General features: G+C 72.1%; 52 protein-coding genes (1 of these 52 cut by a window edge). 32 read left to right on the forward strand and 20 right to left on the reverse strand.

Annotated elements, in window-relative coordinates:
- Nucleotides 1–287 precede the first annotated feature (287 nt).
- The 6 genes from ABD191_RS18560 to ABD191_RS18585 all read left to right on the forward strand — a co-directional run bounded on the left by ABD191_RS18560 (nt 288) and on the right by ABD191_RS18585 (nt 9062).
- Entirely contained in the window at nt 288–2039 is a 1752-nt protein-coding gene (locus ABD191_RS18560) for a cellulose binding domain-containing protein (RefSeq protein ID WP_344083312.1), read from the forward strand.
- A gap of 327 nt (nt 2040–2366) precedes the next feature.
- On the forward strand, nt 2367–4010 hold the full coding sequence (locus ABD191_RS18565; protein ID WP_344083314.1) for a glycoside hydrolase family 27 protein: 1644 nt from the start codon (nt 2367–2369) through the stop codon (nt 4008–4010).
- 14 nt (nt 4011–4024) lie between these two features.
- On the forward strand, nt 4025–5830 hold the full coding sequence (locus tag ABD191_RS18570; protein ID WP_344083316.1) for a family 43 glycosylhydrolase: 1806 nt from the start codon (nt 4025–4027) through the stop codon (nt 5828–5830).
- A gap of 199 nt (nt 5831–6029) precedes the next feature.
- A complete protein-coding gene (locus ABD191_RS18575; RefSeq protein WP_344083318.1) occupies nt 6030–7574 on the forward strand; it encodes an endo-1,4-beta-xylanase in 1545 nt (514 codons plus the stop codon).
- Between the two features lie 81 nt (nt 7575–7655).
- Nucleotides 7656–8057: a VOC family protein gene (locus tag ABD191_RS18580; RefSeq protein ID WP_344083320.1), complete on the forward strand. Its 402-nt coding sequence runs from the start codon at nt 7656–7658 to the stop codon at nt 8055–8057.
- A 180-nt stretch (nt 8058–8237) separates the two neighbouring features.
- Nucleotides 8238–9062, forward strand: coding sequence for a VanZ family protein (locus ABD191_RS18585; RefSeq protein ID WP_344083322.1), 825 nt, complete (start codon nt 8238–8240; stop codon nt 9060–9062).
- On the opposite strand, the gene ABD191_RS18590 is transcribed toward ABD191_RS18585, so the two are convergent.
- The gene (locus ABD191_RS18590) at nt 9023–9358 is read right to left on the reverse strand and encodes an antibiotic biosynthesis monooxygenase family protein (protein WP_344083324.1); all 336 of its coding nucleotides are present in this window, start codon (nt 9356–9358) and stop codon (nt 9023–9025) included. The two genes, ABD191_RS18585 and ABD191_RS18590, sit on opposite strands and share 40 nt — an antisense overlap.
- Before the next feature lie 184 nt (nt 9359–9542).
- Between ABD191_RS18590 and rph the strand changes: the two genes are divergently transcribed.
- From rph to ABD191_RS18625, 7 genes are all read left to right on the forward strand, one after another.
- Nucleotides 9543–12074 carry a rifamycin-inactivating phosphotransferase gene (rph, locus tag ABD191_RS18595; RefSeq protein WP_344083326.1) on the forward strand — a complete coding sequence of 844 codons (2532 nt, stop codon included), beginning with the start codon at nt 9543–9545 and terminating at the stop codon, nt 12072–12074.
- Nucleotides 12075–12176: 102 nt separating this feature from the next.
- A complete protein-coding gene (locus tag ABD191_RS18600) occupies nt 12177–13154 on the forward strand; it encodes a hypothetical protein (protein WP_344083328.1) in 978 nt (325 codons plus the stop codon).
- A 92-nt stretch (nt 13155–13246) separates the two neighbouring features.
- Nucleotides 13247–15466 carry a TOMM precursor leader peptide-binding protein gene (locus ABD191_RS18605; protein ID WP_344083330.1) on the forward strand — a complete coding sequence of 740 codons (2220 nt, stop codon included), beginning with the start codon at nt 13247–13249 and terminating at the stop codon, nt 15464–15466.
- Nucleotides 15467–15478: 12 nt separating this feature from the next.
- The gene (locus ABD191_RS18610; RefSeq protein WP_344083332.1) at nt 15479–16927 is read left to right on the forward strand and encodes a SagB family peptide dehydrogenase; all 1449 of its coding nucleotides are present in this window, start codon (nt 15479–15481) and stop codon (nt 16925–16927) included.
- Complete coding sequence (locus ABD191_RS18615; RefSeq protein WP_344083334.1) at nt 16924–17730, forward strand: HlyD family efflux transporter periplasmic adaptor subunit; 807 nt, start codon at nt 16924–16926, stop codon at nt 17728–17730. Before ABD191_RS18610 ends, ABD191_RS18615 begins: the two co-directional genes overlap by 4 nt.
- A 22-nt stretch (nt 17731–17752) precedes the next feature.
- Nucleotides 17753–19903, forward strand: coding sequence for an NHLP family bacteriocin export ABC transporter peptidase/permease/ATPase subunit (locus ABD191_RS18620; protein ID WP_344083336.1), 2151 nt, complete (start codon nt 17753–17755; stop codon nt 19901–19903).
- 11 nt (nt 19904–19914) lie between these two features.
- Nucleotides 19915–22905 (forward strand): ATP-binding cassette domain-containing protein, encoded by a 2991-nt coding sequence (locus ABD191_RS18625; RefSeq protein ID WP_344083338.1) that lies wholly within the window; start codon nt 19915–19917, stop codon nt 22903–22905.
- Here ABD191_RS18625 and ABD191_RS18630 read toward each other — a convergent pair.
- A complete protein-coding gene (locus ABD191_RS18630; RefSeq protein ID WP_344083340.1) occupies nt 22867–23589 on the reverse strand; it encodes a MerR family transcriptional regulator in 723 nt (240 codons plus the stop codon). The genes ABD191_RS18625 and ABD191_RS18630 overlap by 39 nt on opposite strands.
- 266 nt (nt 23590–23855) lie before the next feature.
- Here ABD191_RS18630 and ABD191_RS18635 point away from each other — a divergent pair, with 266 nt between their 5' ends.
- The 10 genes from ABD191_RS18635 (at nt 23856) to ABD191_RS18680 (ending at nt 32976) form a co-directional block, all read left to right on the forward strand.
- Entirely contained in the window at nt 23856–24218 is a 363-nt protein-coding gene (locus ABD191_RS18635) for a hypothetical protein (protein ID WP_344083342.1), read from the forward strand.
- A gap of 125 nt (nt 24219–24343) precedes the next feature.
- The gene (locus ABD191_RS18640; protein WP_344083344.1) at nt 24344–24715 is read left to right on the forward strand and encodes a hypothetical protein; all 372 of its coding nucleotides are present in this window, start codon (nt 24344–24346) and stop codon (nt 24713–24715) included.
- Nucleotides 24716–24776: 61 nt separating this feature from the next.
- Nucleotides 24777–25916, forward strand: coding sequence for a YcaO-like family protein (locus tag ABD191_RS18645; protein WP_344083346.1), 1140 nt, complete (start codon nt 24777–24779; stop codon nt 25914–25916).
- Nucleotides 25913–27208, forward strand: a complete 1296-nt coding sequence (locus ABD191_RS18650; RefSeq protein WP_344083348.1) for a TfuA-like protein — start codon at nt 25913–25915, stop codon at nt 27206–27208. The genes ABD191_RS18645 and ABD191_RS18650 overlap by 4 nt, the downstream gene beginning before the upstream one ends.
- Nucleotides 27205–29334: a B12-binding domain-containing radical SAM protein gene (locus tag ABD191_RS18655; protein ID WP_344083350.1), complete on the forward strand. Its 2130-nt coding sequence runs from the start codon at nt 27205–27207 to the stop codon at nt 29332–29334. The genes ABD191_RS18650 and ABD191_RS18655 overlap by 4 nt, the downstream gene beginning before the upstream one ends.
- Nucleotides 29335–29571: 237 nt before the next feature.
- A complete protein-coding gene (locus ABD191_RS18660; RefSeq protein ID WP_344083352.1) occupies nt 29572–30564 on the forward strand; it encodes an ABC transporter ATP-binding protein in 993 nt (330 codons plus the stop codon).
- Nucleotides 30561–31331, forward strand: a complete 771-nt coding sequence (locus ABD191_RS18665) for an ABC transporter permease (protein WP_344083354.1) — start codon at nt 30561–30563, stop codon at nt 31329–31331. The genes ABD191_RS18660 and ABD191_RS18665 overlap by 4 nt, the downstream gene beginning before the upstream one ends.
- A gap of 10 nt (nt 31332–31341) precedes the next feature.
- Entirely contained in the window at nt 31342–32118 is a 777-nt protein-coding gene (locus ABD191_RS18670; RefSeq protein ID WP_344083356.1) for an ABC transporter permease, read from the forward strand.
- Nucleotides 32119–32237: 119 nt separating this feature from the next.
- Complete coding sequence (locus ABD191_RS18675; protein ID WP_344083358.1) at nt 32238–32657, forward strand: OsmC family protein; 420 nt, start codon at nt 32238–32240, stop codon at nt 32655–32657.
- A complete protein-coding gene (locus ABD191_RS18680; RefSeq protein ID WP_344083360.1) occupies nt 32650–32976 on the forward strand; it encodes a WD40 repeat domain-containing protein in 327 nt (108 codons plus the stop codon). The genes ABD191_RS18675 and ABD191_RS18680 overlap by 8 nt, the downstream gene beginning before the upstream one ends.
- A gap of 100 nt (nt 32977–33076) precedes the next feature.
- Here the strand turns inward: ABD191_RS18680 and ABD191_RS18685 are convergent, their stop codons facing one another.
- Nucleotides 33077–33349 carry a hypothetical protein gene (locus tag ABD191_RS18685; RefSeq protein WP_344083362.1) on the reverse strand — a complete coding sequence of 91 codons (273 nt, stop codon included), beginning with the start codon at nt 33347–33349 and terminating at the stop codon, nt 33077–33079.
- A gap of 164 nt (nt 33350–33513) precedes the next feature.
- Here ABD191_RS18685 and ABD191_RS18690 point away from each other — a divergent pair, with 164 nt between their 5' ends.
- Nucleotides 33514–34725, forward strand: coding sequence for a PP2C family protein-serine/threonine phosphatase (locus tag ABD191_RS18690; RefSeq protein WP_344083365.1), 1212 nt, complete (start codon nt 33514–33516; stop codon nt 34723–34725).
- The gene (locus tag ABD191_RS18695; protein WP_344083368.1) at nt 34722–35096 is read left to right on the forward strand and encodes an STAS domain-containing protein; all 375 of its coding nucleotides are present in this window, start codon (nt 34722–34724) and stop codon (nt 35094–35096) included. The genes ABD191_RS18690 and ABD191_RS18695 overlap by 4 nt, the downstream gene beginning before the upstream one ends.
- 10 nt (nt 35097–35106) lie before the next feature.
- Here the strand turns inward: ABD191_RS18695 and ABD191_RS18700 are convergent, their stop codons facing one another.
- Genes ABD191_RS18700 through ABD191_RS18720 form a run of 5 tightly spaced genes read right to left on the reverse strand, consistent with a single transcriptional unit; the run spans nt 35107 to nt 38173 of the window.
- On the reverse strand, nt 35107–35718 hold the full coding sequence (locus tag ABD191_RS18700) for a class I SAM-dependent methyltransferase (protein ID WP_344083371.1): 612 nt from the start codon (nt 35716–35718) through the stop codon (nt 35107–35109).
- 33 nt (nt 35719–35751) lie between these two features.
- Nucleotides 35752–36999, reverse strand: coding sequence for a cation:proton antiporter (locus ABD191_RS18705; RefSeq protein WP_344083374.1), 1248 nt, complete (start codon nt 36997–36999; stop codon nt 35752–35754).
- A 6-nt stretch (nt 37000–37005) separates the two neighbouring features.
- Entirely contained in the window at nt 37006–37488 is a 483-nt protein-coding gene (locus ABD191_RS18710) for a cation:proton antiporter regulatory subunit (RefSeq protein ID WP_344083377.1), read from the reverse strand.
- A gap of 23 nt (nt 37489–37511) precedes the next feature.
- Nucleotides 37512–37934: a hypothetical protein gene (locus tag ABD191_RS18715; RefSeq protein ID WP_344083380.1), complete on the reverse strand. Its 423-nt coding sequence runs from the start codon at nt 37932–37934 to the stop codon at nt 37512–37514.
- On the reverse strand, nt 37931–38173 hold the full coding sequence (locus tag ABD191_RS18720) for a hypothetical protein (protein ID WP_344083383.1): 243 nt from the start codon (nt 38171–38173) through the stop codon (nt 37931–37933). The genes ABD191_RS18715 and ABD191_RS18720 overlap by 4 nt, the downstream gene beginning before the upstream one ends.
- A 140-nt stretch (nt 38174–38313) precedes the next feature.
- Here ABD191_RS18720 and ABD191_RS18725 point away from each other — a divergent pair, with 140 nt between their 5' ends.
- The 3 genes from ABD191_RS18725 (at nt 38314) to ABD191_RS18735 (ending at nt 43453) form a co-directional block, all read left to right on the forward strand.
- Nucleotides 38314–38985, forward strand: coding sequence for a response regulator transcription factor (locus ABD191_RS18725; RefSeq protein ID WP_344083385.1), 672 nt, complete (start codon nt 38314–38316; stop codon nt 38983–38985).
- Between the two features lie 36 nt (nt 38986–39021).
- A complete protein-coding gene (gene ligA, locus ABD191_RS18730; RefSeq protein ID WP_344083388.1) occupies nt 39022–41046 on the forward strand; it encodes an NAD-dependent DNA ligase LigA in 2025 nt (674 codons plus the stop codon).
- Between the two features lie 82 nt (nt 41047–41128).
- Nucleotides 41129–43453 (forward strand): ATP-binding protein, encoded by a 2325-nt coding sequence (locus ABD191_RS18735; protein ID WP_344083391.1) that lies wholly within the window; start codon nt 41129–41131, stop codon nt 43451–43453.
- Nucleotides 43454–43501: 48 nt separating this feature from the next.
- Here ABD191_RS18735 and ABD191_RS18740 read toward each other — a convergent pair whose 3' ends face one another.
- The 7 genes from ABD191_RS18740 to ABD191_RS18770 form a co-directional block, all read right to left on the reverse strand.
- A complete protein-coding gene (locus ABD191_RS18740) occupies nt 43502–44956 on the reverse strand; it encodes a cellulose binding domain-containing protein (protein WP_344083394.1) in 1455 nt (484 codons plus the stop codon).
- A 407-nt stretch (nt 44957–45363) separates the two neighbouring features.
- Nucleotides 45364–45987, reverse strand: a complete 624-nt coding sequence (locus tag ABD191_RS18745) for a DivIVA domain-containing protein (protein ID WP_344083396.1) — start codon at nt 45985–45987, stop codon at nt 45364–45366.
- Nucleotides 45988–46023: 36 nt separating this feature from the next.
- Nucleotides 46024–47187 carry a globin domain-containing protein gene (locus tag ABD191_RS18750; RefSeq protein ID WP_344083398.1) on the reverse strand — a complete coding sequence of 388 codons (1164 nt, stop codon included), beginning with the start codon at nt 47185–47187 and terminating at the stop codon, nt 46024–46026.
- Nucleotides 47187–47573, reverse strand: a complete 387-nt coding sequence (locus ABD191_RS18755) for a group I truncated hemoglobin (protein ID WP_344083400.1) — start codon at nt 47571–47573, stop codon at nt 47187–47189. Before ABD191_RS18755 ends, ABD191_RS18750 begins: the two co-directional genes overlap by 1 nt.
- Nucleotides 47574–47676: 103 nt before the next feature.
- Nucleotides 47677–48399: a cellulose binding domain-containing protein gene (locus ABD191_RS18760; RefSeq protein ID WP_344083402.1), complete on the reverse strand. Its 723-nt coding sequence runs from the start codon at nt 48397–48399 to the stop codon at nt 47677–47679.
- Between the two features lie 51 nt (nt 48400–48450).
- Nucleotides 48451–49065, reverse strand: a complete 615-nt coding sequence (locus ABD191_RS18765; RefSeq protein WP_344083404.1) for a TenA family protein — start codon at nt 49063–49065, stop codon at nt 48451–48453.
- 105 nt (nt 49066–49170) lie between these two features.
- Nucleotides 49171–49998: an NAD(P)H-binding protein gene (locus tag ABD191_RS18770; RefSeq protein WP_344083407.1), complete on the reverse strand. Its 828-nt coding sequence runs from the start codon at nt 49996–49998 to the stop codon at nt 49171–49173.
- A 127-nt stretch (nt 49999–50125) separates the two neighbouring features.
- Here ABD191_RS18770 and ABD191_RS18775 point away from each other — a divergent pair, with 127 nt between their 5' ends.
- Nucleotides 50126–51049, forward strand: a complete 924-nt coding sequence (locus ABD191_RS18775) for an AraC family transcriptional regulator (protein WP_344083409.1) — start codon at nt 50126–50128, stop codon at nt 51047–51049.
- Here ABD191_RS18775 and ABD191_RS18780 read toward each other — a convergent pair.
- Nucleotides 51028–51432, reverse strand: a complete 405-nt coding sequence (locus ABD191_RS18780; protein ID WP_344083411.1) for a DUF5997 family protein — start codon at nt 51430–51432, stop codon at nt 51028–51030. The two genes, ABD191_RS18775 and ABD191_RS18780, sit on opposite strands and share 22 nt — an antisense overlap.
- Before the next feature lie 41 nt (nt 51433–51473).
- Between ABD191_RS18780 and ABD191_RS18785 the strand changes: the two genes are divergently transcribed.
- Nucleotides 51474–52130 (forward strand): LysR substrate-binding domain-containing protein, encoded by a 657-nt coding sequence (locus ABD191_RS18785; RefSeq protein WP_344083413.1) that lies wholly within the window; start codon nt 51474–51476, stop codon nt 52128–52130.
- A 21-nt stretch (nt 52131–52151) separates the two neighbouring features.
- Here ABD191_RS18785 and ABD191_RS18790 read toward each other — a convergent pair whose 3' ends face one another.
- Complete coding sequence (locus tag ABD191_RS18790; RefSeq protein ID WP_344083416.1) at nt 52152–53072, reverse strand: AEC family transporter; 921 nt, start codon at nt 53070–53072, stop codon at nt 52152–52154.
- Nucleotides 53073–53109: 37 nt separating this feature from the next.
- On the opposite strand from ABD191_RS18790, the gene ABD191_RS18795 reads away from it, so the two are divergent.
- A complete protein-coding gene (locus tag ABD191_RS18795) occupies nt 53110–54096 on the forward strand; it encodes a sigma-70 family RNA polymerase sigma factor (protein WP_425560763.1) in 987 nt (328 codons plus the stop codon).
- Between the two features lie 59 nt (nt 54097–54155).
- The gene (locus ABD191_RS18800) at nt 54156–54899 is read left to right on the forward strand and encodes a DUF899 domain-containing protein (protein WP_344083423.1); all 744 of its coding nucleotides are present in this window, start codon (nt 54156–54158) and stop codon (nt 54897–54899) included.
- Between the two features lie 78 nt (nt 54900–54977).
- Here ABD191_RS18800 and ABD191_RS18805 read toward each other — a convergent pair whose 3' ends face one another.
- The 3 genes in view from ABD191_RS18805 to ABD191_RS18815 are tightly spaced (at most 18 nt apart) and all read right to left on the reverse strand, a layout consistent with a single transcriptional unit that may run on beyond the window.
- Complete coding sequence (locus ABD191_RS18805) at nt 54978–56513, reverse strand: long-chain-fatty-acid--CoA ligase (RefSeq protein WP_344083426.1); 1536 nt, start codon at nt 56511–56513, stop codon at nt 54978–54980.
- An 18-nt stretch (nt 56514–56531) separates the two neighbouring features.
- Nucleotides 56532–56984, reverse strand: coding sequence for a MaoC family dehydratase (locus tag ABD191_RS18810; protein WP_344083429.1), 453 nt, complete (start codon nt 56982–56984; stop codon nt 56532–56534).
- Nucleotides 56981–57228, reverse strand: partial view of an acyl-CoA dehydrogenase family protein gene (locus ABD191_RS18815; RefSeq protein WP_344083432.1) — the end only. Its footprint extends 925 nt past the window's final position; only the last 248 of its 1173 coding nucleotides appear in the window; its start codon lies beyond the right edge, outside the window — the gene reads right to left on this strand; its stop codon occupies nt 56981–56983. The genes ABD191_RS18810 and ABD191_RS18815 overlap by 4 nt, the downstream gene beginning before the upstream one ends.

Below are 57228 nucleotides of genomic sequence, written 5' to 3' on the forward strand. Positions count from 1 at the left end.
TGTCCGTCGCCCCGGCGACTAGGTGACGGTCCGCGAAACAACGCAAATCCGTACGGCTTGTCCCGGAGCCCAGCCCATCGAGGGGGCGACAGTGGCCCAGGGACGAAAGCTCCAATGATGACGCCGGCACGTCAGGCACGGGCTTTCCCGACCCGTCGCGACCCGGCGGCACCGGTGCCCGGCGCGTTGACATGGGTTCGCGGCCCGACGAACGATCGGGTCTCTGGACCGCCGCGCACACCGCGGTGTCGTCGCAGCGATGGCGGCCGAGCATTCGAGGAGACGCTATGAGAAGACGCAGAGTGGCCGGTGTCGCGGCAGCGGCGGCCGGCGCGGTTCTGGTGGCTTCGGCCGCGGCCGTGGTGGCCCTGCCGGCCGGGGCGGCGGGCGCGGGGTGCTCGGTGAACTACGCGGTGTCGTCGGCGTGGCCGGGTGGCTTCGGCGCCAACGTCACCATCACCAACCTCGGCGACCCGCTCACCAGCTGGACCCTGACCTGGTCCTTCGGTGGCGGCGAGACGGTGACGCAGTACTGGAACACCACGCTGACGCAGAGCGGGTCCGCGGTCACGGCGAAGAACGTCAGCTACAACGGGGCCATCCCGACCAACGGCACGACCTCGTTCGGCTTCAACGGCTCCTCGACCGGCAGCAACCCCGTTCCGACAGCTTTCGCGCTGAACGGGGTGGCCTGCACCGGCAGTACGGTGCCCACGAGCGGCGCGCCGACCACCGCTGCCCTCACCACCGCCGCGCCCCTCACCACCGCCGCGCCCACCTCGGCGCCGCGGACAACCTCCGGTCCAACCGCCACGCCGGACATCACCGTGAACCCCGCCAGCAGGTATCAGGTGGTTGACGGGTTCGGGGCCGCGGTGGCGATCTGGGGTGGTGCGTGGTCGACGGCGGAGACGCAGACCCTGGTCGGGATGGGGCCCAATCAGCTGGGCCTGTCGATCGTGCGGACGGGTATCTCGCCCGTGTCCAGCGAGTGGGGCACCCAGGTGAGCGCGTTGAAGACCGCGAAGTCGTACGGGTCGAACGTGAAGATCCTGGCCTCGCCGTGGACGGCGCCGGCCGCGTGGAAGACGAACAACAGCCGGATCAACGGAGGCAAACTCAAGACCGACTACTACGACGACTACGCCAACCACCTCAACAGCTACGTGCAGTACATGCGCAACCAGGGCGTGACGATTGATGTGACGTCGGTGCAGAACGAGCCGGACTGGCACCCGGACTACGACTCGATGGACTGGTCGGGCACGGAGTTGCAGAACTTCGTCTGTTCGCAGGGCGCGAAGGTACTCAACACGAAGCTGATGGTCGCCGAGGCGGTGAACCTGAACTACAACTTCACCGATCCGACGTTGAACAACTCGTGTGCCCGCAACAACATCGGCTACATCGGTGGTCACCTGTACGGGACGGAGTCGGCGGGTCGGTTGAAGCCGTACACGTTGGCGGACCAGTACAACAAGCCGGTGTGGATGACCGAGTGGAACCTGCACGCGGCTGACGGCAACGGTTCCAACATCTGGGGCAACCCGGGCAACCAGACGGTGTGGAACGAGACGCTCGACGACATCATGCGCACGGTGCACAAGTCGATGGAGTCGAACTGGACCGCCTACGTCTGGTGGTACGGCAAGCGTTACTACTCGTTCATCGGTGACGGCGAGGCCGCCTACGGCACGACCGCGGGGGCACCGCTCAAGCGTGGATACGCGTTCTCGCAGTACGCGAAGTACGTGCGCCCGGGTGACCAGCGCGTCGCGCTGTCGAAGAGCTCGAAGGCCTCCCCGTTGGAGATCACCGCGTACCAGGGCAACGGGAAGATCACTCTGGTCGTCCTCAACCGGTCGACCAGCGCGGTCAACAACGCGGTGGTCCAGGTGCCGCAGAACGTGACCAGGGCCGAGCACTACCTCACGTCGATCAGCGCCAACGCGGCCAGCCAACCCGTCACCGTCAACGGGGGGCAGGCCACCATCAGTGTCGCCGCCCGCAGCATCTCCACCATCGTCCTGACCCTCTGACCCTGACCGGACGGCGGGATGCCGGCGCGCGTCGTCGGCGTCCCGCCCGCCACGCCCGATGGGGTGCGCCCTCATCGCGGTCGCGGCTCGACAAGCAGACTGCCGTCCACAACAGAATCCGGTATAGCCGAACGCATTCGCCAAAAATCGTTATTTCCATGAAGTGTTGCGGCGGGTCCGGCGCTTCTGGCACCCTCTGGAAACCGCGATTGTTAGCGCCATATTTCGGCTGAGTTAAGCCCGCGGTGTCCTGTCCCACTCCCCGCGCGACGAACCCGGGGCCGAATGTTAACGCTCACACGAGGCGTATCCGAAAGGACTGAGGTTATGAAACGCTTGACTCGGCTCGGCCTGTGGGCCGCCGTGCTCGCGCTCGCCGCCGGCGGCGCCGTCGCGCTGCGCCTGCCCGCGGCGGTCGCGCTCGACAACGGCGCGGGCCGGACCCCGCCGATGGGCTGGAACAGCTGGAACACCTTCGGCTGCAACATCAACGAGACGCTGATCCGGCAGATGGCGGACGCGATGGTCAGCAGCGGCATGCGCGACGCGGGCTACGAGTACGTCGTCGTGGACGACTGCTGGATGAACCCGAACCGCGACTCGTCCGGCAACCTGCAGGGCGACCCCAGCCGGTTCCCGAGCGGCATGAAGGCCCTCGGCGACTACATCCACAGCCGGGGCCTGAAGTTCGGCCTCTACCAGGCGCCGCTGGACAAGACCTGCGCGCAGTACTTCGGCAGCTACCCCGGGGCCACCGGCAGCCTCAACCGTGAGGCGCAGGACGCCCGGCAGTTCGCCGCGTGGGGCGTGGACTACCTCAAGCACGACTGGTGCTCGCCCACCGGCTCGATCGACTACCAGGTGCAGATCTTCTCCCGGATGCGCGACGCGCTCGCGACGACCGGCCGGCCGATCCTGTACAGCATCAACCCCAACAGCATCCATGAGAAGACCGGCCCGATGCGCAACTGGGGCGATGTCGCCAACATCTGGCGCACCACCGAGGACATCACGCTGAACTGGGTGACCAACCAGACCAACGGGTACCCGATGGGCATCCAGAACATCGTCAACGTCAACGTGCCGTTGGCCCACTACGCCCGCCCCGGCGCGTTCAACGACCCGGACATGATGGAGGTCGGTCGCGGCACCCTGACCGACACCGAGCAGCGCAGCCACTTCGCGTTGTGGGCGATCATGGCCGCGCCGCTGATCGCCGGCAACGACCTGCGCAACATGTCGTCCGCCACGCAGACCATCCTGAAGAACCAGAATCTGATCGCCATCAACCAGGACACCCTCGGACTGCAGGCCACCCAGGTGTCGTTCGACGGTACCCGTCGGGTGCTCGCCAAGCGGCTGGCCAACGGCGACGTCGCGGTCGCGCTGTTCAACCAGGGCAGCTCGACGACGACGATCTCGACCACGGCGGCGGCCATCGGCAAGACCGGTAGCTCGTTCACGCTGCGCGACGCGTGGACCAACGCCACGTCGAGCACGAGCGGCTCGATCAGCGCCAGCGTGCCGGCCCACGGCACGGCCGTCTTCCGCGTCAGCGGCGGCGGCACGGCCTCGGCGCCCCCGCCGCCGACCACCTTCCGGCTGCGCGGCGAGGCGTCCGGCCGCTGCCTGGACGTCAACAACTCCGGGACGGCCAACGGCACGCAGACGCTCATCTGGGACTGCCACACCAATGCCAACCAGCAGTTCAGCCAGAACGGCGCCGAGCTGCGGGTCCTCGGCAAGTGCCTCGACATCCCGACCTCGGCCGCGGCGGGCACCCGGGTGCAGATCTGGGACTGCAACGGCGGCACGAACCAGCAGTGGACCTTTAACGGCAACGGGACCATCAGCAGCGTCCGGTTCCCCACGCTGTGCCTCGACGTCAACCAGGCCGCGACCGCCAACGGCACCCCCGTCATCGTCTGGACCTGCCACGGCAGCGCCAACCAGCGCTGGTCGCGCATCTGAGCCCAGGAGTACGCATGCGAAGAAAGATCGCTTTCATCGTCAGCGTCCTGTGCCTGGTCACGTTGGTCCAGGGCGTGGCGCGGGCGGACAACCCGATCGTGCAGACCATCTACACGGCCGACCCGGCACCGCTGGTGCACAACGGCCGCGTCTACCTCTACACCGGACACGATGAGGACGGGTCGACCTACTTCACCATGCGCGACTGGCGGGTGTACTCGTCGGCGGACATGGTGAACTGGACCGATCACGGCTCCCCGATGAGCCTGGCGACGTTCAGTTGGGCGAGCAGCGACGCGTGGGCCGGCCATGTCGCCTACCGCAACGGCAAGTTCTACTGGTACGTGCCCGTGAACAACAGGGCAACCGGTCGCAAGGCCATCGGCGTCGCCGTCTCGAACAGCCCGACCGGGCCGTTCACCGACGCCCTCGGCCGCCCGCTGCTGGAGAATGGCGAGATCGACCCGAACGTCCTCATTGACGACGACGGCCAGGCGTACCTGTACTGGGGCAACCCGAACCTCTGGTACGTGCGCCTCAACGCGGACATGATCTCGTACTCGGGTGGCCTGACCCAGATCCCGCTCACCACGGCGGGCTTCGGTACCCGGTCCGGCAGCACGAGCCGGCCCACCCTCTACGAGGAGGGGCCGTGGGTCTTCAAGCGCAACGGGCTGTACTACAACGTGTTCGCGGCCGAATGCTGCTCGGAGTTCATCGGCTACTCGACCGCGCCCGGCCCGACCGGGCCGTGGACCTACCGGGGGACGATCATGCCGCGGCAGGGGAGCAGCTTCACCAACCACGCCGGAGTGATCGACTTCAACGGCGGGTCGTACTTCTTCTACCACAACGGAGCGCTGCCGGGCGGCGGCGGCTTCACCCGCTCGGTGGCCGTGGAGAAGTTCACCTACAACTCCAACGGCACCATCCCGACGATCAACATGACCACGACCGGGGCGCCGCAGATCGGCACCCTCAACCCGTACGTCCGGCAGGAGGCCGAGACGATCGCCTGGACGGGCGGCGTCGAGACCGAGCCCGCCAGCGAGGGCGGGATGAACATCGGGTTCATCGAGAACGGCGACTACGTCAAGGTCAAGGGCGTCAACTTCGGTGGTATGAGCCCCACCTCGTTCAGCGCCCGGGTGGCCTCGGCGACGAGCGGCGGGCGCATCGAGGTTCGCCTCGACAGCACCAGCGGTCCGGTCGTGGGCACCTGCATCGTGCCCGCCACGGGCGGGTGGCAGACCTGGACCACGGTCAGCTGCCCGGTGAGCGGTGCGACCGGCACCCGTGACCTCTACCTGCGGTTCACGGGGGGCAGCGGCTACCTGTTCAACATGAACTACTGGCAGTTCGTGCCGCTGGCCAGCGCGAGCATCCTCACGAACGGCGACATGGAGGCCGACACCACCACGGGCTGGGGCGTGTTCGGCGCCGGCACGCTGGCGTTGACCACGAGCGTCGTGCGTACCGGCTCGCGGGCCCTGGCCGTCACGGGCCGCACCAGCTCGTGGAACGGCCCCAGCCAGAATGTGACGTCGAAGCTCATCAACGGCAGGACGTACACGACCGGCCTGTGGGTGCGCTCGCAGTCCGGCACGCCCAGCGCGAAGGCGACCCTCGCGCTGACGGCCAACGGCACCACCAGCTACGTGTCCCTGACGCCGGCCACGGCGGTGAACTCATCAGGTTGGACGCTGTTGTCCGGCACGGCCGCGGTGTCGTGGACGGGCACCCTGTCCAGCGCCACGTTCTATGTCGAGACGGCCGCCGGCACGGACAGCCTCTACCTCGACGACGTCTCCATACAGTAACCGTCGCTCCATAGTGGGGTGTGGGCCCGGGTCGAGTCTCCTCGATCCGGGCCCATCGACGTGTGCGGCCCGCCAGATGTTTCGGAAACATTTTCGGCAGTTGTTGACAGTGCGGCGAGCCGGTATCAATACTCAGCCTTCGCGCGCATACATGAGACCCATTACATGACATTACGTATTTAGGAGTCCCGTGAACAGCATGTTCAGACAGCGCAAGAAGGCCACGAGGATCGCTGTGTCCGTGGCGGCGTTGGTGCTGGTGGGCGGCGCTGTGGCCGTCCGGTCCATCGGCCCGGCCGCCGCGGCGGAGACCACGCTGCGGGCCGCCGCGGCCAAGGCGGGGCTGTTCTTCGGCGTCGCCGCCTCACCCAACCGGCTCTACTCGATGGTCAGTCAGGAGTTCGGCCAGCTGACCCCCGAGAACGACATGAAGCCGGACCGCATCGCCACCTCCAGTGGCGGGCTGCAGAACACCAGCGGCGCGGACCAGCTGGTGAACTTCGCCCAGACCAACAACATGCTGGTCCGGGGGCACACCCTGGTGTGGCACTCGCAGGCCGGCGCGTTGCAGGGGGCCAGCCAGTCGACGCTGAACACCTTCATCGGCAACGCCATCAACCGGTGGGGCAGCAAGATCGCGTACTGGGACGTGGTCAACGAGGCGCTCGAGGACAACAACACCGGCCGGCGCCGCAACCAGTGGCCGCACACCATGAACCGGGACGCGAACGGCGACGGTGACTACTTCGACAGCGGCGACACCGACGTCATCCGGGACTCGTTCATCCGGGCCAAGCAGGTCGTGCAGGCCGGCGGGTACAACACCAAGCTGTGCATCAACGACTACGACGTCGAGGGTTTGACGGTCGCCGGTGGCACCCCGAACCGCAAGGCCAACGCGCTGTACGACATCGTGCGTAACTACCGGCAGTACATCGATTGCGTCGGGTTCCAGTCGCACTTCAACGACAACCCGAACAGCATCATCAGCAGCGACCTGCAGGCCAACATCCAGCGCTTCGCCGACCTCGGCGTCGAGGTGCACATCACCGAGCTGGACATCGACGATGACCTGAGCAACAACGACATCGGTTCCGGCCAGGCCGAGAACTACCGCAAGGTCGTCCGCGCCTGCCTGAACGTCGCGAAGTGCACCGGCATCACCGTCTGGGGCATCTCCGACAGCGAGTCGTGGCGCTCCTCGGAGCGGGGCCTGCTGTTCACCGGCAGCAACGGCAGCTACCAGAAGAAGGCCGCCTACACGGCCGTGCTCGACGAGCTGAACAAGGGCCGCAACGTCACCACCTCGTCCGTCCCGACGAGCGGCCCCGTGACCTCCCGCCCGGTGATCACGTCCGCCCCGGTCACGACCTCCGCCCCCGTCACGACCTCCGCCCCGGTGACGACCTCCGCCCCGGTGACGTCCGCCCCGGTGACGTCGTCGAACCCGACCGGCGGCTGCTCGGCCACGGTCGCGGTGAACGCCTGGACCGGCGGATACGTCGTGAGCGTGCGGGTCACCGCGGGCAACGCGACCATCAACGGGTGGAACGTCCGGCTCACGCTGCCGTCCGGCTCCACGGTGACGAACACCTGGAGCGCCACCGCCTCCGGCACCACCGGCACGGTGCAGTTCAACAACGTCAGCTACAACGCCCAGGTCAACGCCGGCCAGACCACGGAGTTCGGCTTCCAGGGCACCGGCACGGCCACCGGCCTGAACCCGGTGTGCACCGCCTCCTGACCACGCTTATCCGGGACGGGCGCCAGCCGCCCGTCCCGGACGGTCACACGTGACGACACCCGCTCCGGTAGCGTCTCGATCATGGCCGACCCCACTCCGTACATCTCGTTCCCTGGCACGGCCGCCGCGGCGTTGCGTTTCTACGCTGACGTCTTCGGCGGCCGTGCGCAGGTGCACACGTTCGCCGAGTTCAACCGCTCCGACGGTCCGCCCGACGCGGTCGCGCACGGTTACCTTGTCGACGGGCCGGTGAAGCTGTTCGGCTCTGACGTCGCCGGCGACCAGCCGGCGTTCCGCGGTGAGGGCCTGCTGTTCTCCCTGCTCGGCACCGCCGACCCGGCGACGCTGCACCAATGGTTCGCCCGGCTGGGTGAGGGTGGCCGGATCGTCGACGATCTGCGGCAGCGCCCCTGGGGCGCGCACGATGGCCAGGTCATCGACCAGTTCGGCCTGCACTGGCTCATCGGCTACGAGACCGCCTGACGCGCCGCCCACCTCGCGGCCGTCCACACGCTGCCGCCTCACCCGGTATTCCCCTCGAACGCGATCCCCGCAAGGCGGGCACTCCGCCCTGGGTACCGGGGATCGGCACCTCAGGTGGAAGCGGCCGGCTGTCCGTCCAGAAACCATGGGCACCGGACCTGAGGCGGAAAGTGCGTGATCATGGAATTGAACCCCGTACGGGGCGGTGACCGGCGGCGGCTGGTCGGCTGGGGCCTGGTGGCCGCTGTCAGCGTGGTGGCGCTCAGCGTGGCGCTCGCGAGCGCCGGGGACCCCGACCGGACCACGGCGGACCGATCCCCGCCGGGCCCACCGGGCACCCTGCCCGGCCGGGTCCGCGCGGGTCACCTCCTCGACGGCGACTGGCACAGCTGGTTCGGCACGGCCCGCGGCGTGCTGCTCATCACGCTGGCCGCTCTGCCGTTGGCCGCGCTGGTGGTGTGGTTGCTCGCGCGCCACCGGAGGGCCGCCGGGACCTCGCGGCCATGGCGCAGATCGCTGGCCGAGGTCGGCATCGTGTACGGGACGGTGCCATGGGTATGGCTGACCATGTTGCCGGGCGGCCGGCCCGGCGCCGTCCCCGGTCGGGTGAGCCTGGTCCCGTTGCGGGATCTGCTCACGATCCTCGCCTCCGGGCCGGTGACGGCGACCGTTCAGATCGTCGGCAACCTGCTCGTGTTCGGTGCGCTGGGGTTCTTCGGCCCGCTGCGGTTCGCGGCCCTGGCATCGCTGCCGCGGGTGGTGGCGCTCGCGGCGGGCTGTTCCTCAGCGATCGAGGTCGCGCAGTACGCCCTGCGGCTGGACCGGGTGACCTCCGTGGACGACGTGCTGCTCAACGCGGCCGGTGCCGGGCTGGCCGCCCTGGCGTCGCGCCGCTGGTGGCTCGACGCGGCCACAATGTCATCCGGGCCGCGCGTGGCCCCGCGCCACCACGACCCGCACGGCGGTCACTGCCGTGTCGGGCCGCTCCCGCCGGCGGGGACGTAGGACCAGACCTCGCTGTGCACCCCGACGGGCGGCTGCGCCGGCTCACCGTCGCGCTCGGCGGCCGACCGGTGTCCGTGCGCGAACGCGGGCGAGGCGACCCAGGCCTGGAACGCCTCCTCGTCGCGCCAGCGGGTGACGACGAGCCAGGTGGTCCGCTCGTCGGACGGTCGGAGCAACTCGAAGCCTTCGAACCCGTCCTGGCTGTCGACCGCGCCGGCCCGCGCGGCGAACCGGCGTGCCAGTTCGTCACCGCTGTCGGCCGGTACGGTAATGGCATTGATCTTGACAATCGTCATGTCGTCATTGTCTCAGTGCTCGTGAGCCACGCCCGGACCGCTCCACCTTCAACGTATATCGGAGTGGGGGGCTTGCGGCAAGGCCCCGGTCGTGCCGCAGAATCGTCGGCCGGGCCCGCGACCTGCGCACATGGGGGACGTGCGTGCTGTGGTGGGGGAGTACGGCCGTCTCGGAGGTGTCGCGGTGAGCGTGCGGTATGTGGTGGGTCTCGACGAGGTCGACGCGGCGCGGGTCGCGCTCGTCGGCGGCAAGGGCGCGCACCTCGGCGAGCTGTCGCGGATGACGGACGTCCGGGTGCCGGCCGGCTTCTGCGTGACGACGGACGCCTTCCGGCGGGTGATGGCGGAAGCGCCAGGGCTGGACGATGAGGTCCGTCAGCTCTCCCGGCTCGAACCGGACGACCGCGAGGCGATCAGCACGCTCAGCGCGCGCATCCGCCGGACCATCGAGGGGATCCCCGTGCCCGGCGACCTGGCGGCGGCGATCACCGGAGCGCACGCCCGGCTCGGCGCGGAGGGCGCCTACGCCGTGCGGTCCAGCGCGACCGCGGAGGACCTGCCGGCGGCGTCCTTCGCCGGCCAGCAGGACACGTACCTGAACGTCGCCGGTCCGGCGGCGATCCTCCACCACGTCAGCCGGTGCTGGGCGTCGCTGTTCACCGAGCGGGCCGTGACCTACCGGCGGCGCAACGGCATCGACGACCGTGCGGTGCGGATGGCCGTGGTCGTGCAGCGGATGGTCTTCCCCCGCGCGGCCGGCGTCCTGTTCACCGCCGACCCCGTCACCGGCAACCGGAAGGTCACCTCCATCGAGGCGAGCCCCGGCCTCGGCGAGGCACTCGTCTCCGGCCTGGTGAACCCGGACGTCTACACGGTGCGCGACGGCGCGGTCGTCGCCGGGGTGGCCGGCGACGATCAGCGCCCCGCGCTGACGCACGCGCAGGTGATCCGGCTCGCGCAGCTCGGACGGCGGATCGAAGCGCACTTCGGCCGCCCGCAGGACATCGAGTGGTGCCTGGTCGGCGACGAGTTCCAGGTCGTGCAGAGCAGGCCGATCACCACGCTGTTCCCCGTCCCGGAGTCCGGCGACCGCGAGAACCGCGTGTACGTCTCCGTCGGCCACCAGCAGATGATGACCGACGCGATGAAGCCGCTCGGGCTGTCCTTCTGGCAGATGACGACCCCCGCGCCCATGGCGGAGGCCGGCGGCCGGCTGTTCGTCGACGTCACCCAGCGGCTGGCCGCCCCGGCGGCCCGGGCCGCCTTCCTGGAGCTGGCGGGCAGGTCCGACCCGCTGATGGCCGACGCGCTGCGTACCGTCCTCGACCGCGGGGACTTCATCAGACCGCTCTCCGACGAGGGTTCCCCGGCGCCCCTGCCCGGCGGCCCGACGGCCCCGATCGAGCCCGACCCGGCCATCGTGACCGAGCTGATCGAACGCGGCGAGGCCTCCGTCGCCGCGGCCGGACGTGACATCGCGGCGCTGTCCGGACCGGCGCTGCTCGACTTCATCCGGGCCGACATCCAGGAGCTGCGGCGGATCCTGTTCGACCCGCGCAGCCATCAGGTGTTCATGTCCGCGATGGAGGCCACCTGGTGGCTCAACGAGCAATTGGCGGCGTGGCTGGGCGAGAGGAACGCGGCGGACACGCTCACGCAGTCCGTGCCCAACAACATCACCTCGGAGATGGGGCTGGCGCTGCTCGACGTCGCTGACGTGATCCGCCCGCACGCGGACGTCGTGGCCTTCCTGCGACAGGTCGACGACGACCGGTTCCTGGACGAGTTGCCCCGTCTCGCCGGGGGACGGGAAGCGCGGGCCGCCATCGAGGCGTGGCTCGACAGGTACGGCATGCGCTGCGTCGGCGAGATCGACATCACCCGGCCGCGGTGGCGCGAACGGCCTGCCACGCTCGTGCCGCTGATCCTGGGCAACATCAGGAACTTCGAGCCGGGAGCCGGCGCGCGACGCTTCGAGCAGGGGCGGCAGGAGGCCCGGAAGAAGGAGCGGGAGCTGCTGGAACGCCTGCGGGCCCTGCCGGACGGCGCGGCCAGAGCCGAGGAGACGAAGCGGCGGATCGACCTGGTCCGCACCTTCATCGGGTACCGGGAGTATCCGAAGTACGGCATGGTCAGCCGCTACTTCGTGTACAAGCGTGCCCTGTTGGCGGAGGCGGAGCGCCTGGTGGCGGCCGGCGTCCTCCGCGAGCGGGAGGACATCTTCTACCTCACGTTCGCCGAACTCCACGACGTCGTACGCACGAAGCGCGTGGATGACGAGCTGATCGGCCGGCGCAAGGACGCGTTCCGGTCGTACCAGGCGCTCACCCCGCCCCGGGTGCTCACCTCCGAGGGTGAGGCCCTCGCCGGGGCGTACCGGCGTGCGGACGTGCCGGCCGGTGCCCTGGTCGGCGTGCCGGTCTCCGCGGGCACGGTCGAAGGGCGTGCCCGCGTCATCCTGGACCTGGCCCGGGCCGATCTCGAACCGGGCGACATCCTCGTCACCGCCCACACGGACCCCAGCTGGACGCCCCTGTTCGTGACCGTCGCGGGCCTGGTGACGGAGGTCGGAGGCGTGATGACGCACGGCGCGGTGATCGCCCGGGAGTACGGCCTGCCGGCCGTTGTCGGCGTGGCGGACGCCACCCGCCTGATCCGCGACGGGCAGCGCGTCCGGGTGCACGGCACGGACGGGTACATCGAGGTCCTGGCCTGACGCGGGCGACTGTTGCACGGAGTCGTGTCACCGGTCCGGTGAGGATGACATGATCGACGGCCATCGTCTCGCGGCGGCGATGGTGCGCCACATACTCCACACATGACGAAGCTGGCGGCTGGTGTGGTGGCGGTGGTGCTGGCCGTACTGGCCGCCGGTTGCGGGAAGGGGGATCCGGCCGACGCGGCTCCGGCCGGCCAGGCGCCGCCGGGGCTGCCCATCGCGGCCGCGGAGGCGATCCTCGCCGCTTTCGACCAGGCGGACTCCGCGGCGTCCAGCGCCACCGACCCGGACGGCCTCAAGGCGCAGGAGGTCCCGCCGTCGCTGGATATCAGCCTGGCCGCCGCCAACCGCGCCCGGTTCGCCAAGCGCACCCCGCCCGCCTTCCGGCACACCGATCCCGGCTTCGCCATTCCCTCGGGCGACGCCTCCTGCTTCCTGACGGTCGCCTCGGTCCAGGTGACCGGCTCCCAGCTGACCCTCGCCGACGTCTCCCAGTTCGTCCGGCAGGCGGGCGGCGGCTGGAAGGTCAGTCACAACGTGGGCCTCAGCCAGGCGGCGGTCGCCCAGGCCCGCACGCTCGCGGGCCAACCGGCGCTGGCCACGGCGGCGGCCCTGGACGAGCCGAGGCGCCAGGCCCTGGCCACCGAGGTCTTCAACCGCAGCATCGGCGCCGAGTCGGCGAACCTCGCGTTGCTGGCGAGCAGTGACCTGCTCGACCGGCAGTTCGCCGCCGGCTGGGAGGTCTACCAGCAGCAGCTCGCCGGGTACCAGATGAGCGCCAAGCGGGAACTGAGCGGCGCCGAGTGGTCGCAGTGCGCCGCCCGCACGGACGCGGGCGTCTTCACGTTCCTCACCCTGCGCGCGGCCGACACGGTCGCCGGGACCGGCGGCAGGTCGGCCACGCTCGCGCCGCCGAGCCCGGACCTGATCGGGCTCGGCCGGACCGCGCCGGTCACCGCGCCGAGCATCACCATCTCCCGGGTCCAGGTGTTCCTGCTCTTCGTGCCGTCGACGGCCGGGCAGCCGGCGACCCTGCTCGGGCTGGGCGACGCGCCCACGGCGATCAACACGGGCTGACGGCCAGTACGGCCGAATGTCGTGCCATCGATGGAACGGGTGTCGAGGCCTGCTCAGAATGAATGTCCACCCGCATGCAACGGAGATGGTCGATGCATCGTCCGAGGGTCCGCGCGGATCACCTGCCGGTCCGGCTGACCGGGCCGGCGGGGGACTACCTCGTGGTGGTGAGCGAGACCCGGCACCTGCTCGTCGAGGACCCGATCGCGGCGCGGCTCGTCGACCTCCTCGACGGGGCGACCGGGACGGCGGACGTGGTCGAGGCGCTCGCGGGCGGGCACCCGCGACGGCAGGTGGCGGCGGCGCTGCGCCGGCTGATCCACCTCGGCCTGCTGGCTGAGGGCGCCACCGCGGCGCCGGCCGCGCCCGCCGCGGCCTGGGACGCGCGCGGGCTCGACCCGGACGAGGCCGGCCGCCCCCTCGCGGTCTCCCTCGTGGACGCCGGGGCACCCGACGTCGCGGCGCTCGAGAGCCATCTGCTCGGACTGGGCGTCAAGGTCACGACCGGTGACGACGGGCCGTATGTCGTCGCGGTGCGCAGCCCGACGGACCCCGTGCTCGGCGCCTTCAACCGGGCCCGGCTCGCCGACGGGCGCGGCTGGACCATGGTCCGTCCACACGGGACGGTGCTGCTGCTCGGCCCGCATTTCCTGCCGGGTGAGACGGCCTGCTGGGACTGCCTGCGGCAGCGCTGGTCGGAGAACGAGCCGGTGGTGTCGTACCTGGCGGGCCTGCGGCCGGACGAGCCCCGGGTCGACCCGGCGCGGGCGAGCCTGCCGGCGACCCTCGCGGTCGTGGCCGGGCTGCTCGCCGCCGAACTGCCGGTCCTCGCCGCGACCGGCCGCTCGCCCCGGCTGACCGGGCGGCTGGTCACCTTCGACACCACCACGCTCACCGGCGAGGGACACGACCTCGTCCGGCAGCCGCACTGCCCGTCCTGCGGTTCGCCGCCGCCGTCCGGGGAGCGGGTCGAGCTGGCGCCGAGCCCGGTGTCGGTGTCGCCGGACGGCGGGTCGCGGTCGGCGGGCGCCGAGGAGACCTACCGGCGGCTCGCCCACCACGTGGACCGCTACCTGGGCGTGGTGAACCGGCTGGAGCCGATGGAGGACTACCACAACGGGCTCACGTACAGCTTCGGCGCCGGGCACAACTTCGCCCTGCCCCGGGGGCCGGCGATGCTGCGGTCCAACCTGCGCGGGCTGTCGGGCGGCAAGGGGCGCACCGAGGCCCAGGCGAAGGTGTCCGCGATCGGCGAGGCCATCGAGCGGTACTGCGGCGTGTGGCGCGGCGACCGCGCGACCACGAGGGCGACCCGCGGCGAGCTGCCTAACGCCGTACCCCCAGAGGATCTTCTGCTCTTCTCCGACGCCCAGTACGCGGCCCGCGAGCCCCGGGGACACTTCCACCGGGTGCCGAACCGGCTCGCCGACGACCAGCCGATCGAGTGGACCCCCGCCTGGTCGCTCACCCACGACGAGGCGCGGCACCTGCCGGCCGCGTACTGCTGGTACGGGCACCCGGACCTGGCCGCGGTCGACGTGTGCGGTGCGGACTCCAACGGCTGCGCCGCCGGCGCGACCCTGCCCGAGGCGATCCTGCAGGGCTTCTGCGAACTCGTCGAACGCGACAGCGTGGCGCTGTGGTGGTATCACCGCACGCGGATGCCGGGCGTGGACCTCGCCTCGTTCGCGGACCCGTGGATCGACGCGCTGTGCGAGTTCTACCCCCGCCGGCTCGGGCGCCGGCTGTGGGCGCTCGACCTGACCGCCGACCTCGGCATCCCCACCTTCGCCGCGATCTCCCCACGGGTGGACCGGCCCGTCGAGGACATCCTGGTCGGCTTCGGCGCGCACCCGGACCCCGCGGTCGCGCTCGGCCGGGCGTTGGCCGAGGTCAACCAGTTCCTGCCGATGGTCGCCCGGTCCGTGGGCGACCGGACCCGGTACGCGGTCTCGGAGCCGGAGACCCTCGCCTGGTTCACCTCCGTGCGGATCGCCGAGCAGCCGTGGCTGTGCCCGTCGGAGGCCGCGCCGACCACCGCGGCCACCCACCGGGACGCCTCGACCGGCGACGCGGCCCGCGACGTGCGGCGCTGCGTCGACCTCGCGCGCGGCGAAGGGCTCGACGTCATCGTGCTCGACCAGTCGCGGCCCGACCTTGAACTGCGCGTCGCGCGGGTCGTTGTGCCCGGGCTGCGCCACTTCTGGCGCCGGCTCGGCCCGGGGCGGCTGTGGGACGTGCCGATCCGGCTCGGGCGCGGCGGCCTGGCCGCCGACGAGGCCGCGATGAACCCGCTCAGTGTGTTCTTCTGAAAGGCAACGGCCATGATCCTCGCGCAGGCACCCGTACAGCGGCCGACCGGCTTCGTCGAGGAACTGCGGCTGCGCCGCGACGCCACCCTGACCACGTCGGACACGGGCGTGCTGACGCTGCGGCAGAGCCGTTTCGAACTCGTGATGGCGGCGCCGGGGGTCGGCCGGCGCGGGCTGCTGCTGCGCCTCGCGGAGCGGTGGGTCAGCCACCTCGACGCCAACCGGCTCGTCGCGGAGATTGAGGGCGAGGCGCAGATCATGCGGGCGCAGGTGCTGCTGCGCCGGCTCGTCATGCACTGCTGGCTGGACCGCCGGCTGTCGCTGGCCGGCCGGCCACTGCTGGAGGTCATGCCCAAGGGCCTCGGGCAGCTCGGTGCGGAGCCGGAGCGGCGGCACCGACCCGGGGGCGCGTACAAGCTGTCGCGGTTCGTCGCGCTGCGTGCCGAGGACGGCCGGATGGTGGCGCAGTCGCCCCTGTCGACCATCGCCATCGGGCTGCCCGACCAGCGGGTGCTCGGCGCGCTCGTCGCGGCGGCGGGGGAGGACGGCTGCGACCCGGCCGCGTTCGCCGCGGCCGCGAACGTCGAGGAGGCGGTCGCGGCGCGGCTGATGGACGAGCTGCTCACCGCCGGGGTGGTCGTCGCCGCGGCCGACCAGCGGGCGGAGCGGGCGCAGCCCCCGCAGGCGCTCTGGTCGCCCGAGGACCTGGACCTGCACGGGCGGTCGCGGGCGGGCCGGCACGCCCTGCCGCTCGGCGGCACGTACCGGTTCGCCGAGCGGTTCCCCCCGGCCCCGTTGCGGGCCGCGTTCCCGGGCCGGCCCGTGGTCGCGCTGCCGGTGCCGGCGGCAGGCGCCGGCGACGGGCCGTCGTTCGCGGCCGTGCTCGCCGCCCGGCGTACCGTCCGCGACCACGACGCCGAGCATCCGATCACGCTCGGGCAGCTCGCCGAGTTCCTGTACCGCACGCAGCACACGAGCGATATCCGCGAGCTTGACGGTCACGAGGTCGGGCGGCGCCCGTACCCCACGGGTGGCGGCCTGTGCGAGCTGGAGGTCTATCCGATGGTCACCCGCTGCGACGGGCTGGCCGCCGGGCTCTACCACTACGACAGCGTCGGGCACCGGCTCGAACTGCTCGCCCCGCACGACGGCGTCGCCGAGCGGCTGCTCGCCTACGCCAGCGCCGCCGCCTCGATCCGTACGCCGCCGCAGGTCCTGCTCGTGGTGACGGCGCGCGTCCAGCGGCTCATGTGGAAGTACGAGGGGCTCGCGTACGCCCTGATGCTGAAGAACTCCGGGCTGATGACCGAGCTGATGTACCTCGTGGCGGCCGCGATGGGACTGGCGCCGTGCGCGCTCGGCGCCGGCGACTCGGCCGCGTTCGCCACCCTGTCCGGGCTCGACCCGCTGGTCGAGCCGAGCATCGCCGACTTCCTGCTGGGATCGAGGGTCGCCGCATGATGTTCCGCCGCCAGGCGCTGCGCCAACTGGAGGCGCCCGAGGAGCTCGACGACGTGGTGCGCCTGGCCACCGTGCCCGGTTGGCTGCTCACGGTCGCGCTGCTGCTGACCATCGGGGTGGCCGGCACGTGGGCGGTCGTCGGTACGGTCGACCGGACCGTCCGGGCGGCCGGCGTGCTCGTGCACTCCAACGGGGTGTCCGGCCTGGACGCCACCGACAGTGGGCAGATCATGAAGGTGTGGACGACCGCGAACGTCCGCATCGCCAAGGGCAGCCCCATCTACAGCGCCCGGCGCGCCAACGGCACGGTCGACACCGTCGGGGCGCCCTGGGACGCGTACGTGGTCAGCGTCGCCATCAACGAGGGCCAACTCGTCCAGCCGGGCACCCGCGTCGCGGAGATGGAGCGGCTCGACGCGCCCGGCGACGCGTTGCAGGCGGTCGTCTTCGTGCCCGCCAGGTCGGCGCCGCTGCTGCGGGTCGGCAACACGGTCGCGGTGTCCGCCGCCGCCGCGCCGTCGACCGTGTTCGGCACGATGGTCGGGGTCGTCGCCTCGGTCGGCGCGTTCCCGGAGACCCCCGAGTCGCTGCGGGCGTTCCTCGGCAGCGGCCCCGACGTGGGAACGCTGCTCGCCGGCGGCAGCGTCGTGCGGGTCGTCGTGCCGTTACACACCGATCCGGCGTCGCCGAGCGGCCTGCGGTGGACGAAGGCGTCGCCACCCTTCCAGCTCAACTCCACCAGCGAGATCTCGGCCGTGTTCACGATCGCCCGGGAACACCCGATCACCTGGTTGCTCGGATGAGCGGGCGAAGCGGGGTGGGGCGATGAGCGCCGCGACCGTCCGGCCGAGGACCCGGCGGGTCCGGACGCCCACGGTGATCCAGATGGAGGCCGTCGAGTGCGGCGCGGCGTCGCTCGGCATCGTGCTGGCCCACTTCGGCCGCCACGTGCCGCTGGAGGAGCTGCGCCAGACCTGCGGGGTCAGCCGCGACGGGTCGACCGCGGTGAGCGTCATCAAGGCCGCCCGCACGTACGGGCTGGAGGCCAAGGGCTTCCAGATGGACATCGGCGCGCTCGCCAAGACGGACCTGCCGGTCATCCTGTTCTGGCGCTTCGCGCACTTCCTGGTGCTGGAGGGTTTCGGTCGCCGGGTCCATCTCAACGACCCGGCCACCGGGCCGCGCACCACGAGCTGGGAGGACTTCGACGGCTCGTACACGGGGGTGGCGCTGACCCTGCGGCCCGGGCCGGACTTCCGGCGCGGCGGCACCCGGTTCCGGGTCATGCGGGCGCTCGCCGCCCGGTGGCGCAACCTCGGCTCGGTCGTGCCGCAGACGGTGCTGTTGGGCATCGTCATCGCGCTCGTCGGCCTCACCATGCCGGTGATGACCGCGGTGTTCGTCGACCGGGTGCTGCTCGGCGACGGTCACGGCGCGCTCACCGGGCTGGTCGTGGCGATGGCGGTCGCGGTGCTGATGACGCTGCTGGCGGGCCTGCTGCAACAGCGGTTACTGGTGCGGACCGAGGCGGCGGTCGCGCTGGGCAGCGCCGCCCGGTTCATGCGACATCTGCTGCGCCTGCCGCTGTCGTTCTTCGACCAGCGGCAGGCGGCCGACCTCACCAACCGGGTACGCAGCAACGACACGGTCGCCGCGCTGCTCACCCGGCGCGTCGCGATCACGGCCGTCGACCTGCTGCTGCTCGTGACGTACGGGCTGCTGCTGTGCCGGTACGACCTGCTGCTGGGGCTGTGCGCGGTCGCCTTCTCGGGCGCCAACATGGCGGTCCTGCGGTACGTGTCCGCCCAGCGCACCAGTGCCGTCGCCGGGCTGGTCGCCGATCGCGGCAAGCTGTTCGGCACGGTCTACACGACGATCCAGATGGTGGAGTCGATCAAGGCGGCGGGCGAGGAGCAGAAGGGGTTCCAGCGGTTCGCCGCCCGGGCCGCGGCTGTCATCACCAGCCAGCAGAAGCTCGGCGTGCCGACCGCCGCCCTCGCCGTCGTGCCGGCCCTGCTCGCCGCCGTCAACACGGCCGTGCTGTTGAGCGTCGGCAGCCTGCGCGTGCTGTCCGGCAGTCTGTCGGTCGGCATCCTGCTCGCCATGCAGGGGCTCATCACGATGATGAACCGGCCGGTCGCCAGTCTCACGGCGCTCGGCTCGCAGTTGCAGGACATGAGCGCCGACCTGAGCCGGCTGCGCGACGTGGAGAACTATCCGCTGCCCGCGCCCGTGCCGGCGCGCGAGGTCGCGCCCATGGAGGGTCACCTGCGCATCCGGGACGTGACGTTCGGGTACAACCCGCTGACGAAGGCGCTCGTCGAGCGCTTCGACCTCGACGTGCCGCCCGGCGCGCGGGTGGCCCTCGTCGGCGGCTCCGGCAGCGGCAAGTCCACGATCGGCCGGCTCGTCGCCGGCCTCTACCGGCCCTGGTCCGGCGAGATCACGGTCGACGGACGGCTCCGCGACGAGATCGACCCGGACCTGTGGGCCGCGACGGTCGCGCTGGTCGACCAGGACCAGCTGCTCTTCGAGGGCACCGTGCGCGACAACGTGACCCTGTGGGACCCGACCGTCCCCGACGAGGTCGTCATCGAGGCGCTCACCGACGCCGGCATGTACGCGGAGGTCGCCTGCCGTCCGGGCGGCCTGGCCAGCCGGGTCGCGGAGGGCGGCAAGAACTTCTCCGGCGGCCAGCGCCAGCGCCTGGAGATCGCGCGCGCCCTGGTGCGGCAGCCGAGCGTGCTCATCCTCGACGAGGCCACCAGCGCGCTCGACGCGGAGACCGAGCGGCTCATCGACCACAACCTGCGCCGGCGCGGGGCGACCTGTCTCGTCGTGGCGCACCGGCTGTCCACCATCCGCGACGCCGACCTCATCGTCGTCCTCGACCGCGGGGGCGAGGTCGAGCGCGGCACCCACGAGCAGCTGATGGCCTCCGACGGCGTGTACGCGGGGCTCGTCCGTGACCAGTAGGGGGAGGAGCCATGCCGGATCGTGACTGGGAGCGGCTGTTCGGCTACGGGGAACCGCAGGAGGACCGGGTCGTGGCGCTCGGCGGCGCCCACCCCGCGTACCTGCTCGACGGGCCCGCGGACCTCTTCGCCGTCCGGGAGCGCGCCGACGGCGCCCGGTCGCGGCGCCACTTCGTCGCGCGGCTGCCCCGCCACGGCCTGGTGCCCAGCGCGGAGCCGGTGGGGCAGTGGCGGCTGATCCTCGTACCGCTGCCGGGCACGGCCCTGCGGCACCTGACCGCCGAGCGGCTCGCGGTGGCCGAGCGCTCGGCCGGGGACCAGGCGACCGTCCGGGCCGCCCGGGCCCTCGCCGCCGCCGTCGACCGGACCCTGCTCGTGCTCGCGGACGCGATCCGGGAGGGGCAGACGCCGCGCGGCGCGCGTACCGTCCAGCCCGGCCAGGCCGCGACCCTGGCCGAGGGCGACGCCCTCACCAGCAACACGGACGTCCGGTGGGTGCGACCCAGCGGGGGACACCTCGTCCACAACGGCGGCACGGCCGCCGGCATCGGTGACGGCGAACTCGCCCCGCTCGCGGGCCGTGACTGGGTGGTCGCGGGCGCCGCGTGCACCGTGGCTAACCGGTCCACCTGGCAGCTGCTCGCCGCCGGCGAGCTGCGGCCCGCCCTCGACGCCCACCTGGGTCGGCTGCTCGGCGTCATCGCGGACCGCGTCGACCGCCTCGCGGTCCGGTTCGTCGGCGGCATCGGCGAGCGCAAGCGGGTCAACTCGGCCGCGCTGCGCGGTGCCGCGCGGGCCGCGTTGCGGGTCGTCGGTGGCGGTGCGAGCGTCCCCGACGACGAGCACGGGTACCACTTCGCCCGGTACCGGCGGGCGGCCGACATTCTGGAGATCGTGACGTGCGCGGACGGTGGTGACCGGTCCGGGGTGACCGTCGTGGAGCCGGTGGACCGGCGTCACCCGCCGGCCGACGACCGGGAGGCCGTGCAGGCGGTGGCCCGCAGTTCGGCGCTGCACGTACGGCCCGTGAAGCTGCCCGCGCGGTGGTGGCGCCAGGACCTGGGTCCGCTCATCGGCTGGCGCGGCGGCACCGCGGTCGCGCTGCGCTACGCGGGCGGGCGCTACCACGAGATCGAGCCGCAGACCCGCACCGCGACCCCGGTCAACCCCGCGACGGCGGGCGCCTTCGAGGCGTCGGCGGGCCAGGTGCAGGTGCCCCTGCCCCGTCGCGCCGGGATGCGTGACGCGCTGCGCCTCGGGCTGGGCGGGGGCGGCCGCGACCTGCGCGCGCTGCTGGGCGTGGGGCTCGTCGTCGCGGCGCTCGGCCTGGCCACCCCCCTCGTGGTCGGTCAGGTCCTCGGCTCGGTGAGCGACACGGGCGGCACCGGCGGCATTCTCGCGCTGGCCGGCCTGCTCGTGTGCGCGGCGGCCGTGGCCGGCCTCGTCGGTGTCAGCCAGGGGTTGCGGCTGCTGCGCCTGGAGGGCCGTGCCGAGATCGGCACCCAGCTCGTGCTGTGGGACCGGCTCATGCGCCTGCCCGTCCGGTTCTTCCGCTCGACGAGCAGCGGAGAGCTCGCCAACGCCGTACTCGGCATCTCGTTCATCCGGCAGTCGCTGTCGGGGCTGCTCGCGCAGGCGGTCACGGCCGTGCTGACGATCGTCGCGGAGCTGGCCCTGATCTTCTGGGTCAGCGTCCCGCTCGGGCTGGCTTGCCTGGGCGTCATCGCCGTGGCCGCCGTGCTGGTGTGGGTGTTCGGCGGCCTCGTCGTGCGCCGGCAGCGACGCGCGCTGCCGGCCGAGCACCGGGCGGCAGCGCTCACCAACCAGCTGCTCGGCGGGATCACGAAGATCAAGCTGGCGCGTGCCGAGGACCGCGCCTTCAGTCGGTGGGCACAGACGCACGCCGCCGCGCGAGCCGACCTCAACCGCGTGCGTGACGTGCAGAGCGTCCTGATCGCGGTCGCCACCGTGCTGCCGATCGCGGGCCAGCTGGTGCTGTTCGCGATGCTCGCCGGCCCGCTCGCGGGCGGCATCCAGCCGGAGCGGTTCTACACCGTCAATGTCGCCTACACCCTGCTGCTGGGTGCGGTCCTCGTGGTCGTCGGCGGCAGCGTCGAGCTGCTCGCGGCGCTGCCCCGGCTGGAGGTCCTCGCGCCCGTTCTGCGGGCCGACCCGGAACGGCTGCCGGACCGGGTGGACCCGGGGGACCTGCGCGGCGAGATCCACATCAACGACGTGACCTTCGCGTACCAGCCGGATGAGCCGCCCGTCCTCAACGGCATCTCGCTGCGGGTGCGCCCGGGCGAGTTCGTCGCGATCGTCGGGCCGAGCGGCTGCGGCAAGTCGACCCTGCTGCGGCTGCTGCTGGGCTTCGAGCAGCCGACCACGGGCGCGGTCCTCTACGACGGGCAGGATCTCGCCGAACTGGACGTCCAGGCGGTACGCCGGCAGTGCGGCGTGGTGCTGCAGGACGGCATGCTCTTCGCCGGCAGCGTGCGGGAGAACATCGCGGGCGCGGGGACCTACCCGCTGGAACGGTTGTGGGAGGCGGCCCGGATGGCCGGCCTGGACGGTGACATCGCGAGCTTCCCGATGGGCATGGGCACCAACGTGCCGTTCGGCGGCGGCACCCTGTCGGTCGGGCAGCGGCAGCGCGTCCTCATCGCCCGGGCGCTCGTGGACCGGCCCCGGATGCTGTTCTTCGACGAGGCGACCAGCGCGCTGGACAACCGTACGCAGGAGATCGTCACCCAGAGCACCCGGGCGCTCGCCGCGTCCCGGATCATCATCGCCCACCGGCTGTCCACGGTGATGAACGCCGACCGGATCGTGGTGATGGACAAGGGAACCGTGGTGCAGGACGGCCCGTACGCGCAGCTGATGGCCGACCGCGAGGGCCTGTTCCACCGCCTGGCCCGGCGGCAGCTGCTCGTCGCGCCGGAGCACACCCCGGACGGCGACGAGCTAGCCGTTGTCGATCGTGGCGCTGCCCGTCAGGTATAGCTGCCCGCCGCCGGCGCACTCCGCGATGAGGTCCGGCATCGCGGTCGTGCCGAAGTTCTCCAGGGCCACCCGGAAGGCCTCCGTGAGCAGCCCGATCATGCTGATGGCCAGCGCGTCGGCCCGCACGTCGAGTTCGTCCCAGGTGCCGGTCGGCCCGGCGCGCAGTGAGGGGGTGGCGCTGACGAGGCGCTGGCTCGTGGAGCGCACCAGGTCCTCGGCGATGAGCCGGAGCCGGTCCAGGACCTCGGAGAGCACCTGCAGGGACGGCACGGCGTGCACGCCGGCCCGGTTGAGGCCGAGGGCGGAGCGCATGAGCCTGACCCGCAGCATCTGGACACTGCCGTCGTCGCCGCGCACGAGCACGCCGTGGCGGGCCAGCGCGTGCACCAGGCCGGGCTGCTCGCGGTCGAGGCGTTGCAGCAGGTGCTGCAGGGCCTCGCCGACCGGTTCGGGGGCGCGTACGCCGAGGATCGCCTCGATCGCGACGAGGTTGTACCCCTGTCGTTGCAGCGCCTTGATGGCTTCCAGGCGCCGCACGTGGCTGTCGTCGTAGTAGGCGGTGCGGCCGCGCCGGATGGGGGGACCCAGCAGCGAACGCGTCTGGTGGGCGCGGATGTTGCGGGGCGACATGCCGACCTTGGCGGCCAGTTCCTCCACTGTGTAGCGCGGACCCTCACCCGACATACGCGTCCTCCGAACGTGTTCAACCGCATACGTAGCGTAAGTTCGGAGCGCCTGGTCGGCACCTGTCGGATATCCAGGAAAGTCTGCCAACATCGACTATGGCGAATGATGTTGCACAAAGCTAAAGTGAACATCTTCGATTCAATGGTCGATTGCACCGATCGGCCCGCCCTCCCCGACATGCCTGCGCGGCTCGGTGGAACCCGGCTTCGCGCGGCCCTTTCCGGCGCACGATGAGGCTTTCTCAACCTTTGAGGAGGAAGCCGATGAGTCCCGGAGACCGGGCGGTTTTCATCGCCGCGTACGGGCGGCTGGTGGTCGAGGTGTGGTCCGACCCGTCCCGTGAGGCGCTGCTCGACAGCGATCCCCGACAACTGCTCACCGAGTACGGCATCGACGTGCCCGACGGGGTCGCCGTCACCGTGCGCCGGGACGCCGGTGGCGTCGAACCCGACCTGGAAGCCCAGGTCGCGGCCTGGCGGGACGCGCCCATCCTCGGCGAGCTGGTGCTGTTCGTGCCCGCCCTGGAGGTCGAGGGCGAGGTCGAGATCGACGAGTACGAGCTGGAGAACGTCGTCGCGGGCCTGGAGCCGGGCACCGCCTGCTGCTGCCCGTGCTGTTGCACCTGACGGTGTAATCCGCCGAGCCCGGACAACCGATGGCGGCCGGGCCTGCTGCCTTTCTCCTTTGACAGGCGTCAATGCTCGTAGCGTCTTCCACTACCACCACCACTCAGCTACGGAATGAGGGTCCGATGACCGCCGAAGTGGAGCACACCGAGTTCACCCGCAAGTACGTCGACCTGCTCGTGAAGGTCTGGCGCGACGAGAACGAGCACAGCCGGATCGTGGCGGACCCCACCGCGTACGCCATCGAGGCCGGCCTGCCCGTCGGACCCGGCGAGACCGTGGTCCTGGACCGCAGCGACCTCGAGCACCTGCCGACCAAGGAAGACGTCATGGCCAAGTGGGACGAGAGCGCCACCACGCACGTCCTCATCGTGCCGCAGACGCCACTCATCGACACCGCGGAGCTCACCGACGCCGAGCTGGACATGGCCGCCGCGATGGCGGACAACAACACCAACGTGAACGTCTCGCTCTGCCTGTGGTCCGAGTCCCGCTGATCCCGCCGTGGCGGGCCGCCCCGGTGTGGGCGGCCCGCCCGAAGCACATGCAGGAGCGACCATGACTCTCGTCCGGGGCATCAACACCTACCGCAGTACGACGGCGGAACAGACCTGGGAGCGCATCCGGCCGCTGCTGCCCGCGATCGGCGTGACCCGGGTCGCCGACCTCACCGGCCTCGACGACATCGGCCTGCCGTCGCACGCGGCGTACCGGCCGGTCAGCCGGACCCTCACGGTCAGCCTCGGGATCGGGCTCACCGCGACCCCGTCGAAGATCAGCGCCGTCATGGAGGGCGCGGAGGCGTGGCACGCGGAGAACCCGTGCCTTCCCGTCGTCGCCCGGTGCGCCGCCGCCGACCTGGACCTGCCGTACGACGTGCGCGACCTGCAACTCGCGCCGAACTCGCCGCTCACCGACCGGACCGTCCTCGACTGGGTCGCCGGCCGGGGCCTGCTCACCGGGCGTACCGTGCTCGTGCCGCTGGACACAGCCAAGCTCGACTTCACCGCCCGCCGCGACTGGGCCCGGGTCCTGTTCCGCCCGACCAGCAACGGGCTCGCCGCCGGCAACACCCTCGCCGAGGCCACGCTGCACGGCCTGCAGGAACTCATCGAGCGCGAGTGCGTCACCGAGCACACGGAGACCCCGCCCGAGCGGCGCGTGTACGTCGACCCGACGGCCGCCACCGTGGCCAGTACGGTGGCCATCGTCGCCGCGCTGCGTGCCGCCGGCTGCTGGATGGAGGTCTGCGACGCCACCAACGATCTCGGTGTCGCCTGCTACGGCGCCATCATCTGGTCGCCGAGCCTGCCGGTGTTCTTCGGCGGCTTCGGCTGCCACGTGGAGCCCGAGATCGCCGTCGGCCGGGCCCTCGCCGAGGCCGTCCAGTCCCGGATGGCCGGGGTGTCCGGCGCCCGCGACGACATCAACCCGAAGGTGTACGAGCAGGCCGACCCGCTGTCGCGGCCGCCCGTCCCGGTGGCGCGCCCGCTGCGGGCGCTGCGCCCGTCGCCCGCCCTGCCGGAGAGCATCGACGAGGTTATCGCGGACTACGCGGCCCGGGTCCTGGCCCGCACCGGCGTCGAGCCCTTCGTCATCGACCTCACCCACGCCGACCTCGGCCTGCCGGTCTGCAAGGTCTACGCCCCCCGCCTGCGCATGTTCCAGGACTCCAAGGTGACAAGGCCCACCTCATGACCGACTTCGTCTTCGTCGGGCCGTCGCTCGACGCCGCCATCGTCGAACACCTGCTGCCGGGCGCCGTGGTGCGCCCGCCCGTCGCCCACGGCGACCTGCTCGCCCTGCCGGCGGTGCGCGGCGACCGCGTGTTCCTCATCGACGGCCTGTTCATGCAGGCCGCGCCCGTGCGCCACCGGGAGATCCTGGCCCTGCTGCAACGCGGCGTGGCCGTGGCCGGCGCGAGCAGCATGGGCGCGCTGCGCGCGGCCGAGCTGTGGCGCTTCGGCATGCGCGGCGTCGGCGAGATCTTCCGCCTGTACGCCGAGGGCGTCATCGACGGCGACGACGAGGTCGCGATGGCCTACGCCGCCGAGGAGGGCTACCGGGCGCTGAGTGAGCCGCTGGTGAACATCCGGATCGCGCTGCGCGACGCGGGCGCGGCCGGCGTCCTCACCCCCGACGAGGAGTCGGCACTGGTGGACCTCGCCCGCCGGCTGCCCTTCCGGTTGCGCGGCTACCGCGCCCTGCGCGACGGCCCCGGAGGGCGCCGCTTCCTCGAGTGGCTCGCCGCCAACCCGCGCGACGCGAAGGCCGCCGACGCGCGGCTGCTGTTGCGCAGCGCGGCGACCATCACGCCGCCCGGCCCGGCGGACGACGCCGTGGCGCACGTCGCGACCAGTTTCCTCGTCGCCTGGCAGGTCCGCAGCACCGGCCGCCAGGTGGGCGACATCTGGGTCCGCGACCACGAGATCATCACCGCGATCATGTTGCTGCATCCCGAGTTTCCGGCGCTGCACCGGCGGGAGACCCTGGCCGCGCTCGTCGGGGTGGCGCCGACGGATCCCGCGGTGGAGCGGCTCGCACTCGCCGCCGCCCGGCAGCGGGGCCAGCTCGATCCTGCCTGGGCGCCCGAGCCGGGGCTCGACGAGGACGAGCGGCTCCTGCGGGTACTCGCACGGGGGTTCGGCACCGTGGGCGATCAGACCATCGCCGCGCACCTGCTGCCGCAACCGCTCGCCGACGAGGCGACGCTGCGTGTCGCGGCGGCGTTCGTGGCCGACGCTGAACTCGTCAACGCGCGGCTGCCGCGCCCGGACCCGCACGTGCCACAGACCCGGCGGCGCTTCTCCGACGAGCGCATCGACGCCACGTACGCCCGGTTGTGGGGCGTGGCGGTCGAGGACCTGGAGCCGGCGGTGTGGGACCGCGGCCTCGGCAGCCTCGAGGAGTTCCGGGTCGTGGCCGAGCAGTTCGTGGCCGGACTACGGATGTTCGGCGCGCCCAGTTTCCCCCGGACGGAGGCCCGATGACCAAGGTTGCCCTGCTGTACCCGCCGATCACCGACCCGACCTCCGGCTACCATTCGCTGAGCTACATCGACTCGTACGCGCGGGCGCAGGGCCATCCGCCCGCGGACCTCATCGACGTCAACATCGAGGCCTTCCACCACTCGTACTCCCCGGCCGGCCTCGCGTGGCTCGACCAGGAACTCGCCGCGCCCCGCGACTACCTCGACTACGGCAGTTACCGGCTCAACAAGGAGTTCGTCGACGCGCACCTGCTGCGCGTCGGCGACCCCGACCCGGAGCGGGTGCGCCGGGCGGTCGCCACCCTGCAGGACCCCGAGCGCTTCTACGACTACGGCCTCTACCAGGAGGCCGTCGACGGCGTCATCGCGTGGATGAACGTCCTGGCCACCACGGGCTTCCCGGGGCAGTTCCGGGAGGGTTTCCACCTGGAGCCGCCCCCGCCGATCGCGGTCGGCTCGGTGCGCGCACTCACCGACCACGCGCTGCTCGACCGGCTCAACCGGCCCTACCAGTCCTACTACGACACGGTCCTGCGTTCGCGACTGGTCCGGGGCGGCTACGACGTCGTCGGCATCAACATCACGTACCAGTGGCAGTTGCCGTTCGCGCTGTGGCTCGCGCGCCTCGTGCGGTCCTGGCTGCCGGACGCTTTCCTCGTCGCCGGTGGCACCGAGGTCTCCGACGTGTGGAAGGCGGCCGCCGAGCGCCCGATGGTGTTCGAGGTGTTCCGCGACCTCGACGCGATCGTCATCGGCGAGGGGGAGACGGCCTACGTCGAGCTGCTCGACGCGCTCGGCGCCGGGTCGCTGCCGGTCACCCACCCCAACATCAGACTCCACCCCAGGTACGGGGCGGTGCGCCCGCTGCCGATGCTGCACTACGAGAAGCTCGCCACCGTGCCGACGCCGGACTTCAGCCGGCTGCCGTGGGACCAGTACCTGAGCCCGGAGCGGTTCGTCTACTACTCGCCGAGCCGCGGCTGCTACTGGAACAAGTGCACCTTCTGCGACTACGGTCTCAACACCGACGGGCCGACCAGCCCGTGGCGGCAGGACACCGTGGACACGATGATCCGCGACGTGACGGAGCTGTCGAGGTTCGCCAAATTCATCTACTTCTCCGTCGACGTGCTCGCCCCCGCCACGATCCTGCGCTTCGCCGAGCAGGTCGTCGAGCGCGGCCTGGACTTCCGCTGGGGCGCGGAGATCCGGCTGGAGAAGTACTGGTCCGACGAGCGCTGCCGGCTGCTCAAGCGCAGCGGTTGCACCGCCATCTCGGTCGGCTTCGAGTCGGCCAACCAGCGCGTCCTCGACCTCATCGACAAGGGCACCAGACCGGCCCAGGTCAAGCAGACCATCACCGCCATGGCAGGCGCCGGCATCGGGGTGCAGATGATGGGGTTCACCGGGTTTCCCACGGAGACCCGGGAGGAGGCCCTGGACAGCATCGGCTTCCTGCTCGACAACCGGGACCTGTGGACGTTCGGCGGGCTCGGCGACTTCGTGCTCACGCCGGGCGCCATCGTCGCCAAGCAACCCGACCGGTTCGGCATCACGAACCTGCGCCGGCCGCCCGGCGGCGACGTCTCGCCCGTGCTGTTCTACGACGAGCCGATCACCGAGGCGGCCCGGGGAGAGGTCACCGAGGCCAAGAAGCTGCTCAACCGCAGCCACTACGACCGTCCCTGGCTCGGCGCGGTCGACACCCCGCACACGTTCTTCTACCACGACCGGTACGGCACGGCGGTACGTGACCTGCTCGAACAGGACCGCGACCTGCGCGACACCGATGACGACACCCCCTTCGTCCTCAACGGCACGTTCATCCCGACTCCGGACCCCGCCGTGCTGGGCCGCTACCGCGATCTCTACGGCGACCGGAGCCAGGACCTGCCCGACGGCCGACTGGCCTTCCGGCGCGATGACGGCCGGGTCTTCCTGCTGCCGGCCAGCGCCAAGCTGTTCCTGAAGCTGTTCGCCGCGCCCACAACCCTGGCGCAGGCGCGCGGCCGGGCCTGGATCCTCGCCGCGGCCGAGTCCGGGCGCACGTGGCGCAGCCTCGTCCGCCTGCGCCTCATCCGCCGGCACTCGGCCCTGCCCCAGGTCCCCGAGCCGTCGCCCGCCTGACGTGGTGCCACCGCAGCCGATCGATCGACCCGGCTGCGGGGGACGCTCATGATCACGCCCAGTAGCAACTGCCGGACACGGACACTGTCGTGTTGGTGCCCGATTAACAGCTTTTTGCGCCGCCTGTGCCGCTCACTCTGGGGAGGATAGACCGTGCAGCGCGGTCTGTCGGGTAGGTGAGGGGTGGCTACTGAAACCATTTCACGTTCAACCCGGTCGACCGTTACGGTCAGTCACGTGAACGACTTTGCGATCGAGGCGGACGGGCTGCGCCGCACATACCGCAGCCGCACGGGGTGGTTACGGCCACAGATCAAAGAGGTCGACGCCGTCAAGGGCGTGACCTTCACTGTCGGTAAGGGGGAGCTGTTCGGTCTGCTCGGACCCAACGGCGCCGGCAAGACCACGACCATCAAGATGCTCAACACGCTGCTGATCCCGACGGCCGGCACGGCGCGGATCTTCGGCCACGACGTCGTCCGCGAGACCCGGGAGGTACGCCGCCGCATCGGGTACGTCTTCGGCGGCGACCGGGGCCTGTACGAGCGCCTGAGCGCGCTGGACAACCTGCGCTACTTCGCCGAACTGTACGGCGTGCCGGCACGTGAGCAGAAAGCCCGCATCGGTGAGCTGCTGGACCTGGTGAACCTGACCGGCCGGGAGAACGAACGGGTCGAGGGCTATTCGCGGGGCATGCGTCAGCGCCTGCACATTGCCCGTGGCCTGCTGCACCGCCCAGAGGTCCTCTTCCTGGACGAGCCGTCCATCGGCGTCGACCCGGTCGCCGCGCGCGACCTGCGCAGGACCGTCGCCGACCTCGCCGCGACGGGTACGACCGTTCTTCTCACCACCCACTACATGGCGGAGGCCGACGAGCTGTGCGACCGCATCGCGGTCATCGCGGGCGGTCAGCTGCGCGCTCTCGGCACTCCCGCCCAGCTCAAGCGGCACGCGGAGGACCGTCGGGTCGTGGAGATCGAGGCGTACGGGGTCGGGGACGACGCGGTCCGCACCGTGCGGGAGATCGCGGGCGTACGCGGCGTGACGCTCGAGCCGGTCGGGGCGGCCCAGGTGCTGACCGTGCAGTCGGAGTCCGACATCGACGTGCAGTCCGACGTCCTGGCAGCCCTGAACGGCATCCGCCTGGGCCGGGTCAGCGCCCGCCAGCCCACGCTGGAGGACGCCTACGTGGCGATCGTCGCGGGCGCCGGGGCGGAGGTGGCCGCGTGAGGTCGCTGAGGCTGCTGTGGGTGGGCGCCGTCATGCAGGTGAAGATGAACTCGCGCGGCCCGTTCGAGATCGCCACCGCGATGATCATGCCAATCGTCCAGGCGACCGTGGCGGTCTACCTGCTGCGCGCCGCGGAGTCGCCGCACCGGATGGTCGCCGCGGCGGTGGGCGCCGGCCTGATGGGCGTCTGGTCGACCGTGCTGTTCGGCTCGGGTGGCGCGATCCAGCGGCAGCGCTTCATGGGCACGCTGGAGATGCTGATGCTCGCGCCGCGCCACCCCGCGATCAAGGTCCTCCCGATCACCATCGCGACCGGGCTCACCGGCGCGTACGCGATGATCGCCACCCTCGGCTGGGGCTGGTTGATCTACGGCATCCGGCCGGAGTTCGCCCACCCGTGGGCGTTCCTGGTGGCGATGCCGGCGTGCATCCTCGGGCTCGGCATGTTCGGGCTGCTCCTGGCGTCGACGTTCGTGCTCATGCGCAACGCGAACGCGCTGTGCAACGCGCTGGAGTACCCCATCTGGCTGCTGTCCGGGATGCTCGTGCCGATCACGGTGCTGCCGGCCTGGACCGGGCCGCTGGCGGCCGTCCTGCCGACGACCTGGGGCGCGCGGGCCGTGCACGAGGCGGCGACCGGCGGTCCCGTGTGGCCGGCCATCGCCTGGTGCCTGGGCATCAGCCTCGTCTGCGCGGGCATCGGCGCGCTGTCCATGACCTATGTGGAGCGTCGCGCCCGCGCCGCCGCCACGCTGGCGCTGGCATAGGGAGGCCGCCATGAGACTGCTTACGGTCGGTGGCCTGCTGGCCTACCGCGCACTGTTCAACTGGGCGACGCCCGTGATGTTCATCGGGACGCTGCTGGTCGGCCCCCTCTTCCAGCTGCTCTTCTTCGCCTACCTGGGACGTCAGCTCGGCGTCGCCGATGACGGCTTCTACATCGTCGGCAACTCCGTCCTCGCGGCCTCCGTCCTGTGCATGTTCGGCGGCTCCATGGCGGTGCTCAACGAGCGCCGCTTCGGCACGCTCGGGCACGTCCTGCTCTCGCCGCGCAGCCGGACCGTCACCTGGATCGGCCGCGCTCTCCCCTATGCCGGCAACGGCCTGCTCGTGGCCGCCTTCACGCTCACGGTCGGCACGCTGCTGCTCGGCCTGCGCGTGCCGGCCGGCGGCTGGCCCGGCCTGGTGCTGGCGCTGGCGTCCGCCGCGCTCGCCTGCGCGGCCTTCGGGCTGGTGCTCGGGGCGTTCGCGCTCCGCTTCCGGGACGCCTGGATGATCAACAACACGGCCGTGACACTGATGATCCTGTTCAGCGGGACCAACGTGCCACGGTCCGTGCTGCCCGGGTGGATGCAGGCCGTCGGAGATGTCACTCCGGTCACGCACGCGGCCGCCGCGTCGCGCGCGCTCGTCGGGGGCGCGAGCCTGACCGAGGTGCTTCCCCGGATCGGCGCCGAGCTGGGCATCGGACTCGGGTACGCGGTTCTCGCGGGCGTACTGCTCAAGCTCTTCGAGGCCGAGTCCCGCCGCCGGGCCTCACTCGACACGCTGTAGCCGAGGCGTACGCGTCGCCGTGGGGCGGTGGTCCCGGTCCGGGCTCCCGCTCCACGGCGCCACCGCCGCGAACCCGCGAGCGTCGGCCAGGTCAGCGCCGGACGTGGCAGGCTGAGGGAATGGCAACCCAACACCGCAGTATCACGATCGAGCGCACGCCGGGCGGTGGGCACACGGTGACCAACAGCCGCGGCGGGCAGCTGACCTTCCCCGCCGACGACAACACGGCCTTCACCCCGGTCGAGCTGCTGCTCGCCGCGATCGGTGGCTGCACCGCCCTGGACGTCGCGGCGCTGACGTCGCGCCGGGCCGAGCCGGACCGGTTCGTGGTCCAGGTCAACGCGACCAAGGTGCGCGACGAGGGCGGCAACCGGCTCACCGACATCGAGGTCGTCTTCCGCGTCGCCTTTCCCGACACGCCGGAGGGGGACGCGGCGCGGGCGATCCTGCCCGACATGGTGAAGCGCTCGCACGACCGGCTCTGCACGGTCAGCCGCACTGTCGAACTCGGCACCCCGGTCGCGTCGCTCATTGAATAGCGGTCACGGTCGCGATCGTGATGACAGATCGGTCGTCATTTCCTCCCGCTCCGCCCGATGCGCCTTCCAGTGGGCCGAGAAGAAGGCCGTCAGCGGCACGACGCGCTGGACCAACCGGGTCTCGCAGGGCTCCGTCTACGCCGTGGCCTACGACCGTTCCGGGCGACTGCTCGCGTCGACGGCGACCAACCACGGCGAGCAGCGACTGGTGCTGACCGGGCATGGCGAACCGGTCCATTCTGTCGCGTTTCACAGCGCCGGACGGCTGCTGGCCAGCGGAGGTCACGACCGGACGATCCGCCTGTGGGAACTGGCGTAGCCCTCGTCGATCAGGGCGCCCGGTGGCGGTGCGGACGTTGACGACGGTTTGGGCCGCCAGTAACCGCGCGACCACCGGTCGCGCGGTGATCCGCCACCGCTCAGCTGGGGCCGGTCCGTCCGGTGGGCGTGGTGCCGTCCGGTGACGGCCGCAGCCGGCGGCCCTCCTCGCTGTCCGGGTCGGGGTCGCCGTCGTGGCCGGCCTCGGCCTCGGCCTCGGCCTCGACCTCCACCTCGTACGCCTCCGCGCCGGCGTCGCCGCCGGTGGCGTCATCCACCTGGCCGTCCTGCGAGTAGGTCGCCATGGCCTGATCAAGTTCCGACAGCGGCAGTCGGTTCTCGTCCCGCCACGCCGTGGGTTCACGCTCAGTCATGACGCCCTGCTTCCCGCCGTCGGCGCCGCTAAACGGGAGCGGGTCGCACCCTCTGCGTCAGTAGCGCGTCCCGGACGGCCGCGTCCGCGACGCCACCCTCGTCGCCGGTGGTCAGCATGGCCGCGATCCGCGAATCGATCCCGGTGCGGTGTTAGCGTCGGGGCATGCCAGAGGCGTGGCCATGGCGCGAGGCCGTAGTGGATCTGCTGGCTCGCACCCGCATAGCGCAGCCGGACGGGCTGAGCGCCGCGGTCAACGCCGCCCTCCGCCCACTGGGCGTGCGCATGACGTTGTACCTGGTGGACAAGGAACAGCGGGCGCTGCGCGCGTTGCCCGAGCCGGACCGACCGGCTCCGCCCGGGCTGGCGGTCGACAGTACGGTGGCGGGGCGGGCGTTCACCTCGGTGCGGGCCGTGCCGGCGACGGACGACCCGCGTGGCGGGAGCCGGCTGTGGCTGCCGTTGCTCGACGGCACCGAGCGGCTCGGCGTCGTGGAGGTGACCGCCAGCCGGCCGGGCGCGGCCGACGCGGCCGACTTCGCCGAGCAGTGCGACATGTTCGCCGCCCTGGTCGGCCACCTGATCACGGTCAAGATGCCCTACGGCGACTTCCTGGTGACGGCGCGGCGCACCCAGCGTATGTCCGAGGCGTCGGAGCTGGTGTGGCGGCTGCTGCCGCCGCTGACGTACGCCTGCGACCGCATGGTCATCTCAGCGGTCCTCGAACCGTGCTACGACGTCGGTGGCGACGGGTTCGACTACGCGGTCGGCGGCTCGCGCGCCTTCTTCACGATCCTGGACACCGTCGGCCATGGCCTGTCCTCCGGGCTGGGCACCGCGGTGGCGCTGTCAGCCATGCGGGCGGCCCGCCGGGCCGGCGACGGGCTCGTGGCGATCGCCGAGGCCGCCGACGCGGCGCTGGTGGAGTACATCGCCGACAGCCACTTCGCGACCGCGGTCGTGGCGGAACTGGACCTGGACACCGGCCTGCTCCGCTACCTCAACGCCGGCCACCCACGACCGTTGTTGCTGCGCCGGGGCAAGGTGGTCCGGGAGCTCGCCGGCGGGCGGCGCATGCCGCTGGGCCTGGCGGATCCGAAGATCGAGGTCGCCGAGGAGATGCTGGAGTTCGGGGACCGCCTTCTGCTGTATACCGACGGGGTCATCGAGGCGCGCGACCGGCAGGGGGCCTGGTTCGGCGAGGGCCGTCTGATCGAACTGTTCGAACGCCACGCGGCGGCCGACCTGCCGGCCCCGGAAACGCTGCGCCGGCTCTGTCACGCCGCGTTGGCCCATTACGACGGCCCGCCCCGCGACGACGCCACTCTCCTCCTGGTGGAATGGTCAGCGCGGGCGGCGGGCACGGTGTTGCCGTGACCGAGCCCCTTTCTGTGACCGTCCGTAACGAACCGGACCACACGGTGGTTGTCGCGCACGGCGACGTCTACTTCGACACCGTGGGCCCGCTGCGTGACGTCCTGCTGCCGCTCGCGGCCGCCGAGCGACCCCGCGTGGTACTGGACCTCGCCAACGTGTCGACCTGTGACTCCAGCGGCCTGAACCTGATGGTGCAGGGACACCAGCTCGCCGCCAGGAACGGCGGATGGTTGCGGTTGGCCGCCCCCCAGCCCGTCGTTCGCCTCGCCTTCGAGGTCACCAACCTGACCCGCCTGCTGGCCGTGTACGACAGCCTCGCCGCCGCCACCGGCGACGTCCGGGCCGGGAACGGACCGGCGGGCAACCGCTGACCGCCCGGCCTCAGGATGAGGGTGCGATCGCGACGATGAGGGTGATCGTCGGTACGGGGCCGTGGCCCTCGACGTACTCGACGGACCTGACGCGCAGGCCGGACTGTGCGAGCAGCGTGTCCCAGGGCGGAGGCAGACATCGGCCGGGGTCGAGGCGCGGGCCGCGGCGGCGCGGGCCGCGGTCGAGGCAGTCGGCGATAATCGCCGCGCCGCCGCCCGCGAGGACCCGCCTGATGTGGTGCAGGGCGTCGCGCGGGGCGGCCCAGTGCCGCGCGGCGAAGGTCGCCGTGACCACGTCGAAGGCGGCGTCCTCGAACGGCAGCCGCTCGGCGTGGGCGTGCACGAAGGCCGCTCCGGGCGCCGTCCGGCGGGCGATGGCGAGCATCGTGGCGCTGCGGTCGACGCCGACCAGAGCCGCGTGCGGCAGGGCGCGGCCCACCGCGCGGAGCAGGCGTCCGGTGCCACAGCCGAGGTCGAGCAGCCGACCCGGGGCGCGGACCGTGGCGAGCAGCCCGACCACGCCCCGGTGCGCGGAGCGGTAGACGGGCTGCAGCGGGCCGTCGTCGTAGGTGGGCGCCCACTGGTCGAACCGGCGCTGTGCTGAGGAACTCGCGGCATCCATGGCTGGCTCCTGAGCGTGGGCGCCCCGGCGTCGTCAGCCCGTGGGCGGTCGGGGCGTGGTGGAGATCAGAAGGTCCGGTTCGTCCGCCGGTGCCGGCTGGGGCGGCACGGCGGGTGGGTTGCCGCCCGTACCGCGGGTGAGGCGTCGATGGACGGGCTCCAGGGCGCGGGCGAGCAGCGGGCCGACGACCGCCAGGACGAGCACGTACGCGGCGGCGAGCGGTCCCAGCTGGGCGGCGGCGCCGCCGGCCACGGCGAGGCCGGCGATGACGATGTTGAATTCGCCGCGGGGCATCAGCGCGATGCCGGCCCGGGCCCGGCCGAGGCGGCCGATGCCGGCGCGGCCGGCGGCCCACCAGCCGGTGGCGAACTTCGTGGCGATGCCGGCGATGGCGAGCAGGAGCGCGATGCCGAGGACGGGCGGCAGCGTGGCCGGGTCGGTGTGCAGGCCGAAGAAGACGAAGAAGACGGCCGCGAACAGGTCGCGCAGCGGGCTGAGCAACTCCCGGGCGGTATGGGCGAGCGGGCCGGACAGCGCGATGCCGACGAGGAACGCGCCGACGGCGGCCGAAACCTGCAGTGCCTGGGCGAGGCCGGCGACGAGCACGGTCAGGCCCAGCACCTTGAGCAGGAGCACCTCCTCGCTCGGCGACGCGACGAACCGCTCGACGTAGCGGCCGAACCGCAGCGCGACGACCAGGATGATCGTGATCGCGGCGGCGGCGATGGCGAGGGTCGTGGCCCCGGCGACCAGGCCCGCGCCGGCGAGCAGGGCGGTGAGGATCGGCAGGTAGACCGCCATCGTGAGGTCCTCGAAGACCAGCAGCGACAGCACGACCGGAACCTCGCGGTTGCCGAGCCACTTCAGGTCGGAGAGCACCTTCGCGGTGATGCCGGACGACGTCACGTACGTCACGCCGCCGAGCGCCACCGCGGCGACCGGCCCCCAGCCCATGATGAGCGCGGTGGCCACGCCGGGCGCGCTGTTGAGCACGAGGTCGAGCAGGCCGGCGGGCGCGTTGTTGCGCAACGTGCCCACGAGTTCCGGCGCCGTGTACTCCAGGCCGAGGGTGAACAGCAGGAGAATGACGCCGATCTCGGCGCCGGTGGCCGTGAACTCCTCGCTGGTCGCCAGCGGCAGCACGCCGCCCTGGCCGAACGCGAGCCCGGCGATGAGGTAGAGCGGGATGGGTGAGATGCCGAACCGGACCGCGGCGGCGCCGAGCAGGCCGAGGCCCAGGATGACGGCGCCGATCTCGATGAGGGAGATTGCCGAGTGCATGCCGCCTCAGCCGTTGGCGAAGATGTCGACGACGGCGGCGGTGGCCTCGGCGCTGCCCACCGCTACGACCAGGTCGCCGGGGTGGAACAGGAAGTCCGGTCGAGGGCTCGGCAGGATCGCGCCGCCGCGGATGACGGCGACGATCGAGGCGCCCGTACGGGTGCGGGCCTGGGTGTCGCCGAGCTTGCGCCCGTCGTACGGGGACCCCGCCGTGATGGGCGCCTGCACGGTCGCCAGGCCGACGACCTGGCTGCGCAGGTCGGCCAGCCGCTCCACGATCCGGGCGGTGCCCAACAGCTCGGCGACGCCGTTGGCCTCGTCGGTGTTGAGGGTCAGCGTGGCCAGCACGGTGTCGGGGTCGTCCGGCCGGTAGATCACCACGTCGCGGCGGCCGGACACGTGCGACACGATCGCCGCGTGCTGTCCGTTCTCCGAGACGAACTCGTGGCGCAGACCGATGCCGGGCAGCGCTGTGCGCTCGACCTCCACAACTACTCCTTGATTCCGGGGGTTTACAACGGGTACGAGTGAGAGCCCGGGCAGCGGAAAGCCCGCCCGACGGCGCGGCCCGCGTGGCGTCGGCGGACGCCCGACGAGGGGGCGGCGGCCGTGAGATGGATCGTAATCCGCCGCGCGTCGACCTCGACCAGGTACGTGGCCGAGGTGTCCTGCAGCACGCACCACCAGCTACTGCCGACCCGGACGGCCTGGACCGACCGCCACTCCCGGGTCTGGGAGCGGGGACCGGGGAGGACCGCGATGGCCCGGGCGAGCGCCAGATGCCGGTCCGGCGGTCGGGCGGGCACGCCGAACGCGTCCGCGAGCCACCGCACCAGCTGGCCGATCCGCCGACCGAATCCCAGTGCCAGCGGCGGGCCGGGGTAGCGGTGGCGGCCTGCCGCGAACGACCATTCGGGCCCGAACCCGGGCGTCACCGGACCATACCGCTGCGTGCGGGCTCATCCTCGCCGGCCGGGCGGGTCAGCGCCACGACCCGGTCGGCGTGCGCCGGCCGGCGGTCGCGCCGCGCGTGGAGCACCAGTCCAGCGGGCCGCAACGGCAACGCGTTGTCGAGCAACGCCCGCATCCGGGCCACGGCGGCGGCGTCGGGTGCTGCGTCGACCACAAGCTCGACGTTGGCGATCCGATGAACCGGACGGTCGGGGGCGGCCACCGAGTCACCTCCACGCGTTGTCGTCGCGGCCCTGCGCACACCGTGCGGCACGGACATGGCGGTACCGACCCGGAACCATGACGGTTTCATGACATTCCGACTGCTGGCCCGGCCCCGACAGCGTGGGTCATGATGCTGCGATGACATCGGTGCTGATGATCGAGGATGATGACCGCATCCGAAGGTCACTGGCGCTCGCTCTCGAGGACGAGGGTTACGCCGTCCGGGCGACCGCCACGGCCGAGGAGGGCCTCGCGGCCCAGAAACAGCAGCCGGCCGACACGGTGCTCGTCGACCTCATGCTGCCCGGGTTGGACGGCTTCGACTGCATCCGCGAACTGCGCCGCCACGACGACGTGCCCATCGTGGTGATCAGCGCACGCAACGACACGCACGACATCGTCGCCGGGCTCGAGGCCGGCGCCGACGACTACCTCGTCAAGCCGGTCGCGGTGAAGGAACTGTCCGCCCGGCTGCGCGCCCTGCGCCGGCGTGCCCGCGCCGCCGCGCCGGTGCCGGCCCTCGTGTTCGGCAACCTGGAGATCCGTACCCTCGCCGGCGAAGTGCTACGCGACGGGCGGACCGTACCGCTCACCCGCACGGAGTTCCGGCTCCTGTGCGAGCTGGCCGAGCACGCCGGCATGGTGCTGTCCCGGCAGCGGTTGCTGAGCCGGGTGTGGGAGTACGACTTCGGCGATGAGCGGCTCGTCGACGTGCATGTCGCCCGCCTCCGGCAGAAGATCGAGGACGAGCCCGGCTGCCCGCGGCGCCTCATCACCGTCCGCGGCATGGGCTACAAGTTCCAGCGCTGATCGCCGTGTCGGACCCACGCGATAGGTTCTCGGGCCATGACCGTCCCCACCATGCCGTTCAGCGACCGCGCCGAGTTCGACGCCGCGGTCGCCGCCGCCCGTGAAGCCGCCAGTGCCTACTACGACACGGCGGTCATGGTCATGCCGGACGCGGACTACGACCTCCTCGCGGACCGCATCGCGGCGACCATCGCCGTCAACCCCGACTGGGACGACCGGGGCCTCACCACCGAGGTGGCGGCCGGCGCGTCGGCCGGCGGCGACGTGGTGCACCCGACGCCGATGCTGTCGCTCGACAAGGTCAAGACCCGCGACGACCTGGACGCGTTCGTCGTCCGGCTGGCCGACCAGGCGGTCGTCGAGGTCAAACTCGACGGCCTGGCCGTGCGCGCCGAGTACCGCGACGGTCGCCTCGCGCTGGTCGCCACCCGCGGCGACGGCAGCACCGGGGAGGACGTGACCGTCCAGGCGATGCGCGACGGCGGCATCGCCGGCCTGCCGATCGTGCTGAGCGCCCCCTTCACCGGGGAGGTGCGCGGCGAGGTCTACATGACCGACACCGACTTCGCGGCCGCGAACGCCAACCGGGTCGCCGCCGGAGGGAAGGCGTTCGTCAACGCCCGCAACGCGACCGCGGGTGCCCTGCGCACCCAGACGGCGGTCGCGGCCACCCCGATGACCTTCGCGGCCTACGAGGTGGCGGGCGACCAGGCGGATGAATACACGGCCCACTCGGCCCGGATGACCTACGCGGGCTCCCTCGGCTTCGCCACGGCGTACGAGCTGACCCGCGCCGCCGCCGGTGGCGAGGTGGTGGTCGGCGGCGCCGACGAGGTCCTCGCGGTCGTCGACGCGATCGAGAAGGCCCGCCCGACGCTCGGCTACCAGATCGACGGCGCGGTCATCAAGGCCGAGACCGACGCGGCGCGCGACCGGCTCGGCATGGCCAGCCGCACGCCGTACTGGGCGGCCGCGTTCAAGTACCCGCCGGACACGGGCTTCTCCGTGCTGCGCGCCATCGAGGTCGCCGTCGGCCGCACCGGCCGGGCGTCGTTTCGCGCGGTCATCGACCCCGTGTTCGTCGGCGGCTCCACGATCACCTACGCGAGCCTGCACAACGCCCCGTGGATCGTCGAGCAGGGCCTCGCGATCGGCATGAAGGTCGCGGTGATCCGCGCCGGCGACGTCATCCCGCGCGTGACCGCGGCCGTGGGCGAGCAGCCCGACGGGCTCACCGCCTGGCAGCCGCCGACCGCCTGCCCGCAGTGCGACCAGGAGTGGGACACGTCCAGCCTGCTGTGGCGCTGCCACACCGCCTCGTGCGCGGCCGTCAACGCGCTCGTCTACTGGTGCAGCCGCGAGGCGCTCGACGTCGAGCGCATCGGCGACTCGATCTGCGAGGCCCTGGTCGAGCAGGGCCTCGCGACCACGGTCGCCGACCTGTACGAGCTGACGGTCGACGACCTGGCCAACCTGCCGATGGGCACGACCTCCACCGGGGCGGTGCGGCGGCTCGGGCTGGCCAACGCCACAGAGATCGTCGCCCAGCTGGAGGCGAGCAAGGCCCAGCCGCTCAACCGGGTCATCACCGGCCTCGGCATCCGGATGACCGGCCGCTCGGTCGGGCGGTGGCTCGCCGCCAGGTTCCGGTCCATGGCCGCGCTGCGCGCCGCGACCGTCGAGGAGATCGCCGAGATCGACAAGATGGGCCTGATCAAGGCCCAGGCGGTCGTCGACGGCCTGGTGGCGATGGCGCCCGTGATCGACCGGTTGGCCGCCCACGGCCTCACCATGGAGGTCGTCGACGACGGCGGGCACCGCCCCTGGGACGGCAAGAAGGTCGTCGTGAGCGGGTCGGTGCCCGGCATGAGCCGCACGCAGGCCCAGGAGGCCGCCGCCCGGCTCGGCGCCACCGTGTCCGGATCGGTCAGCAGGAACACCGACCTGCTGGTCGCGGGCGACGGCGCGGGCAGCAAGCTCGCCAAGGCCCAGGAACTGTCGGTGGAGGTCATGACCGCCGAGGACTTCGCCGCCCTCTACACCGCCACCTTTACCAGCTGAGCGCCCGACGCGGGAGAGCTGTGCCACAGTCCCGCGTCGGGACCGCCGAACGGCCTCAGGACCGTCGATACGATGCGTCCGGGTGGGCGACGGGCGGCGGGGTGACGGCATGGCGCGCCAGGGCGCGTTCGAGGAGCGGTCCGGGCACGGGTTCGGTCCGCTCCTGCTGGCCCTGCGCCAGTCGGCGGGCCTGACCCAGGAGGACCTCGCAGCGTCCGCGGGCCTGAGTGTGCGGGCCGTGCGCGACATGGAGCGGGGCCGGGTGCGCCAGCCCCGCCAGAGCACCGTGTCGGCGCTGGCCACCGCCCTCAACCTGGCCGCCGGCGAGGAGGCCGAACTCGCGGCGGCGGCCGGCACGCCGAGACCCACACCGGGCGCGCCGGCGCGGCCCGCGCCCGAAGCGGCCGGGGACGCCCACGCGTGGCCCGTGCCGCGCGAGCTGCCGGCCGCCTGCGGCGACCTGGTGGGGCGCGAGGACGAGCTGGCGATGCTGGCTGACCTGGCCCACGACGTCGCGCGGGGTCGGCGTCAGGCACCCGGCATCGTGGCCGTTCACGGTCCGCCGGGCGTCGGCAAGACCACCCTCGCGGTCGCCGCCGGCCACCGCCTCGGGGCCGCGTTCCCGGACGGGCAACTGTTCCTCGACCTGGGCAACACCGGCGAGCGGCCCATGCCGGTGGCGGAGGCGCTGGCGGTGCTGCTGCGCTCCCTCGGCGTACCCGACAGCGTGCTCCCCAGGCCGGCCGCCTCGCTGGCCGGGCTCTACCGCACGCTCACCCGCGACCGCCGGCTCCTGCTCGTCCTCGATAACGCCGTCGACGAGGCACAGGTGCGTGCGCTGCTGCCCAGCGGCGGCGGCTGCCTGGTCATCGTCACGAGTCGTCGTTCGTTGACCGGCCTGGAGTCCGCCGCCCGCGTAGCCGTGGACGTGCTGGCCGCCGGTGACGCCGCCGGCCTGCTCGCGGCGATCGTGGGGCGCGGCCGGGTCGCGGTCGAGCCGCAGGCCGTGGACCGGCTCGCCCGCCTGTGCGGACAGCTGCCCCTGGCGTTGCGCATCGCCGGCAACCGGTTGGCCAGCCGGCCGCGGTGGCGCATCGACGAACTCGTCGCGCAGCTGGCCGACGAGCAGCGCCGGCTCACCGCCCTGACGGCCGGCGACCTGGGCGTCGAGGCCGCCATCGCGGTCTCCTACCGCCAGCTGCGCCCGGCCACGGCCGAGCTGCTGCGCGTGCTGTCGCTCGTTCCGGGGGTCCACTTCGGAGTACGCCTGGCCGCGAGCGTGGCGGGGGTGGCCGAGCACGAGGCGGCGCGGGCCGTCGAGGAGCTGGTCGACAGTGGCCTGCTGCTGGCCAACGGCGAACGTTACCGGCTGCACGACCTCATCCGGTTGTTCGCGCTCGACCGCCTGCGCCGCGAGGACCCGCCCGCCCTTCGCGCGGCGGCGCGCGATCGGATGGTCGGCTGGGTCGTGGAGTCGACGGTGGCCGCGGCACGCCAGCTCGACCCCGAGGCCGGCGGCACCCCGACCGACGCCGACCAGCGCGCCGCCCTCGACTGGCTGGATGTTGAGGACAGCAACTGGCTGGCCACCCTGCGGGACGCGGCGCGGCGGGGCCGCCACGCCGACGTGGTGGCCATCGCCCGGGCGATGCACTGGTACTCCGACGCGGCCACCCACCGCCACCCGTGGCACGAGGTGTTCTCGCTCGGCGTGGACGCCGCCCGGGCGCTGGGCCGCCGGCATGACGAGGCCGCGCTGCTCAACTTCCTGGGCTGGGCGTTGTACCTGTGCCAGGACCGCAACGAGGACGGGCTGGCCGTCCACCGCCGGGCCCTCGCCCTGGCGCGCGAGATCGGTGACCGGCGCGAGGAGGCGTGGGCCCTGGCGTACTCGGCGGCGATCGGCATCCGCACCGGCGACCCGGAGGGCGCCACCCGCCTCGCCCGGCAGGCGGTGCGCATCTTCGACGAGATCGGGTACGCCATGGGGCAGCACATCGCGCTGGCCATCCTCGGCGGGGCCCGCGCCGCGCTCGGGGACTTCCCGTCGGCGATGCGCGCCCACCTGCGCTACCTGGCGTACGCCCGCAACCCGTCCGCCGGGCTGACCCCCACCGGCGCGCTCGTCTGGCAGGCGTCCGGGGCGATGTCGCTGGGCGCCGACCTGGCGGGGCTCGGTCACTGGCGGGCGGCGGCCGACCGCTACGACGAGGCGCACGCGCTGTACCGCCGCACCGGTACGCCGTTCGGGCAGGCGAGCGCCCTGTACCGGTACGGCCTGGCGATGCGGGAACTCGGCGACGAGGCGGCGGCGCGGGCCAACCTGCGGCGGGCGCTGGCCCTGTTCACCGGCATCGGCAGCGTGTGGTGGCAGGAGCGGGTCCGCGCCGCGCTGGATCACGCGTGATCGCGGTGGCCCGCCCGGGAATCGGACGGGCCACCGCGAGCGGTGGCGCTAGACGCAGTACGAGCCGTTGAGCGTGAACAGGCCGGGGGTGGTCGCCGGTCCGCTCGCGTTGAAGCCGAAGGTGACCGAACCCCCGGAGGGGATGGTCGCGTTGTGACCGACGTTCTCGGCGGTGACCCGCTGGTCGGTCTGCGTCACGGTGGTGTTCCAGGCACCGTTGACGACCTGGTTGCCCGGACCGCTGAACGTCCAGCCCAGCTTCCAGGCGGACACCGCCGGACCGGAGTTGTGGATCGTGACGGACCCGTTGAACCCGTCGCTCCACGAGTTCGTGATCGAGTACGTCACGTGGCAGGCGGTCGTCGTCGTGCCGGTCAGCGGCTCGACGCCGAAGTCGTCGCGGGCCGTGGCGAAGTCCTGGAAGCCCAGGCCCGCGCCGCCCGACCGGGTCAGGGTGCCGGCGGCCAGGATGGTGTTGTCCGGCCCCAGCGCGTAGACCGGACCACCGCTGTCGCCGCTGTAGGCCACCTCGAGACCATCGAGTTGCGTGGCCTCCACGAGGTCCTCCTCGTCGGTGTAGTGGAACCGCACCTCGATGTTGCACATAGGACCGCCGGTGTTGGCCGCCATCGTGCGCCCGGACTGGCACAGCAGCTGCCCCGGGTAGACCTCGGTGGAGCCGCTGACCACGGCCTGCTGCTCGTCGTTGATGCCGCCGGTGTAGACCGTGTTGCCGGCCACCGGGGTAGAGATCAGCGCCACGTCGTGCGGCTGGTTGCGCGCGGTGAGCGTACCGATCGTCTCGCCCGCCCCGTCGGTCCACGTGCTACCGACCTGCCCGCAGTGCGCCGCCGTGAGGATGTACGTGGCGCCCGCGGCGTCCTTGACCCCGAAGCCGGCCGTGCAGCCGGGGCCGTTCCACATGATGGTGCCGCCGCGCCACAACGGTGTGTCGTCGTCGCGCGAGCGCGGCTTGAGCCGGGCTTGGCGGACCACCTTGACGGGCACGTCGACCGTGGGCGTCGCGGGCGCGGCCGCCTTCGGGTCGACGGCGAGCAGCAGCCCGCTGCCGTCCGCGGCCAGCTTGATCTCGGCCCCGCTGCCCGCCGTCGCCGCGCGGGCCGTGCGGGCCGCCGCGCGCAGCTCGGTCCGCGAGTGCGCGGCTGTAGCGACCACCACCGGCGCTACGCCCCGCGCGGCGGACACGGCGCTGGCGACCGTCGCCGGCAGCCGCCCCTTCCACCACAGGGTCACGTGGTCGCCGGTCAGTCCGATGCCGGCGTACCCCTTCTGGTCCGTGGCCTCGACCGCGGCCTTGATCGCGTTGGCGGCGGCGACCAGCGGCACCTGGGCCCGCATGGCGTCGCGTACCGATGCTGGGACGCCGGGCGCGGCCGCCGGCGTCACCGGCACCGCGTGGGCCGGCTGCACCACGAACGCGGCCGCGCACGCCGTCGCGGCGAGCGCGCATCCGAGGCGCGCCACATTTCGCTGTCGTCTCATTCTCTTCCCAACCGGTCCCTGTCGCATGAGCTGTCCTACGTGGACGGCTGAGTTAAGCAATGCGACGACAAGCGGGACCAGGAAGTTGAGACCGGCAGAAAGAAGCGGAACTGCCGGTGGCGCACAGCACACTGTTTTGGCCATTGAATTGCGTCACACGCGCTTGACGTGCGTCGACCCTGCTCAATCGGGGTCAGATAAAGCGGGTTCCACCGGCGGCGTGACATTGCCGTTTCAATTCGACAAACGCCTCGTCACGCCGCCGCCGACGCGGGTGATCGCCATATTCGAATACGAGATGGTTGTCACAGCTGGAAATGCGCGGGCGACAACGCGACAGCGACCCGCGTACCCGGCGGGCGGGTGACACCCACGTGGACGACCACCCATCCGGGCGGGGGCTGGCCCTACCGCCAGGCGTGGTCTCGGGCGGGCGACGCCGGGGCGGACGGGCTCGTCAGCAGGTTCATGTCGTGCTTGATGACCTCGGCGATGGCCTGGGCGTTGTCGCCGAGCGCCACGACGTTGCGCATGATCACATTGAGCATGGCGTGCAGGCGCAGCCGCGTCTCCTCGCTGGCCTCGTACGAGGTGCCGGCTGAGCGGCGGTAGGTGGCGGCCGCCCGGTCGGCCTCGTCGCGCGCCTCGGCCATCATCGCGGCCGCCTGGGCCTGCGCGTCGTTGATCTCGGCCGCCGCCTGCGCCCGGGCCGCGCCGAGTTCCCGCTCGGCCTGCTCCTGGGCGCGGGCGATGATGCTGACGGCCTGCGTGGTGACCTCGCGCTGGCTGCGCACCGCCGGGTCCTCGCCGCGCTGGCGGTACCAGTCCTTGAGGCGGCGGTTCTCCTGGTGCAGGGCCGACACCTCCTCGTCGCGGGCGCGCAACTCCTCGCCGATGAGCAGCAGGAAGTCGCGCACCTCGCCCTGGTCGTAGCCGCGCCCGCCCAGGCGCGAGCTGAGCGAGAACTCGCGGTGGACCACGTCGTCGGGCCGGACGCGCGGCCGGCGGTACCCGTCGTAGTTCGAGCTCATGAGGTGTAGACCCCGTTCGTCAGGTGGCCGGATCGGTCAGCCACGGGGGTCCCGTGGCGGTGGCGACGGCCGGTAGCCCCGGCTGTCGTAGTCCTCGTACCGCATCGCGTCCGGCGTCGTGGGCCAGCCGGCCTCGGCGAGCGTCTTGAGCGTGCCCCGCACCATCTGCTCGGAGCCGCACACGTAGGTCACCAGGTTGGCCCGCGCCCGCTCGTGGCGCAGGGCCACGTCGACCGCGTCGCCGGTCTCGACGCCGCCGTCCGCGGGCGGCTCCTGGCTCACGGCCGCCCGTACGGTCAGCCAGGGGCGGCCCCGGGCGAGCCCGGCCAGCGCCTCCAGGTCGTACAGGTCCCTGGTACGGCGGCCACCGACGACGAGGGTGACCGGCCGCGGTTCGGTGGTGGCCACCTGCTCCACGAGGGCCTTGAGGGGCGCGAGGCCGGTGCCACCGGCGATGAGCAGCAGGTCGCGGTCGTCGCCCGCGGGCAGGGTGAGCCGGTCGCCGACGGGCGCGCCGATGCGCAGCGCGTCGCCCTTGCGGAGGCTGACGACCAGCGCGGGGCTCAGCTCACCGCCGGCGACGCTGCTCACGTGCAGCTCGATCGTGCCGTCGCGGCGCGGGGCGTTGGCGGGGGAGAAGTGCCGCCACACTTTCGGGCGCAGGTGCGACTCCACCGAGATGGACTGCCCGGGTTGGTAGTCGATGCGGGAGTCCGGCTGAACGGTGATCACCGCGAGGTGCGCGTTGCGGCGGCTGTGCTCCACGACCTCGCCCGTCCAGAACGGCGGCGAGGTCTGATCGGCCCGCGCGGCCGCCTCCTGCATGGCGTGCGCGATGACGCCGAACGCCGCCGTCCAGTCCTCGGCGAGCGCCGGCGTCCAGTCGCCGCCCAGGAAGTGCGCCAGGGTGGCCAGCAGCGCGTCGCCGACCGCGTCGTAGTGCGCGGCCTGGGTGCCGAACTTGCGGTGGTCGCGGCCCAGCGCCTCCACGAACCGGACCAGCCGCTCCGGCTGGTCGACATGGGAGACGATGTCGCCGAGCGCTGTCACCAGCTTGGTCCGCTGGTCCGACATGCCCGCCGGGAACATCGCGCGCACCTCTTCATGGGCGATGAACAGGTACGAGTAGAAATAGCTCGGGACCTGGCCGCCGTGGGCCGCGACCGCGGCCCACGACGTCCGTAACCGGTCGACATCCACTACGGGCGACCCGCCTCGCCGGTCGCGATGGCGGGCTTCACCTCGGCTACCACGGAGCCGACGGCGGACACGATGTGCTGCGGCACGTCGAGCTTGGCGCACGCGGCGACCAGGTGTTCCACGACGCGGTCGTAGTCGGCGCTCGTGATGTTGAGCCCCTGGTGCGCCTCGGCCAGCTCACGCCCCGAGTACTCCCTGGGCCCGCCCAGGACGCTCGAGATGAGCTTGGCCTGGTGGACCCTGAGCCGGTCGCGGTCGGCGTTGACGAAGTAGCCGGCCAGCTGCGGGTCCGACCACACCAGGTCATAGAAGACCTCGACCAGCTTCTGCACGGCCGGGCCGCCGCCGACCTGCTCGTAGAAGGTCGGTTCCGCCGTCTGCGTCATGTGTTGTCCTCCTGGGCGCCTTTACGACTGTGGCTTCTGATTTCCAGCGCGGGCAACTCTAGCGTCGATGGTGGACTAAATCGACCCTTGTCACTCATCGGTGTCATGTGGTGAGAGAGCAGGTGAGAGTCAGGGAAGCGGGCCCCGCGCCCGCGCCGAGGAAGCCGAAGGCCGTGCTCGCGTCGGCGGCCAGGGCGCCGTTGTAGCCGGCGTTCGCGACCGACACCGCGGCACCCGCGCTTGTCGCGGTCGCGCTCCACGCCGCGGTCAGCGCCTGCCCGTCCGGCCACGTCCAGTTGACGCGCCAGCCCGCGATCGCGCCGCCGCTGGTGTTCTGAACGGTCACCCGCGCGACGAAGCCGCCCTCCCACGAGCCGTCCAGCTGGTACGTGGCGGCGCAACCGGCCGCCTGCGTCGCGGTGTGGGCGGGGCCCATCACCAGCGAGGAGAAGTTCGAGCCGCCGCCGGCGAACCGGTACCAGTACGCGGTGCCCGGGGTGAGGCCCGTGACCGTGAGCGCCGCGGCCTCCGCGCTCGTGCGGGCCACGGCGCTACCGCGCGCGTTGCGGCTCATCTGCGCGTCGTCGAAGCTCGTGTACACCGTGACCGAGGCGGCCTGGAAGCCGCACGCCAGCGACACGCTCAGCGCGAACGTCAGCGAGGTGGCGCTCTGCCCGACCACCGACCCCGACACCGGTGGCGCCACGCACGCGGTGCCGGTCGGGGTGGGCGTGGGATCGGCGGCCACGGCCGGCGCCCCCAGCCCGAGGGCCACCACGATTCCTGTCGCCCCCGCGATCCCCCGCACCAACCAATGTCCGCGCATCGCGGCTCTCCCTCCACATTCGACGATGGATGGAGATTCTTGCATGTGACCTCAGTAAGCAGCGTCGAAGAACGCAACTTCCAGGCTCATCGCGCGCCGGTAGGCGGGGGCCACGGCGTTGACATTCGGGGCGTACCGGTCGAGGAGATCCTCCAGTGAACGCGCGAGCGCCTCGAATCCCGGGTCCGCGTACGCGCTGATCCACTCCTGGTAGGTGTCGGCCGCCGGCCCCGCGGCGAGCGACCGACCCAGGTGGGCGTAGAGGCGCATGCACGGTGTCATCGCCGCGCATGTGGCGGCCGTTCCGCCGACGGAGGCCGTGGCCAGCAGAAACTCCGTGTAGGCGAGCGTCGCCGGTGCCGGCTGGACGGCCGACATGTCGATGCCCCAGCGCGCGGCGACGGACTCGTGCAGCCGCAACTCCTCCCGGACGCCGGCGATGAGGTCCGCGAACGCCTCCACCCCGGCCCGATCGGGCGACCCGGCGAGCGCCAGCGCGTACGCCCGGGCGAAAGATTCGAGGAAAACCGCATCCTGCGCGATGTACGCCGCGTACCGCTGCCGGGGCAGCGTCCCGTCGGCGAGCGCGCGCACGAACGGATGCCCGAGGGCGACCGCGGCCAGGTCGCCGTTGTCCCGCCACAACTGCCCGGCAACACTCTTCATGATCGGCTCCTTTGAGACCTCGTCGCGGTATTCCAGCGCTATGGACGCACAATGCCGCAACCGGGGCCCCGGCGCCGTATCTCCTGACACGGCGCCGGGCCGTCGTCACGGGATGAGGCCCTCCGCGATGGTGTCGCGGAGGTAGGTGGCCAGGTCGCGGGCGGGTCGGCCGGTGACGCGCTGCACCGCGTCGGTCACGGCCGCGTTGCCGCCCGCGGCGGCGCGGGCGTAGATGCCCAGCAGCAGGTCGGCGTAGTCGGGCGCGATGCCCGCCGCGACCAGCGCCTCGCGGGTCTGCGCCGGGGTGACGTCGCGGTACGTCACCGGGTGGCCGGCCGCCGTCAGCGCTGCGGCGACCTCGGCGAACGTGACCGCGGCCGGGCCGGTGATCGTGTAGCCCCGGCCCGCGTGCCCCTCGGTCGTCAGCGCGACCGCCGCCACGGCGGCGATGTCCCGGGTGTCCACGAAGGACACCGCCGCGTCACCGGCCGGTACCTCGACCGTGCGCCGGGTGCGGATCGTGTGCGTGTAGAAGCCCTCCGAGAAGTTCTGCAGGAAGAAGTTCGGCCGCAGGATCGTCCAGTCGAGGTCGCTGTCCTGCACGGCCTGTTCCGCCTTGCGGGGGCCGGACCCGTCGGCGTACTCCACCCCGTACGCGGAGAGCAGGACCAGCCGGCGCAGCGACGTGCCGGCGACCGCCGACACGAACTCGGCCACCCGGTGCTGCGGCTGGGTGGTGCCCTGCGGCCAGAGCAGGTACGCCCGCTCGACGCCGGCCAGGGCCGGTGCCCAGGTCTCGGGTCGCTCCCAGTCGAAGACGGTCGGCCCCGACCGGCCGGCCGGGCGTACGGGCAGGTCGCGCCGGCGCAGTTCGGCCACCACGCGCCGGCCCACCATGCCGCTCGCGCCGACGACCAGGTACTCGTCGCTCATCGTTTCGCCTTCCGTTCGGTGTCGGTGTGATACATCCACCCTTGCGGACGCTGGTGAGACGAGCCATGCCGCTTTCGCGCGTACACATGTCTGTTCGTCTTGAGCGGTGCGCGTTATGGTGTCGTTCGTGGACGCGCTCAGTGAGGTGCTGGCGGCCGGGCAGGTGGGGCGGCCCGTCGCGGCGCGCACGATCGGCCGCGCCCCGTGGGGGCTGCGCCAGCGGGTGCCCGGCGCGGCGCTGTTCCACGTGATCATGCGGGGCACGGCGTGGCTCACGGTCGACGGCGGCGCGCCGCTGCGGCTCGACCCCGGCGACGTGGTGCTGCTGCCGCACGGGACGTCGCACGCGCTCGGCGACGACCCGGCCACGCCGCCCGTGGAACTGGGCTCCCTCGCCGAACGCCACCAGCCCGGCGAGGCGTTCGCGGTCGTCGAGTTCGGCGGCGAGGGGGCACAGACGAACATGCTGTGCGGCGCCTACCTGCTCACCCGGGCGGCCCCCCAGCACCCGATGCTGAGCGCCCTGCCGACGGTGCTGCACCTGCCGGCCAGCCGAGGCGTCGACACGCAGCTGCGCGCGCTTGTCGACCTGCTCGCCACCGAGGTCGAGCGGCCGGGCCCGGGCTCCGCCACGATCGCGACATCGCTGGTCGACGCCCTCTTCGCGTACCTGCTGCGCACCTGGTGCGCGGCGCACCCGGACGCATGCCCGCCCTGGCTCAGCGCCCTGGCCGACCCGGTGCTGGGCCGCGCGCTCGTCGCCGTGCACGCCGAACCGGCCGCCCCGTGGTCGGTAGGGCAGCTCGCGTCCGTCGCCGGGCTGTCGCGGGCGGCGTTCTCCCGCCGGTTCACCGCCCAGGTGGGCCTGCCGCCGCTGACCTACCTGACGCAGTGGCGCATGGTACGGGCGCAGCAGCTGCTGCGCTCGGGCACGGCGCCGCTCGAGGCGGTGGCCCGCGACATCGGGTACGAGTCGGCGTTCGCGTTCAGCAAGGCGTTCAAACGGCACACCGGGGTGAGCCCGGCGCGCTACCGCGAGGCGGTCCGGTGAGCCCGGTCGCCGTCCGCGCGCCGCTCCCGTAGCCGCTGCTCCTCGCGGCGGGTCTGCGCGAAGGTCTCCCGCTCGCGCAGCAGCCACTCCGGCGGGTCGGCCGCCAGGGCCGCGATCTGCGCCGTGGTGAGCGCCTCCGTGATGCCCGCCCGCGCCAGGCCGCTGTTGGAGACCCGCAGCCGGGCGGCCACGACGTTGCGCGGGTGCGGGCCGTCGCGGCGCAGGTCGGCCAGCCACTGCGGCGGGTTGCGCTGCAGCTCGTCGAGCTCCTCGCGCGACACCATGCCCTCCTGGAACTCCCGAGGCGTCGCCGGCAGGTAGACATCCAGCTTCTCCGCCGCCGTGGCGGGCTTCATCACCTGGGACTTGCGTGGCTTGGTCACCACGCCAGGGTAGCGACCCGGCCGGCGGGTAGCCTGTGCAGGTGCCCGATCCGTCGACGTTTCGCCTGCTCGTCGTGCCCGGCGTCACGATGGCCAAGTGGGGCCGGATGTGGTCGGAGCGCCGGCCCGGGGTGGAGTTGCTGCTGGTCCCCGGTCAGGCGTTCGATCCGGCGGTCGCCGACGCGGGCCTCGTGCGGCTGCCGGTCGATCAGGACGCCCTGCACGCCATCCCGCTCTACACCGAGACGACCGTCGTCGTGGTGCCGCGCGAGCACGTCCTCACGGCCGCCGACTCGCTCACCCTTGCCGATCTTGACGGCGAGACCGTGCTTCGCCCCCTCGACGATCCGCTCGACTGGTCGCCCGCGACCGTCGCGGAGCACCGCCCGGACACGACGGCCACCGCGGTCGAACTCGTCGCCGCCGAGGTGGGCCTCCTCGTCGTGCCGCAGTCGCTGGCGCGCCTGTACCACCGCCGCGACCTGACCTACCGCCCGGTCTCGGACGCCCCGACGTCGTCGGTCGGCCTCGTCTGGCCGCGCGACGGGCACACGGACCTGGTCGAGGAGATGATCGGCATCGTCCGGGGCCGCACCGCGAACAGCACGCGCGGGCGCGTGGCGGAGCCGGCCGCCAAGAAGACGACACCGCGACGCGCCGCCAGGCCGCAGGCACCGCCCCGCCGCCGCGGGCGCTAGCGTGCGGTGACCTGAGGGGCCTCAGATCAGGACGAACAGCCAGGCGGTGACCGTGGCCGCGAACGCGACCGTGGCGAGCACGATCGTCGCGGTCGCCTCGGCCTGGCGGGCCCCGTAGCGGCCGGCGAACAGCAGCACGTTCGCGCCCGTGGGCAGCGCCGCGCACAGCACGGCGACCGTCAGCGGCAGGCCGTGCAGGCCGACGAGCCACGCGGCCGCGAGCACCAGCAGCGGGTGCGTGACCAGCTTGGTCAGCGCCAGGCCCGCCGCCGTGCGGCCGGAGTCGCGCAGCCCGTACTGCGCAAGGCTGAGGCCGATGGTGACCAGGCTGAGCGGCACGACGGCGATGCCCAGCGTGGCCAGCACGTCGTCGGCGAGGGCGGGCAGCGGCAGTCCGGTCGCGCTGTACCCGAGCCCGAGCAGGATCGGCAGCGTGACCGGGTGGATGACGCTGCGCCGCACGGTCTGCCCGATGCGCGCGCGCACCGGCCCGTCCCGGTTGACCTCCGCGAGGACGGTCGCCATGGTGAGCAGGATCAGCGCGTGCAGGCTGATGAGCGCGATGTGCAGGGTCAGCCCCGCCGTGCCGAACAGCGCCGCCATGAGCGGAATGCCCAGCTGCACCATGTTGCTGAACGTCACCGCCAGCCCGCGCACGACCGACCCGACCGCGTCGACCCCGCGCCACCGCTGCCAGGCGTAACACCCCAACAGCAGCAGTACGGTCGGCACGAAGTAGACCGCGAGCATCCGCCACGGCAGGTCGGCCAGCTCGATGCCGGCCATCGTGCGGAACAGCAGGGCCGGCGCGAAGATGGTGAAGGTCGCGGCGCTGAGCGTGTCGGCGGCGGTCGGCCCGACGACGCGGGCACGCCCGGCCGCGAACCCGATCGCGATCACCACGAAGATCGCGACCAGCTTCAGCAGCAGGTCGGGGGACACGGCTGGCGAGCGTACCTTGTCGTACCCCCGCCCTAGCATCGTCGTCGTGACGACGAGCGCGCATGTTACGGACGATCTCACCGGTGACCTGGAGACCTACCGGCGGGAGCTGACGGGCTACTGCTACCGGATGCTCGGCTCAGGTTTCGACGCCGACGACGCGGTGCAGGAGACGATGCTGCGCGCCTGGCAGGCGCAGTCGCGGTTCGAGGGCCGGTCGAGCCTGCGGGTGTGGCTCTACCGCATCGCCACGAACGTGTGCCTCGACATGCTGCGGGGCCGCCAACGCCGGGCCCTGCCGATGGAGATGGGGCCGGCCCTCGGGGCCGAGCCGCCCGCGATGGACCTGCTGCCCGCCGGCAGCTGGGTGTCGCCGGTCGCCGACGAGCGGGTCCTGCCCGTCGGCGCCGACCCGGCCGAGCTGGTCGAGGCCCGCGAGAGCGTGCGGCTGGCGTTCGTGGCGGCGCTGCAACAACTGCCGGCCCGCCAGCGCGCCGCGCTGATCCTGTGCGACGTGCTGCGCTGGCAGGCGGCCGAGGCCGCCGCGCTGCTGGAGACGAGCGTGGCCGCCGTCAACAGCGCCCTGCAGCGGGCCCGGGCGACCCTGCCGTCGACGACGCAGGCCGGGCCGCTCGGCGACCGCGAGCGCGACCTGCTGGCCCGCTACGTGACCGCGTTCGAGAGCTACGACGTCGACACCCTGGTCACGCTGCTACACACCGACGCGGTGCAGCACATGCCGCCGTACGCGTTGTGGCTGCGCGGCGCGGACAGCATCATCCGGTGGATGCTCGGCCACGGCGCCGCGTGCCGCGGCTCCCGACTGGTCGCCACGGCGGCCAACGGCGCCCCGGCGTTCGCCCAGTACCGCCCGGACCCCGCCGGCGGCCACCGGCCCTGGTCGCTGCAGGTCCTGGACGTGACCGACGGCCGCATCGCGACCATCCACACGTTCCTCGACACCGCCGAGCTGTACCCGGCGTTCGGCCTGCCCGATTTTCTGCCGCCGGCACCGATGAGTTAGCGGCGCCCGCGTCGTCGACACCTGCGTAACGACACAACCGACACGCAGGGAGGTCGAAGATGGCTTTGCCGACAGTGGTGGCCCGCGACGAGTGGCTGGCCGCGCGCAAGGAGTTGCTCGCCCGCGAGAAGGAACTGACCCGGGCCCGCGACGCGCTCAACACGGCGCGCCGCAACCTGCCCATGGTGCGGGTCGACAAGGAATACACGTTCGAAGGCCCTGACGGTCCGGCCACACTGACGGATCTCTTCGCCGGCCAGCGCCAGCTCATCGTCCAGCACGTCATGTTCGGGCCAGACTGGGACAAGGCCTGCCCGTCCTGCACGGCCACCACGGACGAGCTGTCCGACGGCCTGATCAGCCACCTGCGGGCCCGGCAGACCGAGTACGTCCTGGTGTCCCGCACCCCGATGGACAAGATCCAGAAGTACCGCGCGGAGCGCGGCTGGACGCTGCCCTGGTACTCGTCGCTGGGCAGCGACTTCAACTACGACTACCACGTCACCATCGACGCGTCGGTGCGGCCGGTCATGTTCAACTACCGGGGTCCCGAGGAGCTGACAGCGGCCGGCTTCGACTGGGTGCTCAAGGACCAGCCGAGCGAGCAGCCCGGCATGAGCTGCTTCCTGCGCGACGGCGACGAGATCTACCACACCTACTCGACCTACGGTCGGGGCACCGAGGCGATGGGCGGCGCGTACGGGCTGCTGGACCTCACCGCGCTCGGCCGGCAGGAGGAGTGGGAGGAGCCCAAGGGCCGCGCCGACAAGCCGAACGCGCCCGAGCCGAGTTTCCGCGAGTAACCCGCATACCGGACGCCGCCGCGGTCGCGACCCCACGACCGCGGCGGCCCTGCACCGCCGCGCTACAACGTTCCCGCGCTACAACGTTCCCGTGCTGTAGCGCTGCCGCAGTTCCCGCTTGAGCACCTTCATGCTCGGCCCCACCGGCAGTTCGGCGGCGAGCCGCACCTGGCGTGGGTACTTGTGCTTGCCGAGCCGCTCCTTCGACCACTCGATCAGCGTGTCCGCGTCCAGCGACTCGTCGGCCGGTACGACGACCGCGCAGATCTCCTCGCCGTGCACCGGGTCGGGCACCCCGATGACCGACACCTGGGCCACCTGCGGGTGGCGGGCCAGGACCTCCTCGACCTCGCGCGGGTACACGTTGAAGCCGCCCCGGATCACGATGTCCTTCTTGCGGTCGACGATCGTGACGTACCCGTCGTCGTCCTTGGTGCCCAGGTCGCCCGTGCGGAACCAGCCGTCCACGACGGCCTGCGCGGTCGCCTCCGGGCGGCCCCGGTAGCCGGTGAACACGTTGTGCCCCCGGATCACGATCTCGCCCAGCTCGCCGTTCGGTAGCAGCTCGACGCGCTCTTCCAGCTCCGGTCGGGCGATCTCCACGTCGACGCCCCAGATCGCATGGCCGACCGTGCCGGGCCGCGCCCCGAAGTGCGGCTGGTTCGTCGTCGCGGTCGGCGAGGTCTCCGACAGCCCGTACCCCTCGTAGACCGTCGCGGAGAACGTCTGCGTGACCTTCTCCAGCACGGCCACCGGCAGCGAGGCCCCGCCGGAGATGCACAGCCGCAGCGCCGGCAACGTGTCGCGGCCCGCCGCCGCCTCCAGCAGCCCCACGTACATGGTGGGTACGCCGTGGAAGACGTCGACGCCTTCGGCCAGCATGAGGTCGATCGCGGCGTCCCCGGAGAACCGGGCCAGCAGCACCATCGTGGCGCCCATCCGGAACGTACCGTTCATGCTGACGGTCTGCCCGAACGTGTGGAACAGCGGCAGGCACCCGAGCACCACGTCCGACGTGCGCGCCTCGTGGGCCTCGGCGGTGTTGATGAGCGCGTTCATCACCAGGTTGAGGTGGCTCAGCTCGGCGCCCTTCGGCTCCCCGGTGGTGCCGCTGGTGTAGAACACGACGGCCGTGTCGTCGGGCTTTCTCGTCTCGTACGAGCGCGGCGTCGTGCCGTCGACGTCCTCCAGGCGGCGGGGGAGCGGGCCGCCGTCGGGGCGCGGGCCGACGCTGACGACGTCGATGCCGGCCTCGGCGGCGGCCGCGGCGGCCGTGGCCAGCTGGCTGGAGTGCGCCACGACGAGCCGTGCCCTGCTGTCGCGCAGCACGTAGGCCATCTCGGTGGCGGTCAGCAGCAGGTGCACGGGCACGACGGCCGCCCCGGCGGCCAGGATCCCGTAGTACGCGCGGGGAAAGTCGACGACGTTCGGCGCGACCAGGGCAACCGTGTCGCCGGGTCGTACGCCCAGCTCGCGGAGCTTTCCGGCGTACTCCAAAGATTCTTGCCAGAGTTGGGCGTAGCTGTAGCGGCCCGCGTGGTCAACCACCGCGGTCCGGTCGGGGTATTTTCGGGCTGCCTCCGCGAGGACGGCCGCGAGGGACAGGGTGGTCACGTCGCCTCCTGATGGCGGTTAGAAGTAGACGCGGCTGACCGTTTCCGCGACGCAGCAGGGCTTGTCGCCGCGGTCGGTGGCGACGGTGATCCGCGCGGTGAGCTGGGCGCCGCCGGGCACGGGCTCCACGGAGAGCAGTTCGCCCCCGATGCGGATCGACGAGCCGACGAGCAGCGGCGCGGGGAACCGCACCCGGTTGAGGCCGTAGTTGACGCCCATGGTGGCGCCCTCGACCCGGTACAGGTCCTTGGCGAGCATCGGCAGCAGGGACAGGGTGAGGTACCCGTGGGCGACCGTGCCGCCGAACGGGCCGGCCTTGGCGCGCTCCGGATCGGTGTGGATCCACTGCGCGTCGCCGGTGGCCTCGGCGAACGCGTCGACGCGCGCCTGGTCGATGAGGAACCACGGGGTGGGTCCGAGCGGCTCACCGACGGCGGCGGTCAGGTCGTCGATACTGGTGAAGACCTTCATGCCAGGTGACCGCCGATCTTGGTGTAGCCGCGCAGCAGGTCACGCGAGATGATCAGGCGCTGCATCTCGTCGGTGCCCTCGAAGATGCGCAGTAGGCGGGCCTGGCGGTACATGCGCTCGATCGGCAGCTCGCGGGTGTAGCCCATGCCGCCGTGGATCTGCAGCACCTTGTCGACGACGCGGTTGGCCATGTTCGCGCCGAACAGCTTGGCGTGCGAGGACGCGTGCCGGGCGTCGAGGCCCT

This window comes from Luedemannella helvata (assembly GCF_039528415.1).
Lineage (GTDB): Bacteria > Actinomycetota > Actinomycetes > Mycobacteriales > Micromonosporaceae > Luedemannella > Luedemannella helvata.

What these genes read in the sequence shown, in the direction of transcription:
- ABD191_RS18615 (WP_344083334.1), top strand. Translation starts at nt 16,924, where the DNA reads ATGATGTTCCGCCGCCAGGCGCTGCGCCAACTGGAGGCGCCCGAGGAG.
- ABD191_RS18600 (WP_344083328.1), top strand. Translation starts at nt 12,177, where the DNA reads ATGACGAAGCTGGCGGCTGGTGTGGTGGCGGTGGTGCTGGCCGTACTG.
- ABD191_RS18570 (WP_344083316.1), top strand. Translation starts at nt 4,025, where the DNA reads ATGCGAAGAAAGATCGCTTTCATCGTCAGCGTCCTGTGCCTGGTCACG.
- ABD191_RS18635 (WP_344083342.1), top strand. Translation starts at nt 23,856, where the DNA reads ATGAGTCCCGGAGACCGGGCGGTTTTCATCGCCGCGTACGGGCGGCTG.
- ABD191_RS18675 (WP_344083358.1), top strand. Translation starts at nt 32,238, where the DNA reads ATGGCAACCCAACACCGCAGTATCACGATCGAGCGCACGCCGGGCGGT.
- ABD191_RS18580 (WP_344083320.1), top strand. Translation starts at nt 7,656, where the DNA reads ATGGCCGACCCCACTCCGTACATCTCGTTCCCTGGCACGGCCGCCGCG.
- ABD191_RS18745 (WP_344083396.1), bottom strand. Translation starts at nt 45,987, where the DNA reads ATGAGCTCGAACTACGACGGGTACCGCCGGCCGCGCGTCCGGCCCGAC.
- ABD191_RS18670 (WP_344083356.1), top strand. Translation starts at nt 31,342, where the DNA reads ATGAGACTGCTTACGGTCGGTGGCCTGCTGGCCTACCGCGCACTGTTC.
- ABD191_RS18800 (WP_344083423.1), top strand. Translation starts at nt 54,156, where the DNA reads ATGGCTTTGCCGACAGTGGTGGCCCGCGACGAGTGGCTGGCCGCGCGC.
- ABD191_RS18610 (WP_344083332.1), top strand. Translation starts at nt 15,479, where the DNA reads ATGATCCTCGCGCAGGCACCCGTACAGCGGCCGACCGGCTTCGTCGAG.
- ABD191_RS18625 (WP_344083338.1), top strand. Translation starts at nt 19,915, where the DNA reads ATGCCGGATCGTGACTGGGAGCGGCTGTTCGGCTACGGGGAACCGCAG.
- ABD191_RS18765 (WP_344083404.1), bottom strand. Translation starts at nt 49,065, where the DNA reads ATGAAGAGTGTTGCCGGGCAGTTGTGGCGGGACAACGGCGACCTGGCC.
- ligA (WP_344083388.1), top strand. Translation starts at nt 39,022, where the DNA reads ATGACCGTCCCCACCATGCCGTTCAGCGACCGCGCCGAGTTCGACGCC.
- ABD191_RS18690 (WP_344083365.1), top strand. Translation starts at nt 33,514, where the DNA reads ATGCCAGAGGCGTGGCCATGGCGCGAGGCCGTAGTGGATCTGCTGGCT.
- ABD191_RS18605 (WP_344083330.1), top strand. Translation starts at nt 13,247, where the DNA reads ATGCATCGTCCGAGGGTCCGCGCGGATCACCTGCCGGTCCGGCTGACC.
- ABD191_RS18655 (WP_344083350.1), top strand. Translation starts at nt 27,205, where the DNA reads ATGACCAAGGTTGCCCTGCTGTACCCGCCGATCACCGACCCGACCTCC.
- ABD191_RS18685 (WP_344083362.1), bottom strand. Translation starts at nt 33,349, where the DNA reads ATGACTGAGCGTGAACCCACGGCGTGGCGGGACGAGAACCGACTGCCG.
- ABD191_RS18755 (WP_344083400.1), bottom strand. Translation starts at nt 47,573, where the DNA reads ATGACGCAGACGGCGGAACCGACCTTCTACGAGCAGGTCGGCGGCGGC.
- ABD191_RS18740 (WP_344083394.1), bottom strand. Translation starts at nt 44,956, where the DNA reads ATGAGACGACAGCGAAATGTGGCGCGCCTCGGATGCGCGCTCGCCGCG.
- ABD191_RS18810 (WP_344083429.1), bottom strand. Translation starts at nt 56,984, where the DNA reads ATGAAGGTCTTCACCAGTATCGACGACCTGACCGCCGCCGTCGGTGAG.
- ABD191_RS18585 (WP_344083322.1), top strand. Translation starts at nt 8,238, where the DNA reads ATGGAATTGAACCCCGTACGGGGCGGTGACCGGCGGCGGCTGGTCGGC.
- ABD191_RS18630 (WP_344083340.1), bottom strand. Translation starts at nt 23,589, where the DNA reads ATGTCGGGTGAGGGTCCGCGCTACACAGTGGAGGAACTGGCCGCCAAG.
- ABD191_RS18560 (WP_344083312.1), top strand. Translation starts at nt 288, where the DNA reads ATGAGAAGACGCAGAGTGGCCGGTGTCGCGGCAGCGGCGGCCGGCGCG.
- ABD191_RS18705 (WP_344083374.1), bottom strand. Translation starts at nt 36,999, where the DNA reads ATGCACTCGGCAATCTCCCTCATCGAGATCGGCGCCGTCATCCTGGGC.
- ABD191_RS18700 (WP_344083371.1), bottom strand. Translation starts at nt 35,718, where the DNA reads ATGGATGCCGCGAGTTCCTCAGCACAGCGCCGGTTCGACCAGTGGGCG.
- ABD191_RS18640 (WP_344083344.1), top strand. Translation starts at nt 24,344, where the DNA reads ATGACCGCCGAAGTGGAGCACACCGAGTTCACCCGCAAGTACGTCGAC.
- ABD191_RS18650 (WP_344083348.1), top strand. Translation starts at nt 25,913, where the DNA reads ATGACCGACTTCGTCTTCGTCGGGCCGTCGCTCGACGCCGCCATCGTC.
- ABD191_RS18760 (WP_344083402.1), bottom strand. Translation starts at nt 48,399, where the DNA reads ATGCGCGGACATTGGTTGGTGCGGGGGATCGCGGGGGCGACAGGAATC.
- ABD191_RS18725 (WP_344083385.1), top strand. Translation starts at nt 38,314, where the DNA reads ATGACATCGGTGCTGATGATCGAGGATGATGACCGCATCCGAAGGTCA.
- ABD191_RS18565 (WP_344083314.1), top strand. Translation starts at nt 2,367, where the DNA reads ATGAAACGCTTGACTCGGCTCGGCCTGTGGGCCGCCGTGCTCGCGCTC.
- ABD191_RS18620 (WP_344083336.1), top strand. Translation starts at nt 17,753, where the DNA reads ATGAGCGCCGCGACCGTCCGGCCGAGGACCCGGCGGGTCCGGACGCCC.
- ABD191_RS18575 (WP_344083318.1), top strand. Translation starts at nt 6,030, where the DNA reads ATGTTCAGACAGCGCAAGAAGGCCACGAGGATCGCTGTGTCCGTGGCG.
- ABD191_RS18645 (WP_344083346.1), top strand. Translation starts at nt 24,777, where the DNA reads ATGACTCTCGTCCGGGGCATCAACACCTACCGCAGTACGACGGCGGAA.
- ABD191_RS18590 (WP_344083324.1), bottom strand. Translation starts at nt 9,358, where the DNA reads ATGACGATTGTCAAGATCAATGCCATTACCGTACCGGCCGACAGCGGT.
- ABD191_RS18770 (WP_344083407.1), bottom strand. Translation starts at nt 49,998, where the DNA reads ATGAGCGACGAGTACCTGGTCGTCGGCGCGAGCGGCATGGTGGGCCGG.